The sequence below is a fragment of the Vibrio sp. 811 genome (assembly GCF_033339195.1).
This window is the reverse complement of the sequence record NZ_JAWOUB010000009.1, coordinates 1-55849: the sequence shown is the minus strand read 5'-3', so window position 1 is coordinate 55849 and position 55849 is coordinate 1. Positions and strand designations below refer to the sequence as shown.

General features: G+C 45.7%; 57 protein-coding genes (1 of these 57 cut by a window edge). 27 read left to right on the top strand and 30 right to left on the bottom strand.

The window, feature by feature from the left end; translation table 11 throughout:
• Window positions 1-398, bottom strand: the start of a protein-coding gene (gene rodA / locus R7Q46_RS14840; protein WP_065275570.1) for a rod shape-determining protein RodA. It extends 685 nt beyond the left edge of the window; only the first 398 of its 1083 coding nucleotides appear in the window; its start codon is at window positions 396-398; its stop codon lies beyond the left edge, outside the window.
• A gap of 392 nt (window positions 399-790) precedes the next feature.
• Here rodA and R7Q46_RS14835 point away from each other — a divergent pair, with 392 nt between their 5' ends.
• From R7Q46_RS14835 to R7Q46_RS14805, 7 genes are read left to right on the top strand one after another with little or no spacing between them, the layout of a single operon-like run.
• Complete coding sequence (locus R7Q46_RS14835; RefSeq protein ID WP_213871335.1) at window positions 791-1459, top strand: hypothetical protein; 669 nt, start codon at window positions 791-793, stop codon at window positions 1457-1459.
• Between the two features lie 9 nt (window positions 1460-1468).
• Window positions 1469-2167, top strand: a complete 699-nt coding sequence (locus R7Q46_RS14830; protein WP_213968193.1) for an ABC transporter ATP-binding protein — start codon at window positions 1469-1471, stop codon at window positions 2165-2167.
• Entirely contained in the window at window positions 2155-3423 is a 1269-nt protein-coding gene (locus tag R7Q46_RS14825; RefSeq protein WP_318077574.1) for an ABC transporter permease, read from the top strand. Before R7Q46_RS14830 ends, R7Q46_RS14825 begins: the two co-directional genes overlap by 13 nt.
• Window positions 3416-4201, top strand: coding sequence for an outer membrane lipoprotein-sorting protein (locus R7Q46_RS14820; protein WP_318077573.1), 786 nt, complete (start codon window positions 3416-3418; stop codon window positions 4199-4201). Before R7Q46_RS14825 ends, R7Q46_RS14820 begins: the two co-directional genes overlap by 8 nt.
• Before the next feature lie 45 nt (window positions 4202-4246).
• Window positions 4247-5575: a hypothetical protein gene (locus tag R7Q46_RS14815; protein WP_318077572.1), complete on the top strand. Its 1329-nt coding sequence runs from the start codon at window positions 4247-4249 to the stop codon at window positions 5573-5575.
• On the top strand, window positions 5576-6598 hold the full coding sequence (locus R7Q46_RS14810; RefSeq protein ID WP_318077571.1) for a sensor histidine kinase: 1023 nt from the start codon (window positions 5576-5578) through the stop codon (window positions 6596-6598).
• A gap of 15 nt (window positions 6599-6613) precedes the next feature.
• A complete protein-coding gene (locus tag R7Q46_RS14805) occupies window positions 6614-7405 on the top strand; it encodes a LytR/AlgR family response regulator transcription factor (protein WP_045371237.1) in 792 nt (263 codons plus the stop codon).
• A 140-nt stretch (window positions 7406-7545) separates the two neighbouring features.
• Here R7Q46_RS14805 and R7Q46_RS14800 read toward each other — a convergent pair whose 3' ends face one another.
• The 4 genes from R7Q46_RS14800 to R7Q46_RS14785 all read right to left on the bottom strand — a co-directional run bounded on the left by R7Q46_RS14800 (window position 7546) and on the right by R7Q46_RS14785 (window position 11204).
• Window positions 7546-8040: a peptidylprolyl isomerase gene (locus R7Q46_RS14800; RefSeq protein ID WP_005374458.1), complete on the bottom strand. Its 495-nt coding sequence runs from the start codon at window positions 8038-8040 to the stop codon at window positions 7546-7548.
• Window positions 8041-8161: 121 nt separating this feature from the next.
• Window positions 8162-9823, bottom strand: coding sequence for a methyl-accepting chemotaxis protein (locus R7Q46_RS14795; protein ID WP_213893183.1), 1662 nt, complete (start codon window positions 9821-9823; stop codon window positions 8162-8164).
• Window positions 9824-9998: 175 nt separating this feature from the next.
• Window positions 9999-10385, bottom strand: coding sequence for a DUF393 domain-containing protein (locus R7Q46_RS14790; protein ID WP_318077570.1), 387 nt, complete (start codon window positions 10383-10385; stop codon window positions 9999-10001).
• A gap of 24 nt (window positions 10386-10409) precedes the next feature.
• On the bottom strand, window positions 10410-11204 hold the full coding sequence (locus tag R7Q46_RS14785) for a DUF4344 domain-containing metallopeptidase (RefSeq protein WP_213871339.1): 795 nt from the start codon (window positions 11202-11204) through the stop codon (window positions 10410-10412).
• An 861-nt stretch (window positions 11205-12065) separates the two neighbouring features.
• Here R7Q46_RS14785 and gltS (R7Q46_RS14780) point away from each other — a divergent pair.
• On the top strand, window positions 12066-13301 hold the full coding sequence (gene gltS, locus R7Q46_RS14780; protein WP_005374448.1) for a sodium/glutamate symporter: 1236 nt from the start codon (window positions 12066-12068) through the stop codon (window positions 13299-13301).
• Between the two features lie 100 nt (window positions 13302-13401).
• Here the strand turns inward: gltS (R7Q46_RS14780) and R7Q46_RS14775 are convergent, their stop codons facing one another.
• Genes R7Q46_RS14775 through R7Q46_RS14765 form a run of 3 tightly spaced genes read right to left on the bottom strand, consistent with a single transcriptional unit; the run spans window position 13402 to window position 15457 of the window.
• Window positions 13402-14232, bottom strand: coding sequence for a membrane protein (locus tag R7Q46_RS14775; protein WP_017821047.1), 831 nt, complete (start codon window positions 14230-14232; stop codon window positions 13402-13404).
• Window positions 14232-15089, bottom strand: a complete 858-nt coding sequence (locus R7Q46_RS14770; RefSeq protein ID WP_017821046.1) for an ABC transporter ATP-binding protein — start codon at window positions 15087-15089, stop codon at window positions 14232-14234. Before R7Q46_RS14770 ends, R7Q46_RS14775 begins: the two co-directional genes overlap by 1 nt.
• Window positions 15086-15457 carry a GntR family transcriptional regulator gene (locus R7Q46_RS14765; protein WP_005383223.1) on the bottom strand — a complete coding sequence of 124 codons (372 nt, stop codon included), beginning with the start codon at window positions 15455-15457 and terminating at the stop codon, window positions 15086-15088. Before R7Q46_RS14765 ends, R7Q46_RS14770 begins: the two co-directional genes overlap by 4 nt.
• A 413-nt stretch (window positions 15458-15870) precedes the next feature.
• Between R7Q46_RS14765 and gltS (R7Q46_RS14760) the strand changes: the two genes are divergently transcribed.
• Window positions 15871-17097 carry a sodium/glutamate symporter gene (gene gltS / locus R7Q46_RS14760; protein ID WP_213871340.1) on the top strand — a complete coding sequence of 409 codons (1227 nt, stop codon included), beginning with the start codon at window positions 15871-15873 and terminating at the stop codon, window positions 17095-17097.
• Between the two features lie 154 nt (window positions 17098-17251).
• Window positions 17252-18118 carry a hypothetical protein gene (locus R7Q46_RS14755; protein WP_005374442.1) on the top strand — a complete coding sequence of 289 codons (867 nt, stop codon included), beginning with the start codon at window positions 17252-17254 and terminating at the stop codon, window positions 18116-18118.
• Between the two features lie 90 nt (window positions 18119-18208).
• Here R7Q46_RS14755 and nagB read toward each other — a convergent pair whose 3' ends face one another.
• Window positions 18209-19009: a glucosamine-6-phosphate deaminase gene (nagB, locus tag R7Q46_RS14750; protein WP_005374441.1), complete on the bottom strand. Its 801-nt coding sequence runs from the start codon at window positions 19007-19009 to the stop codon at window positions 18209-18211.
• A 374-nt stretch (window positions 19010-19383) separates the two neighbouring features.
• Between nagB and R7Q46_RS14745 the strand changes: the two genes are divergently transcribed.
• On the top strand, window positions 19384-19635 hold the full coding sequence (locus R7Q46_RS14745) for a DUF3081 domain-containing protein (RefSeq protein ID WP_005374440.1): 252 nt from the start codon (window positions 19384-19386) through the stop codon (window positions 19633-19635).
• Between the two features lie 147 nt (window positions 19636-19782).
• On the opposite strand, the gene R7Q46_RS14740 is transcribed toward R7Q46_RS14745, so the two are convergent.
• Window positions 19783-20136, bottom strand: coding sequence for a DUF413 domain-containing protein (locus R7Q46_RS14740; RefSeq protein WP_005374439.1), 354 nt, complete (start codon window positions 20134-20136; stop codon window positions 19783-19785).
• Window positions 20137-20285: 149 nt separating this feature from the next.
• On the opposite strand from R7Q46_RS14740, the gene R7Q46_RS14735 reads away from it, so the two are divergent.
• Window positions 20286-21179: a LysR family transcriptional regulator gene (locus R7Q46_RS14735; RefSeq protein ID WP_005374436.1), complete on the top strand. Its 894-nt coding sequence runs from the start codon at window positions 20286-20288 to the stop codon at window positions 21177-21179.
• Between the two features lie 81 nt (window positions 21180-21260).
• On the opposite strand, the gene R7Q46_RS14730 is transcribed toward R7Q46_RS14735, so the two are convergent.
• The 3 genes from R7Q46_RS14730 to R7Q46_RS14720 form a co-directional block, all read right to left on the bottom strand.
• Window positions 21261-21956 carry a pirin family protein gene (locus R7Q46_RS14730; protein ID WP_017821043.1) on the bottom strand — a complete coding sequence of 232 codons (696 nt, stop codon included), beginning with the start codon at window positions 21954-21956 and terminating at the stop codon, window positions 21261-21263.
• A gap of 9 nt (window positions 21957-21965) precedes the next feature.
• The gene (locus tag R7Q46_RS14725; RefSeq protein WP_005374434.1) at window positions 21966-22409 is read right to left on the bottom strand and encodes a DoxX family protein; all 444 of its coding nucleotides are present in this window, start codon (window positions 22407-22409) and stop codon (window positions 21966-21968) included.
• Between the two features lie 325 nt (window positions 22410-22734).
• A complete protein-coding gene (locus R7Q46_RS14720) occupies window positions 22735-22938 on the bottom strand; it encodes a hypothetical protein (protein ID WP_017633816.1) in 204 nt (67 codons plus the stop codon).
• A gap of 194 nt (window positions 22939-23132) precedes the next feature.
• On the opposite strand from R7Q46_RS14720, the gene R7Q46_RS14715 reads away from it, so the two are divergent.
• The 3 genes from R7Q46_RS14715 (at window position 23133) to R7Q46_RS14705 (ending at window position 25898) form a co-directional block, all read left to right on the top strand.
• A complete protein-coding gene (locus tag R7Q46_RS14715) occupies window positions 23133-24500 on the top strand; it encodes an AlkA N-terminal domain-containing protein (protein WP_053303985.1) in 1368 nt (455 codons plus the stop codon).
• Entirely contained in the window at window positions 24497-24979 is a 483-nt protein-coding gene (locus R7Q46_RS14710; protein ID WP_005374431.1) for a methylated-DNA--[protein]-cysteine S-methyltransferase, read from the top strand. Before R7Q46_RS14715 ends, R7Q46_RS14710 begins: the two co-directional genes overlap by 4 nt.
• A gap of 100 nt (window positions 24980-25079) precedes the next feature.
• Complete coding sequence (locus R7Q46_RS14705) at window positions 25080-25898, top strand: hypothetical protein (protein WP_213869889.1); 819 nt, start codon at window positions 25080-25082, stop codon at window positions 25896-25898.
• Window positions 25899-25970: 72 nt separating this feature from the next.
• On the opposite strand, the gene R7Q46_RS14700 is transcribed toward R7Q46_RS14705, so the two are convergent.
• Window positions 25971-26579, bottom strand: coding sequence for a YitT family protein (locus R7Q46_RS14700; protein ID WP_005374427.1), 609 nt, complete (start codon window positions 26577-26579; stop codon window positions 25971-25973).
• A 201-nt stretch (window positions 26580-26780) separates the two neighbouring features.
• Here R7Q46_RS14700 and R7Q46_RS14695 point away from each other — a divergent pair, with 201 nt between their 5' ends.
• The gene (locus tag R7Q46_RS14695) at window positions 26781-27176 is read left to right on the top strand and encodes a GFA family protein (RefSeq protein ID WP_053308033.1); all 396 of its coding nucleotides are present in this window, start codon (window positions 26781-26783) and stop codon (window positions 27174-27176) included.
• Between the two features lie 37 nt (window positions 27177-27213).
• On the opposite strand, the gene nhaD is transcribed toward R7Q46_RS14695, so the two are convergent.
• Both nhaD and R7Q46_RS14685 read right to left on the bottom strand, forming a co-directional pair.
• Complete coding sequence (nhaD, locus tag R7Q46_RS14690; RefSeq protein WP_005374422.1) at window positions 27214-28644, bottom strand: sodium:proton antiporter NhaD; 1431 nt, start codon at window positions 28642-28644, stop codon at window positions 27214-27216.
• Window positions 28645-29064: 420 nt separating this feature from the next.
• Complete coding sequence (locus R7Q46_RS14685) at window positions 29065-30090, bottom strand: acyltransferase (protein ID WP_318077569.1); 1026 nt, start codon at window positions 30088-30090, stop codon at window positions 29065-29067.
• A 250-nt stretch (window positions 30091-30340) separates the two neighbouring features.
• Between R7Q46_RS14685 and R7Q46_RS14680 the strand changes: the two genes are divergently transcribed.
• Both R7Q46_RS14680 and R7Q46_RS14675 read left to right on the top strand, forming a co-directional pair.
• Window positions 30341-30931: a TetR/AcrR family transcriptional regulator gene (locus R7Q46_RS14680; RefSeq protein WP_151515209.1), complete on the top strand. Its 591-nt coding sequence runs from the start codon at window positions 30341-30343 to the stop codon at window positions 30929-30931.
• Window positions 30932-31059: 128 nt separating this feature from the next.
• On the top strand, window positions 31060-31917 hold the full coding sequence (locus R7Q46_RS14675; protein ID WP_213871343.1) for an alpha/beta hydrolase: 858 nt from the start codon (window positions 31060-31062) through the stop codon (window positions 31915-31917).
• 168 nt (window positions 31918-32085) lie between these two features.
• On the opposite strand, the gene R7Q46_RS14670 is transcribed toward R7Q46_RS14675, so the two are convergent.
• Window positions 32086-34632, bottom strand: a complete 2547-nt coding sequence (locus tag R7Q46_RS14670) for a glycosyl hydrolase family 18 protein (RefSeq protein ID WP_318077568.1) — start codon at window positions 34630-34632, stop codon at window positions 32086-32088.
• A gap of 369 nt (window positions 34633-35001) precedes the next feature.
• A complete protein-coding gene (locus tag R7Q46_RS14665) occupies window positions 35002-35505 on the bottom strand; it encodes a DUF2850 domain-containing protein (protein WP_171344999.1) in 504 nt (167 codons plus the stop codon).
• Window positions 35506-35833: 328 nt separating this feature from the next.
• On the opposite strand from R7Q46_RS14665, the gene R7Q46_RS14660 reads away from it, so the two are divergent.
• Window positions 35834-36118: a pyrimidine/purine nucleoside phosphorylase gene (locus R7Q46_RS14660; RefSeq protein ID WP_005383244.1), complete on the top strand. Its 285-nt coding sequence runs from the start codon at window positions 35834-35836 to the stop codon at window positions 36116-36118.
• 132 nt (window positions 36119-36250) lie between these two features.
• The gene (locus tag R7Q46_RS14655) at window positions 36251-36532 is read left to right on the top strand and encodes a hypothetical protein (protein ID WP_005374405.1); all 282 of its coding nucleotides are present in this window, start codon (window positions 36251-36253) and stop codon (window positions 36530-36532) included.
• A gap of 3 nt (window positions 36533-36535) precedes the next feature.
• Here the strand turns inward: R7Q46_RS14655 and R7Q46_RS14650 are convergent, their stop codons facing one another.
• A complete protein-coding gene (locus tag R7Q46_RS14650; RefSeq protein ID WP_025768745.1) occupies window positions 36536-37684 on the bottom strand; it encodes a GGDEF domain-containing protein in 1149 nt (382 codons plus the stop codon).
• Window positions 37685-38189: 505 nt separating this feature from the next.
• Between R7Q46_RS14650 and R7Q46_RS14645 the strand changes: the two genes are divergently transcribed.
• A complete protein-coding gene (locus R7Q46_RS14645; protein WP_017633826.1) occupies window positions 38190-39530 on the top strand; it encodes an MATE family efflux transporter in 1341 nt (446 codons plus the stop codon).
• 98 nt (window positions 39531-39628) lie between these two features.
• On the opposite strand, the gene R7Q46_RS14640 is transcribed toward R7Q46_RS14645, so the two are convergent.
• The 3 genes from R7Q46_RS14640 to R7Q46_RS14630 all read right to left on the bottom strand — a co-directional run bounded on the left by R7Q46_RS14640 (window position 39629) and on the right by R7Q46_RS14630 (window position 42906).
• The gene (locus R7Q46_RS14640) at window positions 39629-41308 is read right to left on the bottom strand and encodes an RluA family pseudouridine synthase (RefSeq protein WP_262638581.1); all 1680 of its coding nucleotides are present in this window, start codon (window positions 41306-41308) and stop codon (window positions 39629-39631) included.
• 117 nt (window positions 41309-41425) lie between these two features.
• Entirely contained in the window at window positions 41426-42046 is a 621-nt protein-coding gene (locus R7Q46_RS14635) for a DsbA family protein (protein WP_262638582.1), read from the bottom strand.
• Window positions 42040-42906 carry an MBL fold metallo-hydrolase gene (locus tag R7Q46_RS14630; RefSeq protein WP_025507420.1) on the bottom strand — a complete coding sequence of 289 codons (867 nt, stop codon included), beginning with the start codon at window positions 42904-42906 and terminating at the stop codon, window positions 42040-42042. Before R7Q46_RS14630 ends, R7Q46_RS14635 begins: the two co-directional genes overlap by 7 nt.
• 126 nt (window positions 42907-43032) lie before the next feature.
• Here R7Q46_RS14630 and R7Q46_RS14625 point away from each other — a divergent pair, with 126 nt between their 5' ends.
• Together R7Q46_RS14625 and R7Q46_RS14620 are read left to right on the top strand one after the other, a co-directional pair.
• Window positions 43033-43920 carry a LysR family transcriptional regulator gene (locus tag R7Q46_RS14625; RefSeq protein WP_256896177.1) on the top strand — a complete coding sequence of 296 codons (888 nt, stop codon included), beginning with the start codon at window positions 43033-43035 and terminating at the stop codon, window positions 43918-43920.
• A 94-nt stretch (window positions 43921-44014) separates the two neighbouring features.
• Window positions 44015-44818, top strand: coding sequence for an HAD family hydrolase (locus tag R7Q46_RS14620; protein WP_213867980.1), 804 nt, complete (start codon window positions 44015-44017; stop codon window positions 44816-44818).
• A 93-nt stretch (window positions 44819-44911) separates the two neighbouring features.
• Here the strand turns inward: R7Q46_RS14620 and R7Q46_RS14615 are convergent, their stop codons facing one another.
• From R7Q46_RS14615 to R7Q46_RS14595, 5 genes are all read right to left on the bottom strand, one after another.
• Window positions 44912-45301, bottom strand: a complete 390-nt coding sequence (locus tag R7Q46_RS14615) for a hypothetical protein (protein ID WP_225495804.1) — start codon at window positions 45299-45301, stop codon at window positions 44912-44914.
• A 24-nt stretch (window positions 45302-45325) separates the two neighbouring features.
• Complete coding sequence (locus R7Q46_RS14610; protein ID WP_053303994.1) at window positions 45326-46423, bottom strand: GGDEF domain-containing protein; 1098 nt, start codon at window positions 46421-46423, stop codon at window positions 45326-45328.
• Window positions 46424-46428: 5 nt separating this feature from the next.
• Window positions 46429-46884 (bottom strand): hypothetical protein, encoded by a 456-nt coding sequence (locus tag R7Q46_RS14605; RefSeq protein ID WP_005374384.1) that lies wholly within the window; start codon window positions 46882-46884, stop codon window positions 46429-46431.
• Between the two features lie 444 nt (window positions 46885-47328).
• On the bottom strand, window positions 47329-48168 hold the full coding sequence (gene fghA, locus R7Q46_RS14600) for an S-formylglutathione hydrolase (RefSeq protein ID WP_005374382.1): 840 nt from the start codon (window positions 48166-48168) through the stop codon (window positions 47329-47331).
• Between the two features lie 62 nt (window positions 48169-48230).
• Complete coding sequence (locus R7Q46_RS14595) at window positions 48231-49379, bottom strand: S-(hydroxymethyl)glutathione dehydrogenase/class III alcohol dehydrogenase (RefSeq protein WP_262638583.1); 1149 nt, start codon at window positions 49377-49379, stop codon at window positions 48231-48233.
• Window positions 49380-49672: 293 nt separating this feature from the next.
• Between R7Q46_RS14595 and R7Q46_RS14590 the strand changes: the two genes are divergently transcribed.
• Window positions 49673-50479, top strand: coding sequence for an arylamine N-acetyltransferase family protein (locus R7Q46_RS14590; protein WP_262638584.1), 807 nt, complete (start codon window positions 49673-49675; stop codon window positions 50477-50479).
• 80 nt (window positions 50480-50559) lie between these two features.
• On the top strand, window positions 50560-51432 hold the full coding sequence (locus R7Q46_RS14585) for a LysR family transcriptional regulator (RefSeq protein ID WP_017633836.1): 873 nt from the start codon (window positions 50560-50562) through the stop codon (window positions 51430-51432).
• Between the two features lie 99 nt (window positions 51433-51531).
• Here the strand turns inward: R7Q46_RS14585 and R7Q46_RS14580 are convergent, their stop codons facing one another.
• Window positions 51532-52305, bottom strand: a complete 774-nt coding sequence (locus tag R7Q46_RS14580) for a siderophore-interacting protein (protein WP_053303996.1) — start codon at window positions 52303-52305, stop codon at window positions 51532-51534.
• 177 nt (window positions 52306-52482) lie between these two features.
• Window positions 52483-53067 carry a LysE family translocator gene (locus tag R7Q46_RS14575; RefSeq protein WP_005482872.1) on the bottom strand — a complete coding sequence of 195 codons (585 nt, stop codon included), beginning with the start codon at window positions 53065-53067 and terminating at the stop codon, window positions 52483-52485.
• A gap of 114 nt (window positions 53068-53181) precedes the next feature.
• Between R7Q46_RS14575 and R7Q46_RS14570 the strand changes: the two genes are divergently transcribed.
• Together R7Q46_RS14570 and R7Q46_RS14565 are read left to right on the top strand one after the other, a co-directional pair.
• Window positions 53182-53622, top strand: coding sequence for an Lrp/AsnC family transcriptional regulator (locus tag R7Q46_RS14570; RefSeq protein ID WP_031780811.1), 441 nt, complete (start codon window positions 53182-53184; stop codon window positions 53620-53622).
• Between the two features lie 214 nt (window positions 53623-53836).
• A complete protein-coding gene (locus R7Q46_RS14565; RefSeq protein WP_149191659.1) occupies window positions 53837-55015 on the top strand; it encodes a lytic polysaccharide monooxygenase in 1179 nt (392 codons plus the stop codon).
• 116 nt (window positions 55016-55131) lie between these two features.
• On the opposite strand, the gene R7Q46_RS14560 is transcribed toward R7Q46_RS14565, so the two are convergent.
• A complete protein-coding gene (locus tag R7Q46_RS14560; RefSeq protein WP_213871348.1) occupies window positions 55132-55752 on the bottom strand; it encodes an HAD-IB family hydrolase in 621 nt (206 codons plus the stop codon).
• Window positions 55753-55849: the final 97 nt, after the last annotated feature.

Sequence of the window (55849 nt, the reverse complement as noted above, 5' to 3'; positions counted from 1 at the left end):
ATTTTCCGACTGTCTGGTCGACCTCCTTCAATATGAAGCATCCAGGCGATCATGATTGGAATGGAAAGCTTGATTAGCTCAGACGGTTGAAAGCGGAAGAAGCCGATATCGAGCCAACGTTGAGAGCCATTGGTGCTATCACCAAATAAAGCGACAGCAAGTAGCAGAGCAACCGCAATAATGTAGAGATATGGAGCTGAGCGCTGATAGCTGGACGCTGGAATCGAGGACATGACCAAGATGCAAACTAATGTCAGTCCGCAGCGCGCCAAATGTTTGAAGAGCATCGCCTCATTAAAGCTACTGGCACTCCAGAGAGTGAGCGAACTTAACAGCATGATCGGAATGATCGCCATGAGTAGTGGCAAATCAACTCTTGGGAAATAACGCTTATTCATTTTCAACGACCTAATAACGCACCTATTTTGAGTGCGAAAACAACTAAAACTCGAAGAGTTCAAACTATTCCGATGCTAAGAATCTCGATTTCGAAACAACAGACACCATGCAAAGGTGTGTAAGAAAGGAGAGTGCGCACTGTCTGTTATGGGTAGCTGTGGGATGGATAAATACACTAGCCTCAGATTTTAAGCCAGTGTTTTTATTGTGACTGCCGTAAAAATGTAGCGTTACGAATGAACGGAATTGTATTTTCTGTTTAAGTGAATGTCATTCATCCTCTCTCAATACCATTCACTCCGCATAACTGCCATTGGTCGCATGCAAAAGCAGCGTGCGATCTTCTCCCTTAATCTGAAACCATCAAATCACGTTCAACTAAGGACAGTACATGATGGTTTCTCAATTTCGCTCAATCAAAGCTCTTAAACTGGCAAGTACCTTTATCGCCGCATTTGCACTCAGCAGCAATCTGACTCTGGCTAACCCAAGCGAGCGCACACTCAGTCAATTCAACCAAGCGGCGCAGGGTGACTCTGGTTTAGTTGATACCGTTTACGGCGAATTATCCAAACAACTTGAAGAGCAGGGCGCAACGCCGGTGACCTTGGTTTACTTGGGCAGTGCTGAAACGTTGCAAGGTCGTGAGGCGTTTATGCCTTGGAACAAGATGAAGTTCACCGAGCGCGGTCTTGCCACAATCCAAAAAGGTTTGGACTTAATGGCGAATCAGCCATTACCACTGCAAGAGCAACAACGCTTACAAGGCTTGCCGGAATACCAGCTAGCTACCGCCATGGCAGCTACTACGTTTACCTCTCTGCCAGACATGTTCAATCACTTTGAGCGTGGCTACGAGCTGTACCTTTCATTGCTCGATGAGCCGAGTTTTAGCCAACAACCTTTCGCGGCTACTTCGTGGATTTATCGCTACGCCATTGAAGCTGCATTGCGCGCTGAAGATGTTCAACAAGCCAAAACATGGTTAGCGCAAATGGAGCAATTGGGCGACAGCAATCTAGAAACGCAAACCGCGAAAGCGCTGCTAGCGAAATATTAGGGAGGCGTCATGATCGTTTTTAATCAACTTAGTCGCGATTACGCCCTTGGCAGCCAAACTGTGCGTGCATTGCGAGACGTGTCTGGTGAAGTGTTTTCCGGCGAAATGGTGGCTCTGTGCGGGCCGTCTGGTTCAGGCAAAAGCACCTTACTTAATGTGCTTGGCATGCTGGATACTCAATACCAAGGTCAAGTGACATTTGCAGGCAGCCCATATCCAACCGGACAAATGCAAGCTGCGAAAATGCGCCGTGAAAAGCTTGGCTTTGTGTTCCAAAAATTCAACCTTGTTCCCGTGATGACGGCACTAGAGAACGTGGCGTATCCGCTACACCTCAACGGCTTTTCAAAAGCAGATCAAACCGAGCTCGCCACACAAATGCTAGAACACGTTGGCTTGGGCGAGTTTATTCATCACATGCCCGATAACCTATCGGGCGGTCAGCAACAACGCGTGGCAATTGCTCGTGCGTTAGTACACAAACCAGCATTGGTGATTGCTGATGAGCCAACCGCAAGCCTTGATAGCCAAACTGCCAACAAGGTCATCGACATTATGAAAGGGCTCGGACACGAGCTTGGTACCACTTTTATTGTCGCCACTCACGACCCTCGTATGGCATCCCGTTGTGATCGCACCATTGAATTGGTGGACGGCAAGATTACCCAAACGCACGCAAGTGTGGAGGAAGTTTCATGGGCAAGCTAATTCCAGTTTCCGTTCGCCTTGCTTGGTTGAACCTGCAACGCAATCGCCGCCGCAGTTTGTTGTCGATGCTGATCATCGCCATTGCCGTGTTTGCATTAACCAGTGCGGGCGGTTTTGGTCTGTACACCTACGACAGTTTGAAAGAATCGACAGCGCGTGACACCGGGCATCTGACGTTAACCACACCGGGTTACTTCGCCAAAGAAGAAGAGATGCCGCTGAGTAACGGGTTAACTCATGCCGATGACATCACCAAGCAATTGATTGGCTTGAATGAAGTGCGAGGCGTGCAGCCACGAGTTGAGTTCAGCGGTTTGATCTCAAACGGTAACAAGTCCTCTATCTTTATCGGCATTGGCGTGAACGAACGCGAATTCGATATGAAAGGACCGTTTTTGGATGTGCGTGAAGGGCAGACGCTGTCCAACATTCATGCATCGCGTTATGACCCAGCAGAGCCAGAAGTGATGCTCGGTGTTGATTTGGCGAACAATCTAAGCGTGCACGTTGGCGATTGGATCACCTTGCTGGCGACCACAACCGATGGTGCATTGAACGCGTATGATTTCAAAGTGCGTGGCATCTATTCAACTGGCGTACCTGAGCTTGATAAACGCCAGCTTTACGTGCACATCAACAGTGCGCAATCGTTGTTGGGCTCCGATAAAGTCAGTGCGTTATCAGTCTTCCTGTTCGATACCAGTTTAACGAGCAAAGTCGAGCAACAAGTGGCTTCGGTTCTGAGTAAGCAAAAACAGAACTTTGGTGACCAAGATATTGAGATTACGCCTTGGCAAGAACGCGCGTTCTTCTATCTCAAAGTGAAAGATTTGTACGATCGTATCTTCGGCATCATGGGCGCAGTAATGGCGCTGGTGGTCTTTGTCGCGCTGTTCAACACCATGACCATGTCAGTCACCGAGCGTACTCGTGAAATTGGCACCTTGTCGGCTCTTGGTAGCTACCCTCGCGAAATCATTGCTGGGTTCTTGCGCGAAGCAGGGTTACTTGCGGTGATTGGTAGCTTAATCGGCGCTTTGTTTACTGCGTTAGTTACCGTCTTACTGATGGTGGTGGATGTGCAAATGCCGCCACCACCAGGACGCACAGAAGGTTACCCATTGACGATTTACTTCTCTTGGGAGCTGGTGGCTATAGCTGGATTTGCAGTATTGATGATTTGTTTGGTTGCGGCGTTTTTCTCGGCACGAAAAGGGGTGAACAAGCCAATTACGGAGGCTCTGATTTATGTTTAATTTCAAATCACTATTACCAATTGCATTGCTGACGGTAACTGGCGTTGCAAGCATGAATGCCAGTGCGAATGAAACACCGCTAGATGCACAGCAAGTCGCTAAATTGATTGAAAAAGCGGACAGTTACCGCTTGCACGATGATTCCTCCAAAGTGGTGTCACTGGTGCGCTTATATCAAGACCAAGAGTTAGATAAAACCCGCCTTTACCACGTGTACACGCGTCCAAATCGTGAATCGCTGGTGGTGTTCAAATCAGCAGTTGAAGCTGGGCAAAAGATGCTGATGATGGGCGATAACTACTGGCTGCAAATGCCAAAGAGCCGCCGTCCGATTCGCATTACGCCAATGCAGAAGCTGCTTGGTGAAGCGTCTATCGGCGACATCTCAACCCTGACGTGGAGCCAAGATTATCAAGGTGAATGGAAAGCGACAGAAACTGTTTCGGTGAACGGAGAAAGTGTCGCGGCTTATCACCTTGCGTTAACCGCGAAAACCAAAGGGGCGAGCTATCAGAAGATCGACTTATGGTTGTCTGAGCAAGATGCATTTCCAATCAAAGCCGATCTCTACTTGCGCTCTGGCAAACTCGCCAAGCAAGCGCAATACGGACGTGCAACTGACAACGGTGAAGACTACGTCAGTGAGATGACCTTGCTTGATAGCATTCAGCCGAGCAAAAAGACCGTTATTGAGTACCAAGAAATCGTGCCTTGGCAACTGGATAACAAGTTCTACAACCCAAGCTATTTGCCTAAAGCCAACACGACTCAGCTTTAGTCTGAGCTTCGTAAAGAGAACCATGAAAACGAGCAAGGAAGACACATGAAATCGCGCCAGCCTAACCTTAACAAAAGCACCAGTCTATTGATTGCTGCGTCGTTGTGTGTGGGCGCGGCAGCCCCAGTTTTTGCCAATAACGAACTGAGTTTTGAGTGGGACTGGGCTGTCAGTTACGAAACGGCCAAGCAGCGTGACAGCGCATTTATGCAGGCGCAGGGCAGTTCTCGTGATTCACTGAATGCACTGTTGGATGTGCAGGTGAATTATCAAAACTTTAGTGGCTTGTTTGCTCTGTACAGCCAAGGGTTGTACCTCAACCAACAAGGAGAGAATGACTGGTTGAGTGAAGCTGATAACCAACTGTTGATTCGAGAGCTGGCTTGGCTAGGAGAGTGGCAAGTCGGTGAAACCACACTTGATGTGAATTTGGGTAAGTTGCGCGTGGATTGGGGCGTGGGTTATGGCTACCGACCTTTGGATCTGTTTAAGCCTTATCGACAAAATCCTGTTGGCTTAGTAGCAGAAGAAGGTGCGGGTGTGTTTTCACTTTCACACTACGATATGGCAGGCGAGTGGACGGTGATTGCAACGGATTCAAGCTGGGGGCAACAAGACCAAAGTGCACTTGATCAAGCCGCAGAGCAACAAGGTATTGGTATTCGTCGATACGCGCTGGTGGGTGACACTGAGTATCAACTTATTGGTTATTACGATGATGTCCGCCGAGGTTTACTCGGAGCCAGTGCCATTGCTGTGTGGGATGAATCCATCGCCATGCACGGTTCCATGCTGTGGCAAAAGCAAAGTGTCGGCTATCAGTTTCAGCAGGATGATCTTTACCAACCCGTTTCGGTTGAGGACCAGGGCAGCGCATTCCAAGCCTTAATTGGGTTGAATTGGGCAAACCAAGCCGGACACAACGTGATTGCTGAATATTGGTACGACAGCCGTGCATGGTCGAAAGGCGAATGGCAACAAGCAATAGAGCGTGGCGAATTACTCTCTCAGATCCCCGACCATAATGTATCTCTACTTGCGACAAGCTACGCCCAAGGGTTTCAGCATGCCAATATCGTTCAGCATAACGTAATGCTGCACTGGAGTTGGGATTTGGAAGCGTGGGCTGCATGGAACGGTAAAGCGGATATGGGCTGGCTAAGTGATGTAACCCCTACGTTGGATGTGATGCTGTCGCCGCAAGATGACGGTGTGATTGTCACGCAGTGGCTTAACTACCAATGGATTGATACTGGCGATCAAAGTGTAGAAGTGGAAGTTGCCGCACGCTTTTTAACCGGAGACGACCAATCTGCTTACGCACAAATCAATGATAAGCATATGATTGTATTTAACATCAAAGGGAAATTCTAAATGGGTTCAGCAAAATCAGTGGTGAAAAGTGGATGGCCGCGTAGCTTATTAGTGACCACGGCATTTTGTCTCTTTATCGCAGCAATGACGCTCTCGGTTTGGGGCGGTTCATTCTACATTCATGTGGCGGTTAGCTTTGGATTTGGCTATTCGGCTATCTTCTTCTCATGGCTTGTCGACCGCCTGTTTCCTACCATTCCTCGTTTGGCGGAAGTGGCTATCTCGCTGACGGCATGCCTACTGTTTGGTGTGGTGAACGCCCAGCTTTGGCTTGGGGAATACTTCGGTATCTCAAGTATGCTGTCGGTTGGTCTAATGGGATTGTTATTCAGTGCCATGTGCTTTTTCTATTTCTATTCACGCGAGCAACATGCGATCGCTCAGCGAGAGTTGGAAGCCATCAAGCGCGAGAAAGCCGAGCAAGATCGTGCGCTGTTGCTGAGTCAGCTTAAGCAGATGCAAAGTCAGATTGAACCACATTTCCTATTTAATACCTTGGCGAATATCAGCGCGCTCATGTCGCAAGATGTCGATAAAGCTAAGCTGATGCTAGAACAGTTAACCGCACTGCTGCGAGCAACGCTAAAAAGCTCACGCGAAGAACACACCAACATAGACAATGAAACAGCGTTAATTGAGGCTTACTTAGGCATCCAGAAAACCCGTTTAGGTGACCGACTCAGCTACAAGATTGAGGTGGAGGAGGGACTAGGCAGAACCGAGTTACCGCCGATGATGCTCCAACCTTTAATCGAAAACGCCATCATCCATGGTATTGAACCGAAGCGAGAAGGCGGCGAAGTCAGCTTGCTCATAAAGCGCGAACAACAGAACTTGAAGATTGAAGTCAGAGACACGGGTGTTGGCTTGAATCACGTTAGTGGGCACATGGGCTCTGGCGTGGGTCTAAGTAATCTCAAGCAGCGAGTTGAAGCTTTGTTCGCAGGACAAGGAGAGGTTTCTATCAGTGAGTCTGTTCAGGGTGGCGTTTGTGTTCGCCTGAGTTGGCCAATGGAATCGTAATCAAGGAAGAAAGGAATGAATACAGGGTTTACTGCCATTATTGCTGATGATGAACCGCTATTGAGGCGTCATCTTGATAAAAGCCTAGCTGAAGTGTGGCCAGAGCTAGAGGTGATAGCCAAAGTCGCCGATGGTGAACAAGCGTTGCAAGCCATTGAGCAAAACCAACCTGATATTGCGTTTCTCGATATTCGTATGCCAGTTTTGGATGGCATGACATTAGCGCAAAAACTCAATCAACTCGCCAATCCACCTTTGATTGTGTTTGTCACTGCGTACGATGATTACGCCATCAAAGCTTTTGAGCAAAATGCCGCCGATTATTTGCTCAAGCCTATCTCTGATGAGCGCCTTCTGACGACGTGTGAAAGAGTGAAAGCACGCCTTGCTAAGCGAGAGCAAGAAAGCAGTAATGTGCAGATGAGCAGCCTGTTAGAACAGTTGCAGCAATTATCCGCTCCACAAACGCCGCAATATCTTCAGTGGATCAAAGCGACGCAAGGGGAAGATATTCATCTGATCGCCACGTCTGATGTGTTGTATTTCAAAGCGGAAGAAAAATACGTTTCTGTGTATGCCCAACAAGGACAAGGCAAAGTGCAGGAGTATTTGATTCGTACATCGTTGAAAGAGTTGATAGGGCAGCTTAACCCAGAACAGTTCTGGCAAGTGCACCGTTCAAGCGTGGTGCAAGTGTGCAAAATTAGCAAAGTAAACAAAGACTTTGCTGGCAGAATGTTTGTGCACGTTGGAGAAAACAAGCTCCCTGTGAGCCGTGCATCTCAAAGTTTATTCAAAGGAATGTAATCGCTAGAACTGCTCACTCTTTACACTGTAAACTCGCTGCTCATTTGTTTCAGCAACGAAAACAAAAAGCGCCTAAGTCATATAACGTTAGGCGCTTTTATTGTTTTATAGCGACGATTTCTCCGAAGAGATGAATGGGCTTATTCGCTGATCGTCACTTTCTCGATAATGATTGGATCGCATGGCACATCATCGTGACCAAGCTTAGAGGTCGTTTTCACTTTCGCGATGCGGTTTACGACATCCATACCCGCGGTCACTTTACCAAACACGGCGTAGCCCCAGCCTAGGTTGGTAGTTGCGGTGTGGTCTAGGAAATCATTGTCTTCCAAGTTAATGAAGAACTGTGCTGTTGCAGAGTGCGGAGCATCGGTACGCGCCATTGCGATAGTGCCAACAAGGTTCTTTAGACCACGGTTTGCTTCGTTCGCGATAGGGGCGCGTGTTGGCTTTTCTGCCATGTCTTCGGTATGACCGCCACCTTGGATCATAAAGCCGTCGATAACGCGGTGGAAAATGGTGCCGTCGTAGAAGCCATCTTCACAGTATTTTTTGAAGTTCTTTGAGCTAACTGGCGCTCGTTCTAGGTTCAATTCAATTTCGATGTCACCGAAATTGGTGGTCATAATAATCATCTTGTTTGCCCTTGTGGGTGCTAAGTTGGCGGCATTATAGCTAAGTCGCATTATGATAGCAGAAATAAAAACAGCGACGTTTTGGCGTCGCTGTTTGCATAGTGAATGGGTCAGGAAAGCGTTAAACCGTAAAGCGACCGACCAAGTCGTACAGCTCGTTAGCCTTGTGGTTAAGGTTGCCACTGCCTGCGCGGTTTTGGTTGGCAAGGTGCGCCGATTGGCTGCTTTGTTGAGAGATCACTTCAATACGTTGTGAAATCTCTTGCCCAACTTGGCTTTGCTCTTCGGTTGCTGTTGCGATCAGCGTGTTCATGTCCATGATGTTAGCAATTGCGGCTTGGATTTCTTGCAGTGCGGCAGAGGCTGCTCGTGCTTCTTCAACCGTTGCTTCACCGCGCGCTTGGCTCGAACCCATGGCTTTCACTGCCGCATCCGAGCCAGACTTCAATTGCTCAATCATTTGGTGAATTTCGCCTGTGCTGTCTTGAGTGCGACTCGCCAGTTTACGGACCTCATCGGCAACGACTGCGAAGCCGCGACCTTGTTCGCCTGCACGGGCTGCTTCAATGGCTGCGTTCAGTGCCAATAGGTTAGTTTGCTCGGCTATATCCTGAATCACTTCCAGAGAAGAAGAAATGTTTTTTACGTCGCTCTCTAAACGAGAAATCACCGTGCTGGCTTCCGACACCTCTAGCGCGAGTGCTTCGACAGAGTTCGCTGCCGAATCAACAATGTGTTTTGCTTGTTGTGAGTTTTCATCGGCGTCTCTGGCTGATTGCGCTGCTTGGTTAGCGTTGTTTGAAATCTCGTGCGCCGTTGCTGTCATCTCGGTCATTGCCGCTGCGACTTGTTCGGTCTCTTCACGTTGACCAGAAGCTAATTCATCCACTTGCGATGCACGCTGTGACATCTCGTTGGTCTCTGAAACCACTTCTTGTCCTACGTGGCTAACGCTCTTGATGATGCCTTGCAGGCTTTCAACGAAGATATTGAAGTTGCGGCTCAGCTGCGTGAACTCCGGCACGCTCGATTCTTCCATGCGCGCTGTTAAATCTGCATCGCCTTGTGCGAAAGAGTGGATTGAGGCATCAAACTGCTCAATAGGTTTCATGATGCTGCGGTTAACAAACACAGCGAAGACCGCGACGATAGCTGCAATCGAAACACAGAACAGAGCAATTGCCGTCAGTGTGGTGTTGAGAGCCTGATGCGCGGCTTCTTCCATGTTTGCCACAATGGCGTCGATATCGTCCGTGTAGAACCCCGTTCCCAACATCAAGTCCCATTCAGGAATAAAGACTGAGTAGCTGAGTTTTGGTAGTGCTTCACTCTGACCGAGTTTCGGGAAGTAATAAGTCGTGAACTCACCAGTTTTGGCATTTTTTAGCAAATCCTGAATCAGGTAATTGCCTTTCTTGTCCTGCAAGTTATAGAAGTTTTCCCCGATGCCTTTGGTGTTTTTACCCACCACGACGCGAACGCCTTTTGAATCATAACCAAAGATGTAGCCGGATTGACCAAACTCTAGTTGTTTTAAGATAGGCAGAGCCTCTTCCAGTGGGGCATTTTGTGCGAGTAGCGGCTCGACAGCGGAACGCGCCATTTGTACGTAGCTTTTGAGTTCGGCTTTTTTCATCTCCATCATTCGACTTCGAGTTTGCTCAATCTCGTGCTCGTTGTAGGCTGTGGTTTGTACGTAGGTGAACCACATCATGCCTATTGCCATAGTTAGAATTGGAATTATTGAAAGGATATATAGTCGTTTTCTGATCGTCAGATTCATAGAGACGTCCTTCTCTCGGCGCAGCGTTACAAGTGACAAGCTGAATAAGCTTGCCTGATAAAAGTGTTAATACTTATTGTTGTAATGCTTAGAGATTAACCGAGTTAATCAATCAGAAGTACTGGGAATTTGTAAATCTAGACGAAGGTCGTAGCATTTTTAAGCGGGATCACAATTAACGTGAACACGACCCACTATTGCAACGAGAAGTCCCTGTTAACCAATATGAGACGCGATACCTATTCTTTGCGAATTTGAGGTAAAGCCAGTCAGCAACAGGTTTGACAGCGCGCCAACGCAGCGGTGCATACAACCAACCACGACCGACCAGTTGCCATGCACGATGAGTCACGTCCAACCCAAGCAGCAGTTCACCCTTATCGTTGAGGGCGTGCAAAATGGTGTTGGCTTGCTCCGGATCGATCTGCGGATAAGCGGCGAACGCCTCGCTGTAGATGTCGACGGTTATGATGCGCTGCTTGGCATCGCGTTGTTTTAGCGCCTTCATCTCTTTGGCACAAAGCGGGCAGGTTCCGTCATAAAATATGGTGAGTTTTGTCATTGCGGTTTTCTTGTTTGAGATTTTCTAATCGCTTTTACGTGGCGAATTTTCTTTTGGTTCATTGTTTTGCAAGTAATGCAGCCAATTGTCGCGAATGTTGCCGTAATTGAATTGGCAGAACTCTTTGCGATCACGCAGGTAGTCTTTTTCTACTTCATCGAGTAAGGCTTTGTATTGCTCAGGATCACTACCGTACACCAAACATAACGTTGAAAAGTAACGCTGCAAATCAAAGCTGTGTTCGTCAATGTACTCGCCAAAATCGTAGTAGTCCGGTCTGTCGTCGGATTCGAATGCGAACATGTCGGCGGCGCTAATGGCCATATCTGCGCCATCTTCTAGGAAGTCAATCATTAAAATAGTGGCAAAATTATCGACCGCATCTTCTTCTTTTCCGAGAACAGGGATGCTTTGATCTTCGATGTAAGCATGTCCAGCTTCATGAAGTAAAGTGTGCAATAACGTATCTAGCGCCCCTGTTTTTGGGGATTTTCCGAAGCGTTCTTCATACTGATTATTGGAGAAGTAATTGAGCGACTCCAAATAAAAAGTGTAAGGAACGTATATTGTGTGTGTATCAGGATCATACATTGGACCATCTTCTCCGCCGTAAACCAGCGTGAGAGCTTTATCAAATGGAAAGTAGGCCTGAGATAGCTCAGCAAAGATGGTGTTTACATCGCTGCTTTGAATAGATTGTTGGGCGATTTTTTCATGAGTTGTCTCTACGGGAGAATATTGAATACGAATGTTTTCAGCTGCTGTAGCTGATGAGACGACGCTGAGTAATAGTGCAGGGCAAAGCGAATGAATGTTCATGTGGGACTCTTGTTATTGAATAACTTGTATAAAAATTATACATGTTTTTGTCTGATGCATAGTTGGGGTTGTACTCATTAGCCAAAGTCGGGACGTCGGTCTCGAAAAGCAATCATGATAACATCGCATATTTCGGCTGCTTGGTTCTCTAGGGCGTTTATCAAGACCTCTTGGATAAGAACGGCGGTGAAGTTATTAGCTATGCATCGTATTCTAAGAAGCTTACTGAGTAACTGTGCTTCGATCTTTATCTGTGAAAATGATAATAGGCAGTTAATCATTGCAAGGTTTAACTATGGGGTTGGTGAATGTCACTGAATTGAAGAAAATTATCAGCGATATGTTATAATCCTGCTCCGTTGTGACGAAAACGTTTGTTGCAGCCTGAGAGTTTCCTTGGATTCGGCTCGTTTATACACCATGAGCCAGAGTTGAAAAGCTACGACAGGAACAGGCAAACCCAATTGTTTTGAACGCGCTCTCGGCGTTTAGCGGTTACAACGGGAAGGAACTTTGTTTGATAGTAATTGACACATTCTGTTTAAGTAAGGGAGCCCGAAGTGGTTCAGAAAGTGTCACCCAGAATTTACTCACAACACGACAGCCCAAGCGATAACGCACAGGTATTGCGAGGGGCCATTTGAAGGAGCTGTATCAGCTCCTTTCACATTTAAGGGCTTGCTAACAGCGTAAAAACTGACACATCGCTTAAGGAGCGCCCCTTAAACTAGCCTAAGGCGCATCTACACCAACTTTTTGAGTATTTTCGAAACAATAAAGCGAGAAAATTTGCTATTGAACGAAGGTTAAACTAACACTCATTCATTACGGAGAATGAAGAGAACAATAATAAGAGGCGATATGAATCATTTAATATCTGTAGGTGCACTGGAGTCCTTCTTGGTCGCAATCAGTGTGCTTTTCCTGGGGCATTTTATTAATGCTAAGCTACCGATTTTAAAGAAATTCAACATACCTGAGCCGATTGTAGGTGGTCTTATTGTAGCCTGCATGATTACTGCTCTTCATTTCAACGGCATCGATTTAGAGTTCGACTTGCCATTACAAAATACGTTTATGTTAATGTTTTTTGCGACAGTTGGTTTGGCCGCAAATTACACTCAGTTGATGAAAGGAGGTGCGAAGGTTTTTATCTTCTTAGCTGTCGCATCGTTTTACATCATCATACAAAACGGCGTTGGCGTTTCACTTGCGGCGGCGCTCGGTTTAGATCCTTTGATGGGGTTAATTGCTGGCTCGATTACTCTGTCTGGTGGTCATGGTACAGGTGCTGCGTGGTCACAAACCTTTCAAGACGTGTATGGATTGGATAACGTCTTAGAAATTGCAATGGCATCAGCGACTTTTGGTTTGATCATCGGCGGTATCATTGGTAGCCCTGTAGCGCAGCGCCTAGTCGAAAAGAACAGCATAGAGTCTGAGTATGGTCGTGGTGGTCGAGATGCCAAAACTCACGAGAAATTCCCGGAGTTGGTGACTTACAATGAATACGAAGAAGATAAAGTAACGGCGAAAAAAGTGGTGGAGAAACTCTTCTTCCTACTGATCTGTGTTACTGGGGCCAAGTATGTCGAGCAATGGGTAAGCACGTATGAAATCTCATGGCTGATGATTCCAGACTTCGTATATGCGCTATTCATTGGTGTGATCATTACGAATTTCTTGGAAGTGACCAAGATTCGTAAGTTAGATGCCGAAACGGTCGATATGTTAGGTACGGTATCGCTATCTCTGTTCTTAGCGATGGCTCTGATGAGCTTGAAGTTATGGAATATCTTCGATCTAGCGATTCCATTCTTGGTTATTTTAGCTGTGCAGTCTGTCGTCTTAGCAATCTTTACGTACTATGTTACGTTCAAAGTGATGGGAAGCAACTACGATGCTGCGGTTATTGCAGGGGGGCACTGCGGTTTTGGCTTGGGTGCAACCCCAACAGCCGTAATGAACATGGGTTCAATCGTTAACCGATTTGGCCCGTCGCCACAAGCATTTATGGTGGTGCCAATTGTGGGCGCTTTCTTTATCGACATCGTCAACTTAATTATCTTGCAAGGCTACATTTCATTCCTTGGTTAAAGTTAAGTGGATGAGCTCCTAGAGGCGAAATAAAAACGGTCACAACACTGGTTGTGACCGTTTTTTTATGACTTGGTTTGGTCGTTTATTGAACGAAGAATTATTGGATAGTTCGGCTGAACTTGAGGCTAGCTGTCCAACCAAGAATACCAATGAAGGCGTAAATGCCAACGTTTAACCAACCCGCTTGAGGAATGGCATTGAATGGGTTTGGTGTAATAATGGCGTGCAGCGGAAGGTAAAGCACTTCGGAGAAAAACTGATCTAGCCCGTAGAAACCAAAAAGTGCGATAGGCATCCAACGCAGCGCATAAATGGCGATAAACAAAATGACCAGTGGTGAGTTCACTTTTTGTGAAATAGCCATCGCAGTTAATGCCAGCGGTAACAGCAGAATACCGGCGAAAAACATTCTGATTAAAAACTCTCCCCAATGCAGCAGCACGTAACCTAACGAGGCTTGGCGGTACAATAAAGCCAATTGGTGATCAGTAGAGATGTTCAGCAACCACAACATTAAATTTGCAGCGAGTACGAGCACCGAGCAGACGAGCGGAATCACCAATAAGCCAAATCCTAGCTTCACTAAATGGGTTTTTATGTCACTGACAGGCATACTGCGCCAAAACATAATGCTGCCTTCCGCCCGTTCTTTGCGTAGCGTTCTTGGGAAGTACTGAACGGCTAACAAGATAGACAGCAGCCCTGCTCCTCCGGTAATCAACATATTGACATCATCGCCAAGCTCTTTGTGAATGTCACTGACATCGCCACCAAAGCTCATTTGGAAAAACATATTGTGTTGTAGAGTGTCGTTACTCATTAAACTCACAAAGAGAATAACTCCACACGCCAACACAAACAGTGGAATACGTAAAACAAGAGGGTTTTCTAACCACTCTTTTTGCAACATCGCGACAACTGAACGCATTACGCTGCCTCCTTCTGCAATGCTAAAAATAGATCCGCTAACTTCACCCCATGGATGGAGCCCATTGTTTCTGCTTGTTGGGCATACTGGGCTTTGAGTAACCATTTCGTTGAACCGAGGCCTTTTTGTGACGAGAGTGGGTTCATCGCTTCAATTTGTGTGCGGTGCTCGTCGTTGGCTTCAAGAATGAAATAGTCTTCACTGATACTGTCCATCGAGGTTTGCAGAACGGGGCGACCATGCTTAAGAATCAGAACATCTGTCAGCAAGTGCTCAATCTCTGATACTTCATGACTGGCGATGATCAACACGCGATCGCCGTCGTGAAACCATTCCAATAAGTGACGATAAAACGTCTCGCGATACACGAGATCTAACCCGAGTGTCGGTTCATCCAATATGAGGATTTGGGTGTTGGTTGCGATCACAATCGCGAGGTGTAATTGCACCTTCATCCCTTTGGATAAAGATTTGATACGCGCACGAGGTTTGATGTCCGTTTGACGAAGTAGCGTATCTGCTTGGGCGCGATTGAACCCTGGATGCACGCCCTCGGTATAGTTAAGCAGTTGAGCAACGGTCATCCAATCTGGCAGAACGTTGACATCCGAGATGTAGGATAAGCTCTGCATTATCTTGTCGCGTTGCATAATGGGTTCAAATCCGTTGATACGAATAGTGCCCTGATATTCATGTGCACCGAGTAGGGCATTAATAAGCGTTGATTTACCTGCGCCATTATGGCCGAGTAAGCCAAGTACTTGTCCTGCATGTAGGTCGAAACTCACTTCATGCAGTGCTTCTCCTTGTTGCTGATAGTGCTTGGAGACGTTGTTTACACTGACTAATGCGCTCATTGGTCACCTTTCAAGTGTGGTTTTAGTTGTAGAATGAATTCGTCGAGTGACATATCCAGACGCTGTATTGTGTCGGCTATCTGCGGAATTTGTTGCTGAAGAAAACGTGCCTTCTCGTCTGCGAGTAATTTGAGCTTTGCTCCTGAAGCGACAAACATACCTTGACCGCGTTTTTTCTCCACTAGCCCGTCATCAACAAGCAATTGATAGCCTTTCATTACGGTGAGGTGGTTAATTTTCATATCTGCAGAGATGCTACGGACGGAGGGCAGAGCATCGCCTTCTTGCCAGACACCTTGCAGTATTTGCTGCGTGATCTGGTCTGCCAACTGTCGAAATATCGGTTGGCGATCATGCCAATTAGTCATGAGTGAATCTCTTGGTTGAGATGGTGTTATATATATGTATAACACCTAGTGCATTAGAGAGAAAGTAATAATTTAAAACCTAGTGTATCCGCCTCTCTCATTCGCTCTAAATATCCACCTATGTGGTCGTTGTTTTGAGGTTTTGTTTTATATGGAAATTAATTGCTTCTCATAAGTTGAGAAGTGTTGTTTTTCTCTTCCCATCAATACACTTATCGCCTGTTCTAAATAAATATTCTCACTGAATGATAATTAGCATAATTTTAGGTCTGCCTATTTCTTACTTGATGAGAATCAATGGTCAAAGAGGCCTAGAAAACAAAAGTTTCGAGAGGCAATCTGACTGGCTTAGGCACCTATCTCACGTTGAGCGCGTGCTCAATGAATGAGAAAGAGTAGAGTAAAGAGGTCTCATGAATCAGGTAATATCTATCGGCCCACAGGAGTCGTTCCTTGTCGCAATTTGCGTGTTGTTTTTAGGGCAGTTCATCAATACCAAGTTACCAACCTTAAAAAAATTTAATATTCCAGAGCCAATTGTTGGTGGTCTAGTGGTCGCTTGCGTAATCACGACGATGCACTTAAACGGTGTGGATGTATCCTTTGATTTACCACTGCAAAACGTCTTTATGCTGATGTTTTTTGCAACCGTTGGCTTAGCGGCAAATTACACCCAACTGATTAAAGGCGGTGCGAAGGTTTTCATCTTCCTAGTTGTGGCATCGGTCTACATTCTTATGCAAAATGCGGTCGGCGTGTCCTTAGCAACAGCGTTGGGGTTAGATCCACTCATGGGGTTGATCGCCGGATCCATTACGCTTTCTGGCGGACATGGAACTGGAGCTGCGTGGTCGCAAACTTTTCAAGAAATGTATGGTTTGCATAATGTTCTAGAGGTGGCAATGGCTTCTGCTACATTTGGCTTGGTGATGGGCGGGATTATTGGCAGCCCTGTTGCACAAAAGCTACTAAACAAACACAACTTGGAATCGGAATACGGACGCACCAATCAAAGTCATCAGAGTTTCCCTGAACTGGTGACGTACAACGAACATGAGGAAGATCGCGTCACAGCGAAAAGAGTCGTTGAAAGCTTGTCCATCATTCTACTTTGCGTGACAGGCGCGAAGTATCTGGAGAGTTGGGTAAGCAGTTTTGACATCAAGTGGTTAATGATTCCCGATTTTGTGTATGCGCTGTTTATTGGTGTTGTTATCACTAACATCATGGAAGTGACGAAGGCGCGCAAGGTTGATTTAGAAACCGTTGATATTCTTGGCACGGTTGCACTATCTCTATTTCTTGCCATGGCCTTGATGAGTTTGAAATTGTGGAATATTTTCGATCTTGCGATCCCATTCCTTATTATTCTTGCTATTCAGTCGGCAGTGTTGGCGATGTTCACTTACTACGTAACATTCCGCATGATGGGAGGCAACTACGATGCGGCGGTGATCGCTAGCGGACACTGCGGTTTTGGGTTAGGTGCTACACCGACTGCGGTCATGAATATGGGCTCCATCGTGAGTCGATATGGTCCATCACCACAAGCATTTATGGTGGTTCCAATTGTCGGTGCATTCTTCATCGACATTGTGAATTTAGTGATTTTGCAAGGATGCATCGCTTTTATTCGATAACATTCGCTTTTTTACCGAAATAACAAAGCCAGCACCTATACGCTGGCTTTGCTATTTGTAACACGAAATCTTGTTTGCCTGACTTCAAGCCGTGAAATCAATGCGTTACTATGACGACATAGTGTTCAATTTTGCAGCAGCATGAGGTACCCACATGTCTGAAAAAATATCGACGTCGGCATTAGCGAAAATGCGCAAGGTAGAAGCTAAGCTGCTGTTTGCCGATCTCAAACGTGCAGGCTACATCGTTCGCCAAGATGAAAAGTGGATTTTGACCGAAGAAGGGGCAAAGTTTGGCGGTGAGTATGTGGATCACCCTAAATTTGGCCAGTTCATCGTCTGGCCGACCAACTTACATATTGAGCTGACTCCCAGCTCAGGGAAAACATTGAGCGCGACACAACTGGGTGAAAAGCTGAAATTGAATGCGAAGCGCATGAACCAGCTTTTGAGTGAACTGGGTTGGTTGACCAAATCCGAAGAGGGATGGAGTGTCACAGAAGCTGGTGTGCGCGCTGGTGGGCAGCAAAGAACCGATAAAGAAACACAAAATACCTTTGTCGTATGGCACGATGTGGTGCTGCGTAACAAGCGTCTTAAGCAGTCTGTCATTGAGTTTTTGGGGCAAGACGCGGAGTCACATTCTACGGATAAATCGTACTCAAGCTTTCGCCAAAAATTTGAAGCCAAGCACCGAACATTAGATGGGCATTACGTGCGCTCTAAGGGGGAGTTGCTCATCGACAACTGGCTGTACTTGGCTGGTGTTGTGCACGCTTATGAGCGTCAGTTGCCGATTGACCAAGATGTCACTAGCGATTTTTACTTGCCAGGTGGCAAAGTCTATTTGCAATTTTGGGGAAGTGACGATGGGGAGATGGCTCAGGCCGACCGTGAGACCATTCGTACTGTTTATGAGCAGCATCATTTCAATCTTATCGAAGTCGAACCGAGTGAACTAGACAAGTTGGATGAAGTGCTTCCTAAGCGTCTTCGTCAGTTTGGTATTAAAGCTTATTGACGACTTAAGCCCGCTGTTCAGATAAGAAAAAACCCGTGTTCAACACGGGTTTTGTATTTTTAGTGTGTTTCTAGGCTGCCATCCTATGGGTTAAAAGCCTTTGATGTTTTCTGCTTCTAGCTCAGAGAAGTACTTCACTGTCTTCACTTTCAGTTCTTGTTGAGCTGGTTCGTCGCATACGATCACCGCTTTAGGGTGAAGTTGAAGAGCAGAAACTGTCCATAGGTGGTTTACACAACCTTCCACGGCTGCTTCAAGTGCCTGAGCTTTGTTATGGCCAGTGACCAAGATCATCACTTCTTCTGAGTCTAGAAGCGTACCAACACCGATAGTCAGCGCGTATTTAGGCACTTGGTTGATATCGCCGTCAAAGAAGCGAGAGTTCGCAATGCGAGTGTCTTCAGTGAGGGTCTTGATGCGAGTACGAGAAGAAAGAGATGACGCTGGCTCGTTGAACGCGATGTGACCGTCGTTACCCACGCCGCCCATGAACAGGTTGATCTTGCCGTAAGACTTAATTTTGTCTTCGTAACGCTTACATTCTGCGTCGTGATCGTCTGTGTTACCGTTCAGTAGGTTGATGTTTTCTTCTTGAATATCAATGTGATTAAAGAAGTTGTTGTACATGAACGAGCGGTAAGATTCTGGGTGATCCGCAGGGATGCCAATGTACTCATCCATGTTAAAAGTCACGACGTTTTTGAAGCTGACTTCGCCGGCTTGGTAAAGCTCGATTAGGGCTTTGTAGGTTGCTAGAGGAGTGCCACCAGTTGGTAGACCCAGAACGAATGGACGCTCAGCAGTAGGTTTAAAGTCGTTGATACGCTTAGCGATATGCGCAGCTGCCCACTTACCTACTTGTGCTGCTCGAGTTAACGGGATAAGTCTCATTTTGTGCCCCTAGTTATTGGAATTGACGATGTACTGAAACATTAATTCGCATTATAAAATAAGTAATGGCGAACTGCTATTGTTTTAGGTCAAAATTTTGCTTTTTCTTTAACCAATGTTGGTTTTGTCGACGATTTTTATATCTAAATGCTTTTATAAGACGATTTTTTACAAAGAAATTGCATTATGAAACTGACGAATCAATAGATAAAATTTATGATCTAAATTAAGTTCTGCCTTCGCACTTAACCTTGTTTTTTAACAACCTACAGAGTGCGAAATCGCACACGAACTTCAAATATTATGGGTTAGATATGGCATGGCGCTCATTCTTTAACCATAATTGAAATGTGTAAACCAGTGAGGAATTCGGTATGAAAAATGAGTTAGATCCGAGCAAAGTACTACAGGCTTACGAATGTGTGATGAACAACGGTACGCCAACCGAATTTGGTAAAATGTATGAAGGTGTAGAAGCGTTTTCTGACTACGATGGGTACAACGTTTTCTTAAGAGGGAATGGTGTTGAGCTAAAAATTGGCTTCCACAACACCTATCACTTGGAATATGACCAAGAGCATTTGAAAGAGAGCTTTCTGAAAAAGATTGCGACGCTCGCCAAGTAAACGGTCATCACCCAAATATTAAAAAAGCCCTTGGGAGAATGCCCCCTTGGGCTTTAGGAGAAGAAATGAGCTTGTCTTGCTCGCTCAGTAAAGTCAAACGAGCTTTCGCCTACTGCTAGAAAAAGGCGAGAACTAGGTTATTGGTTATTAATCGTCTTCAACCAAACTCTCTTCAATGTATTCTTCTGTGGCGTCAGGCTTGTTACGACCATTTAGCGTATGGAAGCGCTTGCGACCACGAGCAAGTTGGGTGTACTTTAGCCACGTACGCTCAAGTTTTGTTTTTGCTTTGCCCGGGTTTTCTAACACCTTGATGAAGTGTTTCTCTTCGCTGTTTTCAGGTGTTAATTCGCCTGACTCTAAGCCAAGCATTGTATCCCCATAAATTGTTAGGATTTCCTCTTCTGAAAGAGTAAAATCGCCAGACTTTGCAAAGCCGCGTGGGAATTTTACGTTATCGTAAAAACGTTTTTTGCCATGACGGAATTCAGTGTCAGACATGTCAACAGCCTCTGTAACCGTTATTGATGAATGTAGTGAACTTACGGCGAAAATTAGGCTTAAATCTAACAAAAGAAAAACAAAACTTTTTTGTCGTCATGATTTTAATTAGTTGTTAATCTGGTTTTATATTAACCAGGAGATGGTTTATGGATGTAAAAGTCTTTCGAACATTTTTAGAGCTGGCAAGAGTTCGTCACTTCGGACGTGCTGCTGAGAACCTTTATATTACCCAAGCCGCTGTGAGCGCACGTATCAAACAATTGGAAAGTTACTTCGATACGCAATTGTTTATTCGTGATCGAAATAACATAAAGTTGACCTCTGCAGGTGAGCGCTTAATCAGCTATGCCGAGGTAATGGTCACTACATTGCAACAAGCGAAGCTAGAATTATCGCTTGAAGATGGCAAAGCGCTGCAACTAACGTTAGGTGGCACGCCAAACATTTGGGACGCTTATTTACAGAATTGTTTAAGTGTCGTCACAGATTCGTTTGGTGGTTATGGCTTCATGGCAGAAGTGATGGGACGTGAGATGCTCAGTCGTAGCTTGCTAGAGCGCACGTTAGATATGGCATTTGCGTTCGATCAGATCAAAGCTGATGAGCTTAACTGTAAAAAAGTGGCAGATGTTGTTCTCGTTCTGGTATCAACTGAGAAAGATTCTTTAGACACCGTTTTCGAAAACAAATATGTGTACGTTGACTGGGGGACGCGTTTCTCCTCAGAGCATTCTGAACGTCACCCTAAGATTCCGGCTCCATATTTACGCACTTCAACAGCGCGTATCGCATTGGACTTTATTTTAGAGAAGGGTGGAGCCGCGTACTTACCAATCTCTCTCGTGGAGCCATTTATCGCTAATGGGCAGCTTCACAAGGTGTCTGGAGTAGAAGATTGGTGTCGCCCTATCTATTTGAGCTATCGTAAAGCTAGCTCGTCTGTAGACGCGATTAAGCAAGTGGAAGAAATTGTCAAAGAGATCGATCCACTGACCGCTTACAGTTTTCAGCAAATTGGTTCTGGCACTTCCGACGAATAGCGTTGAATGAAAAGTCAGAAAAACGAAAAAGCCGCCTTGAGAAATCAAGGCGGCTTTGTTTTTATCTCGATGAATCGATAGTTATGGTAAGTCAAACAACAGGGCTGTTGTGCTTTCGTTTGATGTATTGCGCAAAACAACCTTACTCTGGTGTTCAACCTTCGCGCCGTCGCCAGCCGTCAAAGTGGTATTGTCGACACTAAGGCTCCCAGTCACTTGATGGATGAATAGATTTCGGCCCGACTCAATCTCAAAGTTTAGTTCGCTACTTGGCTCAAGAATTAACTGATGCAAAGTCGCATCTTGCTTAATAAGTAGCGTGCCGTTTTCTCCAGTTGGAGTTGCGATAGTCGTTAACCCAGGATTGCGACCAAAATCTTTTTGCTGATAACCTGGCTTGGTTCCAAATGTGTTCGGTTGAATCCAAATCTGTAGAAACCGCAGCGTATCTTGGTTCGATGCATTGTACTCACTGTGGTAAATCCCTTTCCCTGCCGACATGAGTTGGAATTCACCTGCAGGTAGTGTTTTGACGTTACCTTCACTGTCTTTGTGTGCGATAACACCTTCCAACACATAGCTGATGATCTCCATATCACGGTGGCCATGTGTATCAAAACCCGCGCCAGGCTTGACTACATCGTCATTAATGACTCTCAGCTCAGAAAAGCCCATATGTTGAGGATCGTAGTAGCTACCAAAAGAAAACGTATGTTTGCTATCAAGCCAGCCAAAGTTTGCTCGACCTCGGTCTGCTGCATGTCTTACCGTAATCATAAGGCCTCCTTAAGAGAGCTTTTTGTTTAAGAAGTTATCTAACGCTGCTTTACCTGCGCCAGAGAACGCCAGAGAAACGCTTGCTGCCAGTAATGCTAAGCCAAACTCGTAACCGTTGTTTGCCATGAACAGGCCATTTTCAAAGTGGACAGAGAATATCGCTACCACCATCGTGAACGCCAAAGCAACCGCTGCTGGTCGAGTTAGCAGACCAAGTAAAATGAACAAGCCGCCAAAGAACTCTGCGCTGCCCGCAAGTAACGCCATGAGCACGCCAGGACCTAAACCGATAGATGCCATCCACTGACCTGTGCCTTCTAGCCCGTAGCCACCAAACCAGCCAAATAGTTTTTGTGCGCCGTGCGCCATAAAGATAATGCCGATTGGAACGCGAAGTGATAGTGCGCTGTAACCTGCGTTTGATGTGGTAATTTTCTGTAATAGTGCTTTCATGATTCTGTCCTCTGACTCTTTTCAATGAGTGGGAAGCGTGTGCTCCCGTGCTGTTGAGAACAGTTTAGGTAGAGGCGAATATAAAAATAACGGGAGGATTTTGATAAACTCGTTCTAAAAAATTGAATATTTGGTTTTTATTTATTTAAATCAATGTCTTGATTTTTATATTCGAGTGTTTATTTGCCGATTATTGTCTGTTTTAAATCAAGGTCTGTCATTATTTTCGATAAACATTTTTGCTGTTAAACAAAAAAAGAGCACATGTACTGTGCTCTATTGCTTTCGCTTTTAACAAGGGAGAAAGGTGCGTTAAAGAAAACCGTCAGAGGTTCATTAAGCTCTCTAATGACTCCTCTACATTGTTGTAGTGATAAGTTCGAATATTACGTCCATCCGTCGCATTAATCTGAATTTCTGAGATCTCGTTATCTGAGTCTCGTTCGATAATTCCAATAGAATGATCTACGGATTTACTGGTAATAACCTTTTGGTTTCTTAATACAATTACGCAAGTATGTAAGTCCATGCCAATTCCCTTTAGCCGACGTTGTTGTGATGTTCTGGATCTAACTTTAGTGTACAAAAGCGCTAATGCCAATAAATCTCAATATTGAGTTCCGAAAATGGCTAATTGTGGGCGCTTAAGCAAGCTACAATAACACTATATTGAACGATGCCTATGAACAATAAATGACAAAAGGCATGAGCAAGGAAAGCACTATGTTTATTCACCCCCATACTTCACTGACCTTCGAGCAGTGTCACAAGGCGCGAGTCGCGCGAGACAGTCGTTTTGATGGGCGATTTTATGTGGCGGTAAAAACAACGGGAATCTTTTGTCGTCCGATTTGCCCGGCAAATTTGCCTAAAGAAGAAAATGTTGAGTATTTCGCTGATAAGACGCAAGCCCTTCAAGCAGGGTACCGTCCGTGTTTACGCTGTCGACCTGATAGCGCGCCTGGATCTTGGGCATGGAAAGGTGTCGAGACGACCTTTCAACGAGCGATTTCGTTAATTGATAGAGGGGAGTTGCATCAGCATTCGGTGTCTGAGTTGGCTGAGCGTGTTGGGATTTCTGACCGTTACTTACGTATGTTGTTTGAGCAGTATCTAGGTATGTCACCCAAGCAGTATGCGCAATATCAGCAACTAATGTTCGCCAAACAGTTGCTTCACTCCAGCTCTATGTCGGTCACCGACGTGGGGTTTGCATCAGGTTTTAACAGTACGCGCCGCTTTAACGATGCTTTTCAAAAGTTTCTCAAACTAACGCCTTCTCAAGTACGCCGTAAAGAGTTTGATGGTGCGGGTTGCAATCGAATTGCCTTACCTTATCGAGGTGAGTTGAATTGGTCGCACATGTTGGACTTCTATCGTTTGCGAGCGGTTGAGGGGGTTGAGCTGGTGAGTGATGAGAGTTATCAGCGCAACGTTTTTTTGGATAACAGCAAAGCCTGGTTTAAAGCGACAAAAGGTGAAGGATACTTAGAACTGGCGTTTGAAATTGAAGACGTAACGAAGCTGCAAAACTTGGTGTCTGACATTCGTCGTATGTTCGATCTTGACGCTGATATTTGTACTGTTGAGCAGCATTTGGAGTATGTCGCGCCTGGGCTCGTGTCGAGTAAAGGTATTCGTATTCCTGGTGTATGGAATGCATGGGAAGCAGGGGTTAGAGCGATTTTAGGCCAGCAGGTGTCGGTTAAAGCGGCGATTGGTCAACTTAACTTATTGGTGGCCACACTTAGTGGAGAGTCAGAAAAACGTTTTTTCCCGACTCCCAGTGATATTGCGAACGCCGACGTGAGCTTTTTGCGCATGCCGCAAAGCCGTAAAGAAACGCTAGTGCGCTTCGCCCAGTTTATGCAGGACAACTCAGAAGCTGACCCCCAGCACTGGCTAGCTTTGAAAGGCATTGGACCTTGGACCGTCAGTTATGCTCAACTGCGAGGGCAATCTCAACCCGATTGCTTTCTAGATAAAGACTTAGTGGTGAAAAAGGCGATGCAGCGTTACCCATCACTGAATACGCACACTGCGGCCCCTTGGGGAAGCTACGCGACGTTTCACTTATGGAATCAATCATGAAAACATTTTATACCGAAATGCCGAGTCCACTAGGAACGGTGACTATCCAATCGAACGCTGAGGGCTTACTTGGCATTTGGTTTGAAACATGCACCACTAAGCCGAGTGAGCTGGGGGTGCGAGACGAGCAGCATCCGGTTTTGCGCCAAGCTGTCACCCAACTGGATGAATACTTTGCTGGTCTGCGCAACGAATTCGACTTGCCCCTTGCAGCGACAGGCACTGATTTTCAAAATCAAGTTTGGCAGGCACTAACGACCATTCCATATGGGGAAACGTGGAGCTATCAAGATCTCGCGAATGCGATAGGTAACCCTAAAGCTGTGCGTGCTGTTGGGTTAGCAAACGGGAAGAATCCGATTTCTATCGTGGTACCTTGTCATCGCGTTATTGGCAAAAGCGGAAAACTGACTGGGTATGCAGGTGGAGTGGAGCGCAAGCAACGTTTGCTCGCGCTGGAGCAAGGTACACCGCTTTAAGTGAGGCGATTCTCGTATTGGGATTAAGCGTGCTACACAGGGGTAACGATAGTGTAGAGTTTCATAATCGTTATACGAATAGAAGAAGGACAATAAGGACATGCCTTTCAAAACGGATTTTGATGCCTTCATGAGTGAGTGTTGGCAGCATCACGAGGAAAATCCCGAACAAGTTTATGCTAAGCTAGAAACGGCTCTGAGCGAGGTGGAAGACGTTACCCAAATCGAGCGAATATTCGTATTGATGCTGCATACCGCTATTGGGCATCTCCAGTGCCCAGAACAGTTTCTTACTTGTTTAGAGCACTTTGATGAACGCAAGGTTGCCGAGAGTTTGGCATTTCAACGCAGTATTGCCGTTGCGCGCTATTTCGTAGATGGCACTGACAATATGGAATTATTGGAAGAGCAAGAACAACGCCGAGTTTACGCTTTGATTTCGAATGAACTTTCTGCACTTGTTCAGCTTGAACTGGCGAGTCAATGGTTGGTGAAGGCAGCGTTAGGAATGACGCCGAACGATGCAGAAGGGCCATTAGCGCGCGCTATCGCGATCACTGCGAACAACTTAGCATGTCAGTACGAAGCGCTGGCTGAGCGCACGTGCATGGAAAAATCGAAGATGCTAGAAGCAGCGACACTCGCGCTAGACTATTGGAAAGTGGCAGGGGGTTGGATGCAAGAAGAGCGCGCAGAGTATCGCTTAGCGATGAGCTTGCTTAAAGCAGATAAACCGCAAGAAGCCAAAGTGCATGCTGAGCGCTGTGAGGTTATTTGTCAGCAAAATGGTAGCGACGCGTTTGAGCTGTTCCACGCACATGACTTGTTGATGCAAGTACACTTCCATCTTAGTCAGAAATATAAAGCTAAATTGGATGAAGAGATGCAGCAGCACTGCAAAACGAGCTCGTTGACGTGATCTTAGCGTTGAATGAAAAAAGCCCCGAGCGACTGGCTGGGGGCTTTAGGGTTGTTGACTATGCAGCGATGATTATGCTGCTTGCGCTTTTGCTTGGTATCGTCCTGGTTTATGGTTCATCGCCAAAATCAAGTTCGTTGCGATGGCACCTAGAACAGATAGAGCGATAAGGTGCACATCTACAATGAACAGTGACATCACCACGATGGCACAATCTAACGCCATTTGAACTTTACCCGCTCGAACTCCAAAACGTTCCTGAAGGTACAACGCTAGAATGTTAAAGCCACCCAAACTCATTTTGTGACGGAAAATTACCAACATACCGATTCCAATCAGTCCACCACCCAAAAGTGCCGCATAGAAAGGTTCGATTCGTGAAATCTCAATCACATGATGCAGATGATCGACCGCAAAAGAGACAATCGAAACCGCAATAAAGGTATTGATAGTGAAGCGCCAACCCATGCGCATCACAGATAAAATATAAAAAGGGAGGTTAAGAGCGAAAAATATCTGACCAAAACTGAAGTCACTCACTTTGGTTAGGAAGATCGCCAAGCCAGCCGTACCGCCAGTGAGCAATCCTACTTTGCTAAAAAATATCACCCCAAGTGACACTAACGCACTGCCGAGCGTCAGAGCCAAGAGGTTCTCTCTTAGGCTATGATCTTTGTCCATAAATTAATTTCCTTGGTTTAAAAACCGCGCCGGAGATAACACGTCTCACGGACGCGATAGACAGTCGCCAAAATAGCAACTAACAAATCGGCCAATAAAATGTCGCGAAAAGTGATGGATGTCGAGTTTTTGGACGAGATTATGATGATATTAACCTGTTTAACATAATGTACACAGATAGAAAAACAACAAGGAAAAGTTATGATTAAGAAAGTTGGCAACACCCAAATCAACACATTACATCGACTGAGTTGCCACTGTGGAAAAGTTGAGCTGGAACTGGCGTTACCCAATGGTATTGAGAAACCGAGACGGTGTGACTGTTCTATGTGTCGACGTCGTGGCGCGATTGTCGCATCTGTACCTTTGAACGGTATTCGTATTATGCAAGGCGAAGACGTCTTGAAGCAGTATCAATTTAATACACACACTGCGAAGCACTTTTTCTGTGGCGAGTGCGGTATTTATACGCACCATCAGCGTCGTTCTGACCCGAGTGAGTATGGCTATAATGTCGGCTGCTTAGAGGGCGTCAACCCATATGAGTTGGGAGCGATTGAAGTGATGGATGGCGTTAACCATCCATCCGACCGCTAGGTTGTGTTGCAAGTTAAGCACCTGATTGTCGGTGCTTTTAAGTAAATAAACCGCTATTCATCCACAAGTGTACCGCAATACTGGCGGCATAACCCAAGGCGATGACGGGAGCCCACTTTAGGTGGCCAAAGAAGGTGTATTGTCCACGCGCGGCTCCCATTAAAGCGACGCCTGCCGCGGAGCCAATGGAAAGCAAACTGCCACCGACACCTGCGGTTAATGTGACCAGTAGCCAGTTGCCCATCGACATGCTTGGTTCCATGGTCAGTACAGCAAACATAACCGGAATGTTATCGACGATTGCAGATAGGACACCAACCATTACGTTTGCCCAGACTGGGTTCCATTGCGTGTACATGACGTTTGAAACCAGTTCGAGGTAGCCAAGTAAACTTAAACCGCCAACACACATTACAACACCGTAGAAGAACAACAAGGTGTCCCATTCGGCTCGAGACACACGATGAAACACATCAAACGGAACCACTGAGCCTAAGCGCTTCAATGCCTGATCATCGCCATTGGCAATTGCCATAGCTGCTTTTTTTGCGAGTGAGTGTTTGAGAGTTTGGCGCAAAAAATATCCGAAAAACTGTAAGTACGCCAAGCCCATCATCATGCCCATAACGGGTGGGAAGTGCAGCACAGCATGGAAAGAGACTGCGGTGGCAATCGTCAAAATGAACAACGCGACAATACGCCTTGCCCCGCGTTTTAGCTCAACGTGTTGGTGAATCGTATTCGGTTTTGTGTTTGGAACAAAAAGTGACATCAAAAATGCGGGAACCAAGTAGTTCACCAATGACGGTACAAACAACGGAATGAACTCAGCAAAGCTGACATGACCGGCCTGCCACACCATCAGGGTTGTAATATCACCAAATGGGCTGAATGCACCGCCAGCGTTGGCTGCGATAACAATGTTGATACAAGCAAGATTGACGAACTTAGGATTATCACCAGAGACTTTCATCACTACAGCGCACATCAAAAGGGCCGTAGTTAAGTTATCGGCAATCGGTGAAATGACAAAAGCGAGAAACCCCGTCAGCCAGAACAACTTTTTGAATCCAAAACCTTTACCAACCATCCACGCCTGTAAGGCATCGAAGAGTTTGCGTTCTTCCATTGCGTTGATGTAAGTCATCGCCACGAGCAAAAACAGCAGCAACTCGGCATATTCCAACAAGTTGTGTTCTAGTGCGGATTTGGCGATTTCAGGCTGGTTGTGTTGAGCAAAGGTGTAGCCAATCAGAATCCAAATTAATCCTGCAGCGAGCAGCACTGGCTTGGATTTTCTCATTTTCAGATACTCTTCCAACATAACCAGTATGTAAGCGATCGAAAAGATAATCAGAGCCGCGTAACCGACACCAGAATTAACAAGGTTCAGTTCATTGGTTGATGCAGCAAAGGTGGCGCTAGAGAACAACAAACAGCAGAAAGCCACAATTGGATAGATTGGCATAGACATTTCTCCTTTGTCTGGTTGGAGAAATATTAGCCACAAATGAATGAGTTAGTTGTGAGAGAGCTCGAATTAACAGTAGGAGTTAGGAAATGATAGTGTGCGCCACTATTTTCTGAGTGACGCAATGCTTGCTGCGCCGAATAAAACCGCAGCGGCATATAAACCGTAAGTTAACCAGTGACTAATCTCTAAAAAAGGAACGAGTCCTTGACCTGCCCACATACAGCCTCCGTTTAATGAGCAATGTTGTAATAGTCGAGCCAATTTAAAGGAAATGAACAATGTTTTTTGTGAGTGAAAGCAAATTCTGAAGGATTAGAAAGTCAAAAATTGGTCAGTGAGAGAGAAATCTCATTTTTAACTGGCTAGCTCTAACCCTTTTGAGTTAAAGCTAGCTATATCTAGAGCTGAATGCATTTAGCGTAGGAGCCATTTTTTCAACGGTGAAGCGTCAATTGCTTTCACAAGCAGTATGGTTGCAACAATCGTTGCAGGATAAATAAACACATCTTTCGCGAGGTGTTGCAGCCCGATAAATTCAGCGACATTCATCATGACAATTATGATAAGCAGATGGCTAACATATATTCCTAACACGCAAGGAGATAGTTTGAAGACCCAAGGCATGTCGCCAAAATGAGGGTGAGCCAAAAGCCACATAAAGACACCTACAGCCCAGATAACGGTACCGAATAGGAAGTCGTGCGAGTTGAAAGCGATGTCATGTTGCATCAGCCAGTAAGCTTCACCAAAATGCAGTGCTATGCCAAGAATAATGCATCGAACCGTATTGTTTCGCGACCACCGCCACTGCGCTTCTCGTGCGAAATAACCCAGAACAACTAGCAACGTGCTGAAAAAAGGCCCATTACGAGTAAAGAAAGGCGCTGGCAGGTCGGTAATGGTCGCGTAACTGCCAGCAAAGACCCCGTATATGTATAGCAATACTGCAGTTGGCAGCATCAGTTGCACCATATTGATATGCACGAGAAAGGCAATTAACGCTACGGCAATGACCAGAGCCGGAATAAACCACAGATGAACGAGTCCGCCTTCGATGAGTGAATTGATCGGGGTTGACATTAAGTACCCCCAATAACCTTGCCTTTCTGCGAGATACCCTGCCTCAGCGACCGTCTGCCATTGGAATGGCATCAGTAAACTGATCATGCTCCAAATGAGCCAAACCTTCATTAACGGTTTGGCGTAGTTCTTAAGAGTATCAATAGGTGAGTGACTCAACTTCGGCTGGATTAGATAACCCGAGATGAGAAAGAACAACGGAACAGCAAAACGAGCCAGTTGGTTGAGCATATAGCCAACCCATGGTATCCCATCCCACTGCCAGTACGTCAATGCTATCTGGCAATGCAAACCCACAATCGCAAGCATCGCAATGATACGTGCAAACTCTAAGCTGGCTATTTTTTGTTTCTTTGCCATTACATTGTTTACCTAAATAAAAAACTTAGGTGAAAATAGCAGGTTGTTACTGAAGTAATACGTGAAAAAGTCAACAGACTTGCGCTTACATTGAAGCTGTTTTGAAAATTAAGACTTACTTCAAACTTCTTAATTATTAACCTATTAACGCAATCAATACCTGATTCGTGAGTCGAAAATAGCACTGAATAATGGTTAGACCAGTTAACTCGAGATTGCAAAAAAGAACGATCGTGCTAAAAATAAGATTATGCAAAAAGGAAAAGTGACAAAAGAGTTTATTCTGCAGCGGGCTTTTGAGAACGCCAGCGAAGACGGATTAGAAAGTCTTACGATTGGAGAGTTAGCCAAGCAATGCGGTATGTCGAAAAGTGGTCTGTTTGCCCACTTTAATTCGAAGTTGAATTTACAGCTATCGGTGCTTGATCACGCCAATAAAGTGTTCGCTGATCGGGTTATTGAGCCTGCTCGAGAACTCGGGGATGGCAATATCGAGCGTAAAATTCGAGGGTTGCTCGACTCTTGGATGACTTGGAATCACGCATTCCAAGGAAGTTGTATGTTTCTTGACGCTTGGAATGATACGGCAGATAAAGATTGCCCGCTTCAGGCCGGACTGCGTAAATCCATAGACACTTGGCTGAGCTATTTGGAGATCCAAATAGCGAAAGGCAAAGAGAAGCAAGAATTTGCAGCAGACTTAGATACACGCCAAGCAACGTTTGATTTGTACGGTCTCTATTTGAGTGCGCATGTTTTTTACTCAATTAAAGGTGAGCAAGAAAGCTTGCGTCTGTTTTGGCAAGGGATCGACAACTTATTTTCTCGCTGGAAAGGCTAATATCGGTTATTCGCTTCCCAGATTCGTAGACATAAAATCACAAAGAGCGGCTGAGTTCGCTCTTTCTTATCAGTATAAAAAGCACGACCGTTCTATTTTGTGCAAAGCTGATAGTTAAGGACATGATTATGAGTGAAAAAATTTACTTTAATACATCGCAACGTTTCAGTATTAAGCGCAGTTTGGTGAACATTAGTACTCGGTTACACCATACACTGGCCCCGTCACATGCAAAGAAGGCCGCGCGCAAGCTTCTTCTGACACCTGCTCGTACGCAACCTAAAAATATTGAGCCTCAAGGGCTTATCAAAGGTGAAATTAAAGGGCATGCAGGCATCATCAAAACCTATACTTTGGGCTCTGGACCTATTTGGGTGCTAACTCATGGTTGGTCTGGAACGGCAAGTCAGTTTTATCCACTGATGGAACATATTGCGTCGAAAGGGTTTACTGCTTTGGCGTACGATCATCCGGCACATGGTGAGAGTGAGGGGCAGTATGGGCACATTCCGGGGTTTGTCAGAGGATTAGAAGATGTGTTGGATACTGTCGAGGATATTGTTGGTCTAGTTGGGCACAGCATGGGCACCGCTTCTGCTCTTGAGTGTAGGCACAGTAAGTTAGAAAACAAGCCTTTGCTGCTTATTGCTCCGGTATTAAATTACGTAGAGAACTTATTCGGTAGCATTGCACGTTCCGGTTACTCGATGAAGCTTTTTAATGCTGTGGTTTCAGAAGTTGAAGACCAATTTGGTTATCCGTTACAGTCCATTGATCCGATGAAGCGTTTGTCTGAGCGTCCGTCTCACACCATTATTATTCATGATGAGCAAGACAAGTTCACCAAATACAGTGTCTCGGCAAAAGCGGCTGAAGAGATTAAAAACGTTGAGTTAGTGACAACACAAGGTCAGGGGCATGGTCGAGTGATGAAGTGTGAGCAAGTCTTCAGTAGTTTTGACCGTTTGCTCGATAGTGCTTGGTAACCCTTACTTTTACTGATTGATTCGCTCCGTTTTGCGCTAATTCGATTTGAAAGTAACACCTCAGATTTTTTCGTCTCTGGTGTTGCTCTCCTAGTTAAGAGGTTAAATCCAAAAAGGACAGCCGAAGCTGTCCTTTGTTTATTTAGCAGAACGTCTGCAAGGCTGAAATTAGTTACAGTTAGCTACGCCAACTTCTTTCCAAACGCCCCATTCGCCAGATTGGCTAGGATCGTCACCCTGAGTCCACCATTTCGCTTCCCACGTTTTACCTGCGTGAGTCACTTGGTTACCACCTGTGTACACTGCGCTCGCATCCCATGCGTTGTCACAAGTACCAGGGTTCGGATCGGTTGCGTGCTGTGCAACAACCACTGTCGCGCTTGCCGATGAAGACGCTTTACCGTCGCTCACACTTACAGTGAAGCTTAAGCTTGTGTCTTGCGGGTATTCCGCAGCAGTGAACGTGACTTTAGAGCCTTCAACCGTTGCATTCAGACCTTGAGGTAGAGTCCAGTTGAATGTCAGGGTATCGTTGTCTGCATCGCTAGACGCAGATGCATCTACAACCACAACGTCACCAGCGTTTGCTGTTGCTGGAGCAACAACTTGTGCTACTGGTGCGCTGTTCACTGGGTCAACAACACCTGCTGGTTTCACTGTTACTACAACGAGGTCAGATGCCGTTGCACCCTCGTTATCAGTCACCGTCAGCTTGAAAGTTAATTGCTCTTCAACAGTAACTTCTGCTGCATCAAAGCTTGCTTTCGCTGTGTTTGCACCTGTTAGTACCACTGCTGTGCCAGATACTTGTTCCCAAGCGTAGCTTGCGATGGTGCCGTCAGAGTCTTTTGACAGGCTGCCATCTAGAACCACATTTGCAGGACCTGTTACCGATTGATCTGCGCCAGCGGCTGCGGTTGGTTTACGGTTTGGTTGAGGAACCACACCACCAGCCATACCTTCGTGCATCGCGTTTAGAATGTCACCGTTATCCGCGTCAATTTCCCAAGAGAATAGACCAGCAAGACCAAGAGACTTCGCGTAGCTACCTTTTGCTAGCACTGAACGGTGGTCATCAAATGTGATCAACTCGCCCGTAGTACGGTTCCATACCCATGGTGCTTCTGCTTGTGCATCGTAGCCGTACTCGAAGCCGTTAATACCAGTGTTGTTTGCACCTAGCATGAATGACTTAATGCCTTTGTAGTCAATTACGCCATCTTCCCAAACACCTTGCGCTGTGCTGCCCTTCAGTTTACCTGTAGCAGTACCTGTCATTGGGTCGTTTGGATCTGTGAGTGTATCTGGAGTTACGCCTTCCCAGCCACGACCGTACATTGCTGTACCAAGTACTAGCTTGTTCGCAGGAACGCCTTGAGCAAGAAGAAGTTGGATGCCGTTATCTGCTGTGTAAGCAGGACCTTTGTACGGTTCGCCGTTCTCATCAACGCCACTACCGTCACACTGACCAGGACGCATGAATGAACCACAGTAAAGCGCAGTTTGGTGACCAGGAACGTTATTCCAACCACCGTAGAAGTCGTAAGTCATTGCGAAGATGTAATCCATGTACTGAACTGCATCTGCGTAGTCTACGTCTTCAATCTTGTCGTAACCGACACCGATAGCGGACGTTAGCTCGTAAGTACGGCCTGTCTCAGCTTCTAATTCATCAAGCATTACGCGCAGTTCACGCATCAGTGCGATGTATGCTGGGCCATCGTTTACAGGGTCGCCCTTATCGGCTGCTGCACCGCCGCCGCCAGGGAATTCCCAGTCGATGTCAACACCGTCGTAGAATTTCCAAGTTTTCAGGAACTTCTTAACTGATGCGACGAATGTGTCTCGGTTTTTCTTGTCCACGAAATCGAAGAATGGGTCAGACAGTGTCCAACCACCGATCGATGGGATGATTTTTAGATCAGGGTTACGTTGTTTCAATGCCATTAGCATTGCGTAGTTACCCTTGATAGGCGTGCTGTATTCATGACCAGCTTGTGGGAAGCTCTTCTGATAAGCAGCCCAAGGGTCATGGATAACGACTTCATAATCAGGCACACCTGTACAAGCAGTTTGTAGCGCGTTGAAACTGTTGCCGCCAACAGACTTCACAGACTCATTTGGGCCACAAATTGGGATAAAACCGTAAAGGATGTGAGTCAAGTTGTCGACCGGCATATTATCGACGGTGTAGTCACGGCCATAGATGCCCCATTCAACAAAATACGTACCCATCACGACGCTTGGATCGGTATTGTAGGTTTTGTTGTTTGGATCAACATTCATCGTTAGTGGCTTCAGGTGAGAACCATCGGTATCTGCAATTGTGATTTCAGCTGGTGCGCTTTTCGCACAACCTGTCGCATCACATGCTTCGATTTCCATTTGGTATAAGCCACCTTGGCCGTATTCAAACGAAGCTGTTGTTTGGCTACCAGTGATAGGGCCGCTTGCTACTTTTACACCATCAAAATAGACGTTGTAAGTGTCACCAGGTGTGCCACTCCACTGGTTAAATTTAACAGTGATCTTCGCTTGCTCATGGTATTTCACCATGTCGTAGTAGCCTGACGTGGTTTCCATCGCGAGTTCAATTTTAGAAAACTGAAGGTTGTTGGAACCGTACATATCGACACTTGGTGCGGTTGGAGCCGCAACTGCAGCACCTGATAGCGCTAAAGCAACTCCAGCTGCACATAGGTTAAATCGAATCATAACTTCTCTCTCAATCCTTGGATTCATGTTCTACCTAGAACATAGGCTGCTCTTGCACCAGATAAGATGATTGGATTTTCTCCACGTGCAAAAGCATCACACTCAGCATTTCAGAGAGTTTTTTTTCGTCAAAAAAAATTAAGACGGTTTTCGAGGCACTTGAGAGAACTTAACTAAAACTCGCACTCTGTTACACAGAAAGTGTCAGACTGAGTCAATAATTTATAAAATCTCAGCAGAAACTAAAATTATTGTTTACTCAGTAACGAGTTATTTAAATGCGATGAAGGCCTTATTTTGTTGTTTATTAAGGTTTTGTTTCATTGATATAGAAAGAGAATTGAAAGGAAAAATAGCCGTGAAGACGTATTAGTCACGGCTGAAGTGTTCACTCAACGCCGCGCGACGTTTAGAGGCTGCACCGGTTTCTGAGCCCTGAACGGTATGCTCAAATCCTTTACGAATGAATCGCTGATCTGGAATAAGAGGCTCAATACGGCGTATTTGAGGTGAAAGATGAGAGCCCGAGATCTGATACGCGGTCTTTCCTAATCCGGTATTCAACGTGATGACCTTGCCATCGAATTCAAATTCCGTCGTAATAAGTCGATGGTTTCGGTATACCCCATCTTCAGTGAAAACGAGACGTTCTGTTTGGTAGGGTGGCGCGCCAATCTCAATCCATTCGCCGTACACCTTTTTCGGATCAATGTGGTCTTGATAGGATAGGTGGATTTGATAGCCAAAAAACGTCAACAGACCCATCCCGAAGCAGACAAATGTACTCTTGAAGATTTTGGATTGGTGGCGAGCCAAAAATGAAAGTTTTGGTTCTTGTCGTGCTTTTCGCCTTCGGCGAGTTGAGTCCGTCATAGATCTAATTTTCTCCACTTTTTTAACATGGTGGAAACCTTCCTTTTTAAAAACAAACAATCCCGCCATTGAGACGACGAAACTATGATCTAATGTCCACTTTTACATTCAGATACACATCTTATTGATGGTTTTGTTGTTTGCTCACATTCATTACTTCGCAGGTTTTCTTGCTCGGTTTAGGTCGCCTGATTAATCCTCGTGAAAAGAGGTTCTCGCTCAGTAGCAAAGGATGTGCGTTATTACGTTGAGTTTAATGGCTTTCAAAGCTTGAGTAACGGAAAGAAACAAGGTAAAAAAGAGCGGACTTTTGATAAGGAAACCAATAATGAATATTAAGGAAAATAGCTATTTTGCTGGTAGTGTAAAATCACTGGGCTTTAACCAGAAAGATCAGGATGTTAGCGTTGGTGTGATGCTTCCTGGTGAGTACACGTTTGGTACTCAAGCACCAGAGCGTATGACGGTTGTAAAAGGTGCGCTTGTGGTCAAGCGTGTTGGCGAGAGCGATTGGACGACTTATCAAAGTGGTGAGTTTTTTGAAGTGGAAGGTAATTCTTCATTTGAGCTTCAAGTGAAAGAAGCGACTGCGTATTTATGTGAGTACTTCTAGCGTTCATTTGTTGCTCGTCATAAAACCACCTTCGGGTGGTTTTTTCGTCTATGTGCTTCACTTATAACGCATCTTTTTGGTTATTTGGGTATATACTTAATAAAAATGTACCCATCGACCAGGGAGGAAGTGATGGCAGTACAACGCAAGCATTCTGATCTCCCTCCTCGTTACGAGGACAAAGATCTCACCAATGAGCAAAGACAGCGCTTTACCGAAGTTGCCAATGCCGCTCATAAGAGACGTGAATTTTATCGACGTGCTCTAGGAAAGAGCTTAATGGGCAAAATGAAGGGCCGTGCGTTTAAAGATCACCCCACTCGTCAGCAAGACAAGCCGAACAGAACGTTGCAAGTAGTGTGGTTAATCGTATTCCTCGTTGTGGGGCTTTGGGTGATGCATGTGTTCGCTTAGTCATTAGCAAGCTTCTGGTACCGCTGGTGCATCAGATGTTGACTGTTCTTCCGTATTGCAGTGCTCATAAAAGGCGTACTGGTTTTTACCAGTATGTTTAGCTGCGTACATTGCTTTATCTGCACATCGAGTCAATTCAGACAAATCCTTTGCATCTTGCTTATAGATAGCAGCACCTACACTCATTGTTAACTCGTTAATCATATCGTAGCTTCGGTAACCTGTCGGAAACAGATTCACGATCCGTTTTAGGATGCTGTCGAGGTCATCTTTACTTTTTACATCGTAAAGCATGATTACAAATTCATCGCCCGCAAATCGAGCGATGGAGTAGTCGTGTTTATCGGTTTTTCTGTCTTTGTTGCGAATGTTATTTTTTAATCGAGTTGCGAAGGCTTGAAGTACTTGGTCACCAATATCGTGCCCGTAGGTGTCGTTGATGTGCTTGAAGTTATCGATATCGAGAAAAACCAATGCGGTGATGCTGTCATCAGATGAGTGCTTGATTTCATCGAGCTTTGCGCGCGCCCAAGTCTCAAAGCTCCAGCGATTGGCAAGCCCAGTGAGCTGGTCAAAATATGCTAACTCCTCAATCCCTTCACGATACAGTGTTTGAATGTAATTGAGGACTTTCGTGTAGTAATACGAGAACGTGTGACACACAAACGCGGTCGCTATCAGGGTCAGCATCAATCTCCGCTCTATGATTTCTGTGGCTGTTGGCAGTCGATCTAAAAAAGCGACCCCAAAAAAGATCAGTAAAATGTAGGTGCCACTGAACAACAGACCGACCTTAAACTCATTAATTAATACCAGAGTGGCGACAATAGGATATAGCCATAACATTTTGCCTGACGGAGCGTCGTTATACAGAAGTAACAATAACCCTTCGAACATTAAGACAGCACTTAGCCATAAGTCGGCGTATTGATGGTGCCGCTGGACTTTTATTACATAACTGATTGCTAAGCATGCCAAGGCACACAAAGCATGGAAAAAGCTTAAGCCCCAGTTATTCTCAAGTGATTGAGCAATGGAACCATAAGTTAAACAGGCAGCGGCGATACTGGAGCATAAAAAGACAATTTTCTTTTTTCTTGTTGAGCGGATGTCCGCCATTTCTTCTAAGCGCGCCCCAGCCAATGTCGACATTACGTATCCTTGCTTAATTAACGTGTACGCTTATTCTAGGCGGTATTTTCGCGATAAATAGAACAACAAAGTTTCCAAATGTGATATCAGTCATTTTTAGTGCAAAGCCATCAGTGTGATTTGGTGCGAGTGTTCAAAGAGGAATGGTGGCGCATGCAGGTTTTCATGACGGTTCTTCATGGCTCTATATGGTTGGACTGATAACTCAAAGTAATGTATCTAGTTAGACACATTTCTATTGATTATCCTGATTCTGTTCGGTGCTCGTTGATTGAGAGTATTGTTCACCAATCTCTGCTCTACGTATCGTCAAGGCATATGTCGTTTCGAAAATGCATTAGAAATATTTTTCCGAAACAGGGCGAAATATTGTTGTCGTTATGACCAATATGCGACTAGAATCCGCGCTAAATCACAACCTCATATCGAGCTTCGTTCGAGTCACTATTTTTAAACTGCTTCACAAAATTGTGAGGCAGTTTTAGTTGTAGGAAAGGTTACAAGCATGCCTAAAAGCCAAAACATCAACCAACGAATGTCTATCGTGGCATTAGCTTGGCCAATTCTTGTCGAAATTTTGCTACGGACGGCTTTAGGAACCAGTGACGTGTTCATGCTGAGTGGCTACTCAGACAAAGCCGTATCCGCTGTTGGTGTGATCACGCAGATTACCTTCTTTTTAATCATCGTTTCGACGTTTGTCAGTAGCGGTACGGGGATTTTGATTGCCCAATACAATGGCGCTGGACGCGAGCAAGAGTCAGTGAGCGTTGGTGTTGCGAGTATTGCGTTGTCTGTGCTCGTCGGTGTGCTATTGAGTGTGATTGCCGTGCTTGGTGCGATATATCTACTCCCGTATTACGGCTTGGAAGCGCAAGTCGAGCAGTACGCTCATGAATATCTGCTGATAAGCGGTGCGATGACGTTTAACGTTACGATTGGCGTTGTTTTTACAACTATTCTGCGTAGTCATGGTTATTCACGTTCCCCAATGGTGGTGAATTTGATCTCGGGTGTATTCAACATCATTGGTAACTATATTGCGCTTTACCAGCCATTCGGTTTACCTGTGTATGGTGTGCAAGGTGTAGCAATAGCAACCGTCGTCAGCCAAGTCATCGGTACGTTAATGTTATGGTTTATTCTCGCTCGCAGTAGCATTGAACTACCAATGTCGACTATGAAACAAGTACCGGCAGAGATTTACAAAAAGATCTTAAAAATCGGCGGCATGAACGCGGGTGAGGTGCTGTCTTACAACGTGGCGCAAATCTGCATTGTATACTTTGTGGTGCAAATGGGGACGGCATCGTTAGCGGCTTTCACTTATGCGCAAAACATTGCCCGTTTCTCGTTTGCTTTCGCGCTGGCAATTGGTCAGGCTGCGCAAATTCAGACCGGTTACTACATCGGTAAAGGTTGGGTGAGTAGCATTTTAAAACGCGTACAAATCTACTTCTTAGTGGGATTTGTGGCATCAACGGCGGCAACCACACTGATTTACCTGTTTAGAGAAGAGATTCTACGCGTATTTACCGATCAACCGGAAATACTCGCATTGGCAAGTTCGTTAGTCATGGGCTCAATTTTGCTCGAAGCTGGACGTGTGTTTAACCTGATTTTTATCGCGGGGCTCAAAGGCGCGGGTGACATCAAGTTCCCAGTGCAAATGGGGATTTTGAGTATGTGGGGACTAGGCGTGCTTTTCTCTTACATCTTTGGCATCCACTTGGGTTATGGCGTTTTAGGGGCTTGGATGGCAATCGCTCTCGATGAATGGGTACGTGGTATCATCATGGCAAGACGTTGGCGCTCTCAGGTGTGGACCAAGTTTAAGGTGAGCTAACGGTTTTCGGTATTACGCATCACGCTTATTCTGTTGTTAGAAAACAAAAAAAGGCACTGATAGTCAGTGCCTTTTTGTTATTTAAAATCGGGAAGACGTTAGAATTCGCACTCAGCTTGGAACACCATACGCTCTTTGCTGTATGGATGATCCAGCTCTAGCATCTCAGCATGCAGGTGCAAGCGATTCGCTTTTTCGCCGTATAAACCATCACCAACCATCGGCATGTTTAACCCCATGTGATGAGCACTGTGTACACGTAGTTGGTGAGTTCGCCCGGTTTTCGGATACATGTATACCTTGCTGCGCCCATCTTTGACTTCAATCAGTTGCCAGTAGGTTTCTGCATGTTTCCCGTGTTCAAAACACACCAGTTGACGTGGGCGGTCGTCGGGGTCACCACGCATTGGCAGTGAAATTTCCCCTTCAGGCTCGTTTAATACGCCTTCGAGCAGTGCCATATAACGTTTTTGTACGCCGCGAGCCATAAACTGTTTTTGCAGACTTTTGTTCGCGCGCTTAGTTAAGGCAAACACCAAAATGCCAGAGGTCGCCATGTCGAGACGATGAATCACAAACGGCCCTTCCACATCAGGGTACATCGCTTGTAGGCGCGTATAAGCAGAGTCCTTGATAGTTTTACCAGGCACTGAAAGTAAGCCCGAGGGCTTGTTGACGACGACCATAGCGTCGTCTTGGTAGATTATCTCTAGTTCTTTGTCTTCTGCCCAATTCTCCGCCAATGGATTAGGTTCGACATCCAGCCCTTGCATCATATGGCCCAAAATCGGCTGACATTTGCTGTTGCACGATGGGTAGAATTTTTTGTGTTGGCGAACTTCAGACTTTGGCGACACACCCCACCAAAATTCTGCCAGCGCCAGCGGTTTGAATCCGTATTTAAACGCGTATTGGAGCAGTTTTGGCGCAGCACATTCCCCTGCACCTGCTGGTGGTATTGGGTTTGTGGTGTCCGCAAAAATGTCCACCAAGTCGCGTGCTTCGCCATGGCTGTTTAGAAAGCGGTACTGTTTATGCAGTTTGTGCTGTAAAGCGTTGGAGAGCGTTTTGCGCTGTTCTTTCAGATGAGCAAGTTGCTGCTCTAACTCAGCCAAGCGCGCTTCTTTGATTGCAAGCTTTTCATCCCACGCTTGCTTTAAGTATTTGAGAACGTTTTTCTCGGCGACACTTTGCTTACCCAACTCATCCAATAAGATTTTGAGGTCATCGGCATTGAGTGTTTGCTCGCCCTGTTGACGCTGTCGTTTGCGTGCGGCGCGGCCGTCAATCATCACTTGGCGCTGTGTTTGCTCTTCTTGTTGATAAGCGGCTCGGTCGGCTTGTATTTGCGCTTTAAGATCTGCCAATTCCGGATTCGCGGCACAGGTTTTGTACTCCGCATTGGCGGCGTTGATGGCATCCGTTTCTGCGCGGAAGAAACCTTCATCGGTCAGCATGTCATACACAGGAGGGACAAACCCTGGAATCAAGTTTTGGTCAGCAATTTTGCCAGAAAACGCACTTAAAAATCCGAGTTCGCCTTGAGGGTTTTCTACCAGCAATACGCCAAACATTTTGCCTCGCCCCGTTTCTTCATTAACCAAACCAAAATCGTGTTCGAAGTCGGTTTGCGCTAATAAGTGCTGTTGCAATTGCTTTGCGGCCATAACGCAAAGAGGATGCGGCGTGTAGTAGAACGGAAACGTAAACTGCGTTGGCAATTCATAGCCAGAAATATCAGCAGTAAAACGAGTAAAACAATGTTCAGGCGAGTGCATGGTGGGTATCCGCGCGAGTAAAAAATCGAGCGAGGATTGTACCTGTTTGAGTCAGGATTGCCATGTCGGTGTTGGCACTCGCTCTTGGATTAAGAACAAGAGCGAGTGGGGAAGAGCTTATTGCAGTTTTTGTAATGCAAGCTTCCACTGTGCCGGTTTGTCGTAGTAGGTCGAGTGCGGCAAGGTCAAGTACTCGCCATTTACTTCTGCAATCAGGGTTGGATAACCACCAACGTGTAACTGTCGCATCAACTGTCGGCTGGAGCGAATTTTCTCATCTAGATCGGCTTCGCTTAACGTCATGTTTTGCTCCCACACATCGTTTGCTAAACCTAGCGATTCTGCAATGGCTTTGAGCGTCGATGCTTCATTCACTTTTAACCCGAGCTGATAATGCGCGGATTGGATGGCCTTTAGCATGTACCATGGATTCAGCCCCACTTTCTCCGCACTCAAGATCGCTTGTGTTGGTAGATAAGAATCAAGAACAAACGCATCTTCGCTTTTCACGCGTTGCAGATATGCTTCACCAAACGTTGCTCCGGTTTCGGTTGCGATACGAGCGTCACTGTTGATGATGTGCTGACGAAATTCAGATTCAATCGCGCGTTTCTCAATCATACCGCCGGGATGAAGCTCTACCTTAAATTGAGAGGTGTCCATCAAGGCTTCGATGAGTGGTGATGCCCCGTAGCACCAACCACACATGGGATCGAAGAAGTAATGCACGGTTACCATGACATTTCACCAGTATGCACTTTTGCACCGATTTCTAGCGCGATTGGCAATTGAGCTTCTGGGTATTTCGCTGACATGGTGTCAATGAGTTGAACGCTGTTATTGCTGTGTTTTTTCGCTTGCTGAAAATCCTGCAAGTATTGTTGCGAGTAGCGAATGGTGTCTGCGTTCAGCTTTGTGCCTGCTTTCATGTGACCAGGAATGACCACTTGAGGTTTAAGCGCAAGCATCTCGCTAAGCTGCTGCTCCCAAGCATTGATAGCGGTTTGGTCAGCGGCATCGGCCATCCACAAATGTACGTTTGAGTACACGGCTACGTTACCTAGAATCGCTTTGTTATCTGGAATCCATAGGTAAGGGCGGTGCGCTGATGTGCCATGGTTACCACGAATTTCAATCTTATGACCTTCTAGCTCTAATGATGCTTTATCGTACGCGACAGGGATCACTGGTTTTACCGGTGCGTTTGCGCCAAGCTTTGGTCCCCAGTACGCCAGCTTTCCAGCCAATTTCTCTTTAATAATTTTTTGAACCGCAGGCGTTGCGATGATCTGCGCATCAGGGAACTGTTGGTGTAAGGCCTCTGCGCCAAAATAGTAGTCTGGGTCCGCTTGGCTGATAAAAATGGTTTTAAGCGTTTTGCCTGAGTCCAACACTTTAGCGGCAATGCGCATCGCATCAGCTTTGGTGAAGCCAGTGTCGATGACCATGGCGTCAGTCTCACCGTATACCAAGGTTGAGTTAACGTGGAAGCTGTTACCGTCGGCGTTGTAAACCTCAAGAGTAAGGGGAGAGTGGTTTGCCGCTAGGACAGGGCTTGCCATTAAAATGGATGCAGCAATCAAAGTGAATTTTTTCATAATAAGCTCCTAAAGAATTTGGGGCCAAGCGACAATGGCTTGGGAACGGGAGCTATATTAGAAAATTGATACGCTCGGAAAAATACACAATAATGTGCATCACTATTTCTTATTTCGAGCAAATCTATGGACAGAGTAACGGCAGCAAAAGTATTTGTGGATGTGGTGTATTCTGGCAGTTTTACTGCGACCGCAGAGCGGTTAGACATGTCTCGGCCAATGGTGACTCGTTATGTAGAGGCGATGGAGAACTGGCTGCAAACTCGTTTGTTGCACCGCACCACGCGCAAGGTGTCGCTCACCACCGCAGGGGAACGCAGCTTGCCTCAGATTGAGCGCTGGTTGAAACAGGCCGATACGTTGACGTCGAACATTGCCGTTGATGGTGAACTGTCCGGAAAAATCCGTCTCGCGTCTAGCACTTCATTTGGATTCTCACAGTTGATCCCAGCAGTAAACAGTTTTATGCAAAAGCACCCCAAAGTACATATCGACATAGATCTGCAAGATTCAGTGAGTGATCTAACCGAGCAACGCATCGATCTGGCAATCCGAATTGCGTCAGATCCCGATCCTTCTTTGATTGGTAAGCCGATTGCGGTGTGTGAATCGGTGTTGGTGGCATCGCCACAATACTTGCAAACTCACCACGCGATCGCGCATCCGCGAGATTTATCTTCACACGACTGTTTGGGTTACAAAAACTTTGAGCGTCATGTGTGGCATTTGTCTCAGGGCGATCAGTTCGAATCGGTGGGAATTGAATGTCGCCTAACCAGCAATGAGGCCACGGCGTTATTGCATGGCGCTTTACAAGGCATGGGTATTTCGATGCTGCCAACCTATTTGAGTAATATCTATCTGCAATCGGGTCAGCTTGAGTCGGTGTTACCGGATTGGAAGCCAAATGATCTCAACATTTACGCGCTGTATTCATCGCGTAAACACTTGTCTCCTGCGGTGAGAGCCTTCATCGATCACAGTGAAGATTACTTTAAACAGCATCATTGGTAATCGCGAAAGGCGTCGTCATCCCGACTTGAGATTCATACAAGATCCTGTACCTTACATGGATATATTTTCGCAGCGTCATTTAGAGTTTTAGTTAATGTCACAAGTTCGCATCAAATTTATTGCTTCCGATATGGATGGCACATTGCTTGACCAATACGGTCGTTTGGATCCGGAGTTTTTCGATCTGTTTTTGCAACTGGAAGAGCAAGGTATTTTGTTCTCCGCTGCGTCTGGTCGTCAGTATTACAGTCTGCGAGACACGTTTGCGCCAATCAAAGACAGACTGTTGTATGTGGCTGAAAACGGCACCTTAGTGATGTACCAAGACAAAGAGCTCTACAGTTGTACCATTCCTAAAGCGGAAGTGTTGGAGATTGTGAAAGCGGCTCGTGAGATTGACGGAGCGAACATCGTATTGTGTGGCAAGCGCTCGGCGTACATCGAAACGCATGATCAGCAATCGCTGGAAGAATTTCAAAAGTACTACCACCGCTGTGAATATGTGCCGGATTTGCTTGAGGTCGAAGACGAGTTCATTAAGGTGGCAATTTGTCACTTTGGCGGTTCGGAAGAGCTCCTGTTCCCGACCATGAATACGAAGTTTGGCGCAACGCATAAAGTCGTGGTGAGTGCAAAAATCTGGCTGGATGTGATGAATGCCGAGGCCTCTAAAGGTGCGGCCATTCAGCATCTTCAAGAGACGATGAATTTTACTCCGGCAGAAACTATGACGTTTGGTGACTACCTCAATGACCTCGAAATGCTGCAAGTCAGTGAGCATTCGTACGCGGTAGCCAACGCGCACGAAGAGATTAAGAAAATTGCTCGTTATTCTGCGCCAAGCAACCAAGAGGCTGGGGTACTCAAAGTGATTAAAGAGAAAGTATTAGCGAAGTAACGCTCATTTTTTCGATGTTATTTTCTTCTTCACGTAAAAAGCCCCGCATACACTGCGGGGCTTTGTTTTTTTGGGGGGAGTAAGGTTCCCGTTTTAGCGTACGTACTTGGCGGTTGCGCTGACTAAAAAGTGTTGCAATTTCCCGTCTGATTTTGGCACCCACAAGGCGTTATGATAATGGTAAATACGGCCATTGATGGTCACAGACAAGGTATTATCACCCGTTTGCTCCATGCGAATAAACTGATCCGAAGTGACCAAAAACGGCTCTTGCTCTTCAATGCTCTGGCCCGTTGCCAATACGAAGTAGCCGAATCGGTTGCCAGCATCCGGATCGGTTGAGTAGATTCGATGTCCAACGAGGCTGTAGTCATCGTTGAGTGCCTGCTCAAGCGTTTTTTGCCCGATGGTTTCGTGCGATGGAATAAATACCCAAGCCAACACACCTGCCGCAATGACTGCCAGTAGAAGCAGTACTTGCATGAACTTTCTCATCATATATACCGTTTAACGTTGAAATTTCATTTTGTACATGCGCTTATCCGCTATGCTGATAAGAAAGTCAACATTGTCACTGTCTTTAGGGTATTGCGCTAAGCCCATGCTTGTTGAAAGTGTTGAGACTTTATCGGAGTTTAATATTTGTGCATCAAAGACGGTATTTATCTGCTCACGTACGTTCTCTTCATTGAGATGTTCACCTTCAAGTATAACCGCGAACTCATCTCCTCCCATGCGATAAACAGTAAAATCATTGAGTGTCATAGAATTAAGCCGCCTAGCGATTTCCCGCAGTACAGTGTCGCCAACTTGGTGACCGTGTGTGTCGTTGACTTCTTTAAAACCATTTAAATCTAGAATCCAGAGAGAAAAGGGCCTTTTTTCTTGAGTAAATTTGTTTAGGGTAATGAATAGTGCATTGCGGTTCCCTAGGTTCGTCAAAGGGTCGCTTAGCGCCAATTTTCTATGAAAATGGGATTCACGATAAAAGAAATAAGTTAGAGAGATAATCGACAAAACGAACGTCGCAAACAACATATATTGTGCTTGCATTAAGCGCTGGGTTTGACCTTTTTGTGCTTCATAAGCTTTACTACTTAGACGGAAGTTTTGATTAACGAAGTCTATTAAGCCTAAATATAGTGTTTGAGTTGAACGATAAAATGCAGCAGCAGCTTGGCTATCACCTGTTCTAGCTTCTACTAGTTGTTTTTCTAGCTCTTTGAACTCTTCAAAAAGGTTAATGAAGTAAAGGTGCATGTTGTTCCGAGAAAAGAACTTATTGGCTTTCGTGCTACTGGTCAATAAGTCAAAGCGACTCCACGCTAACTCGTATTGAAGCTCTGCACCGTCAATATTCAATACGTTTTCATCTAACCGTCTGGCCTCGCCGACAAGTTCTGATAGTTCTTTGGAGAGTTGGAATAAAAACCAAGTCGCTTGTTTTTGTTCGTTATTAAAATTTTGTGAGAGTGAACGTGTTTGCTGTAAAAGCACGACATTCGCGAGAAGCAAAGAAACGGCAAACACCACCAGCAGCATTTTGCTGGTGGTAGAATATTGCAATATTCTTTGTTTCTTAGAATAGGGTTCTGATAACTTCATTCTTATTATTTTTCTTTTATTTCATTTACTTGCCATACCATTTGCGCATGATATTTATTGTAGTTTAGCTCTGGATAGAGATTGAGTGGATATATCACCCAGAAAGGGCCTTTATTCCTGACTTTTATGTAATTCTGATCTTGTTGATAAGCCAGTATTGGTTGATATCGAAGAATATCTTGTCGGGACAATGTCGAGTGATAGTCGTTTAAGCTGCTGATATCAACCTGCTCTGGTACCTTTCCATAGACGTGTGTAAGAAGCGTGCTGAGTTTAACGCCTAAAAACTCTGACGAGGCAGGAAGCCAAGGCAATGTCATCGTGTAGCTAGTGGTAGGTAAAGCTTGGATCTCTTCCAGTTCCAGTATGACACTAGGCTGCTGGCTACTACTAAATACGATCGTATTTGCAGACAAGAATGGCGCAACAAAAAACAGACCTAGCGCGACTATCTTTTTCATCATATGCCCTTTTGAGTTTTATTCTTTTTTCTTAGCTAGGACAAAGGTGCTAGCGGTAATTTATTTATAATTATAGAGCCAACCGGATGAGATTTTATAATACGTTATGTTTCAAAAATAACTGTCGGTTTACGTCACGTCAAGGTTATTAAGTTGCTTCTTAATTAAAAGCTCAGAGTCTTGGGATGATAGTAGAGTTTCGTAATGATTTCGCGGTATTTAATTGGTTTTTAGTGCAGCTTTGTTTCATTTTTAATAAAGATACTGTGTCGGAAATGAGAATTTAATAAGGCGAGAAATGGACGTCGAATTTTTTCTTAAGTTACATTATTTTACATATTTAAATCATCGATATTCAGATATGTATTTGTTAGTACGTAAAGAAAATAAAGTCACCTAGTTTTGGTGACTTTATTTTTTATTTCATGAGCTTACTTAAATTAACTATGCAAACAAATATTTTGCATGGAAGTTGAGGTGCTCTTCAATAAAGCTTGAGATGAAGTAATAGCTATGGTCATAGCCTGGTTGCATTCTCAAGGTTAGGTTTGAATCGTGTATTTTTGCCGCAGCAATCAGCGCTTCCGGTCTAAGCTGCTCATTTAAGAAACCATCAGCATCACCTTGATCAACCAAAATTGGTAATGGTGATTGTTGTTGTTTTAGAAGTTCACTTGCATCGTATTGCTTCCAGCTTTCAAGCTCCTTGCCTAAGTAAGCAGTAAAGGCTTTTTGTCCCCAAGGGCATTGCATTGGGTTACTGATTGGACTGAACGCTGAAATAGAACGGTACTGTTCTGAATTTTTCAGACCAATGGTGAGCGCTCCGTGGCCGCCCATGCTGTGACCCGAAATCGACTTCACGTCAGAGACAGGGAAGTTACTTTCGATGATCGCAGGTAACTCCTCAGTCACATAGTCGTACATGCAGTAATGCAGTGACCAAGGTGCTTGCGTCGCATTAAGGTAAAAGCCAGCTCCTTTTCCTAGGTCATAGCTTTCGTCGTCAGCGATACCTTCGCCTCTCGGACTTGTGTCTGGTGCAATGATCGCAATGCCAAGCTCGGCCGCCATACGAAATGCGCCCGCTTTCTGCATAAAGTTTTCATCGGTACACGTTAAACCAGAGAGCCAGTATAGCGCGGGTACGGGATTCGATTTCGTTGCGTTAGGTGGCAAGAATATCGCGAAGCGCATGGTGCAGTTTAGGGCATTGGATTCGTGTGTATATTGCTTGTGCCAACCGCCAAACACTTTGGCTTGGCTTACATTTTCAATGGTCATGAATAAACTCTCTAATTAGCAGAAGGAATTCAGGCTCCCCAAAAGGAGAGCCTGAGGCAGCATTATTGATCCATATGGATAACTGTTCGGATGCTCTTACCTTCATGCATCAGATCAAACGCTTTGTTGACGTCTGCTAATCCCATTGTGTGGGTAATGAACTCCTGTAAGCCGAATTCACCAGCCATGTAACGGTTTACGATTTCTGGAAGCTCAGAGCGGCCTTTAACGCCACCGAAAGCGCTACCACGCCATACGCGACCAGTTACCAGTTGGAACGGACGAGTTGAGATCTCTTGACCTGCACCAGCAACACCAATGATGACTGACTCACCCCAACCTTTGTGACAGCACTCAAGTGCTTGGCGCATCACGTTTACGTTACCGATACATTCGAATGAGTAGTCAACACCACCGTCTGTCATTTCAACAATCACTTCTTGAATTGGCTTGTCGAATTTTTGTGGGTTGATGCAATCAGTTGCACCAAGTTGTTTCGCTAGGTCGAATTTGCTTTCGTTGATGTCTACACCGATGATGCTGCTGGCACCAGCCATGCGAGCACCGATGATTGCAGAAAGACCGATACCGCCGAGACCAAAGATTGCCACTGTGTCGCCTTTTTCAACTTTAGCTGTGTTTAATACCGCACCCATACCAGTGGTTACGCCACAACCTAGAAGACAAACTTCTTCAAGTGGTGCTTCTTTGTTTACTTTCGCTAGTGAGATTTCTGGAAGAACCGTGTACTCAGAGAAAGTAGAACAACCCATGTAGTGGAAGATAGTTTCGCCGTTGATAGAGAATCGGCTTGTGCCATCTGGCATTAGGCCTTTACCTTGCGTTTCACGAACGGCCTGACATAGGTTCGTTTTGCCAGATTTACAGAACTTACACTCACCACATTCAGCAGTGTAAAGTGGGATAACGTGGTCGCCAACTTCAACGCTTGTTACGCCTTCGCCAACCATTTCAACGATGCCGCCACCTTCGTGACCAAGGATTGAAGGGAAGATACCTTCTGGATCGTCACCTGATAGTGTGAATGCGTCAGTGTGACAAACACCAGTTGCTACGATGCGTACTAGCACTTCGCCGGCTTTTGGAAGTTGTACATCCACTTCTTCCATTTTAAGCGGCTCACCTGCAGCCCAAGCGACCATTGCTTTTGATTTTATGTGAGTTTGACCAGGTTTGATTTCAAGCGACATTGGATGTTTCCTTTATATTTTCAGTATATGGAGTGACGTAATAAGCGTAGTTAAGGTTTGCTTACCGCGCTTCGTCGTTTTGTTGGTGCTCATTTTAGGTGTTTCAGTAAAAATGATAATCCGTCCATTTTGAAAATGATTTTTACATATGCGTAATAATGATAAGGTGAGCGTGTAAAAAGAGTGCGATGCCTCCTTAAAGCGGAAGGGAAATGGAAAAGGTGATTGACCTGAAGTTAGATAGAGGGGCTAAAGTAGAAAACTGTCAAACCATCAGCTAAGTAAGAGTGATTATGAATAAGACGGATCTGAGTGCCTATTTAACCAAGCTAGGCTTGCCTAGTGAATTGCCCGCCGATTTGGAGTCATTGCACAGAATTCACGTGGCGCAGCATCGTTGCCTGCCGTTTGAGAGTTTTGACATCGCATTGCAGCGAGGCGTCTCTGTTGAGATTGAAGATATTATTCAAAAAACCGTGTACCACTCTCGCGGTGGTTACTGCTTTGAATTAAATGGTTTAATGCTTGATGTGCTCAACACTCTTGGGTTTGAAGCGCGAAGTTTGCTAGGGCGTGTACATGTGTCTGGTACACCAACAGGTCGTAGTCATCAAATCACGTTAGTGACGTTAGAGGAACAAACATGGATTGTCGATGTGGGTTTTGGCTCCAATACCCCTCGAGCGCCATTGCCATTTATCCTTGACCAAGTGATTCAGACGGATTTACAAACCTTCCGTTTTGTCAAAGATGCTCAGTTTGGTTATTTCCTCCAAGTGCTTTCAACCGATGGAACGGACACGTGGAACAATCTATACAGCTTTGACCTAGAGTTCGTGTGTGCTGGTGACATTGCATGTAGCAACTTCTTTACCTCGACTTCACCTAATTCGCGTTTTACTAGCGCAAGAGTCGCTGCTAGAGCGACAGAAAGTGGGTTGGTGACGCTGCTTAACTACACACTCAGATGCACCAATCATGAAGAGCTAACAGAAATAGAGCTAGAGCCAGGTCAAACCTACCTGGATGCGTTGAAAGAATATTTTGGCATTGAGCTTGATGCGCAATACGACGATCTTCGTCCGTTACCTGACGCGTAAAGTTTTCCAGTTTTCAAAGCGTAGCGCGACGAGAACAATGTAATCACTATTTGTCTAGAAGAGGTCGACAGGAATACAGCATGGCGAATTGGGAAGGAGTCAGCGAGTTTGTTGCCGTAGCGGAAACCAACAGCTTTACAGCTGCCGCGGCTAAACTGAAAACGTCAGTGGCACAAATCAGTCGCCGCGTATCGGCACTTGAAGAGCGTCTTGCGGTTAAGTTACTGCATCGCACGACGCGAAAAGTTTCTCTGTCTGAAGCTGGACAGCTTTATTATCAGCAGTGCAAACACTTGGTCGAAGGGCTAGAACTAGCTGAGCTTGCTGTAACGCAAATGCAAACCGAACCGCGAGGTTTGCTGCGTGTGACAGCGCCTGTGACCTATGGGGAAATGAACCTCGCACCGCTCTTGCATCAGTTTTTGGAGAAGTACCCGCGTGTGGACCTCGATTTAGTTCTGACCAATCAAAAACTGGATTTGATAGAGCAAGGGGTAGACGTGGCGATTCGTCTTGGCCGCCTGCAAGATTCCAGCATGATCGCAAAGCGTCTTTCGTCGCGTCAAAATTACGTGTGTGCTAGCCCTATGTATTTGGAGCGATTTGGCGAGCCTCACACATTATCCGAACTGGCTCGACATCAGTGCTTGGTTGGTTCGGTCGATTATTGGCATTTTAAGGAAAATAAACGCGATAAGTCTTTGCGCGTGTCGGGGAGGATTAAATGCAATAGTGGTTTTGCGCTAATGGGCGCCGCCAAACGTGGTTTGGGTTTAGTGCAGTTGCCGGACTATTACGTTCAAGAAGCCCTAGATAACGGTGAGCTAGTCGAGGTGCTGACCGATTACCGAGACGACCGTGAAGGCATTTGGGCACTGTATCCACAAAGCCGAAATTTATCGCCCAAAGTGAGGTTGTTGATCGACTTTTTAGCGCAGGAACTAGCGGATTAGAGTTTTCATGAACTTTAATACAACTGAAGTTGCTAAAACGCCCGGTGATGCCGGGCGTTTTTATTGGGATAAGCGCTTGAACTGGAAATAAATGAACCACTATTGGTTGGATTCCGCGTCTTCACGTTTAATCACTTTGTGCCCATCTTCAGACACGCCTTGCTTCCAATAGCTGCTGATGTAGATATTCTCGCGATCGACTTCTTTCTCATTGCGGAAATATTGGCGCAGCGCACGCATTGAATCGAACTCACAGGCACACCATACCGAAGCGTTACCATCTAACCATTCCAGTTCGCGAACGCTATCAGCCAAGGTTTGCTGTTCTGTTAGCCAAATCAACTCCATACCGGCTGGCGTGTTTAGGGGTTGAATGTCGGCTGGAGACATCACGCTGATCACAGCGTAGCCTTTGGCCTCTTCTGGCAGCGTACGAATTTTCGCAGAAAGTGCTGGAAGTGCCGTCATATCGGCAGCCATGAAGAACCAATCCGCCTCAGTATTTAAGTTGGAGATGCTACCCGGCCCCACGATGCTGATCGTGTCGCCTTTTTGCGCGGCCATTGCCCAACGTGCGGCAAATCCGCATTGCAGATCTTGCGTTACGTGTCGGACGAAATCAACTTCGATTGAACTGGTTTCTGGATGAAAGCGTCGAATTGTATAGGTGCGCATGATTGGTCGGTCGTCTTCTGACAGGATGCTCAGATCCGCGCCGCCCATATCGTTAAACAGTAATTTGATGTAACTGCCTTCGCAGTCACGAGGAAAGTGGCTCAGCGCCTCACCTTGCAAGGTAATGCGCTGCATGTTTGGAGTGATGGTTTCTGTGTCTGTGACAACAAGCGTTTTAGGTTGAGGCTTCTTTTTCATTGTTACTTTACTCGATAATTATTCTCTTTCTCATTTAAAGATTATCAAGTTCCCTAACAAGAGGGTAGCGTCTTTAAACAAATTTACACTGTGAATTAACGCCAAAGCCTCAAGCAAAATGCAGTATCTGTCCTTTCCCAATTACGTAAAGTGAGTCGTTTTTAACCATAAATGGACTTATATCATTGGAATCGTAGACAAAAGCAACAGAGCGGCCATGCTGTAGTTGAACCCCTTAACGCGTTTATCGGTGGTCAACCAACGCTGCAATTGCATGCCTGCCGCCGTCCAAAATGTCACCGATGGCAAGTTGGCTAAACAGAAGATACCGGCGATAAAAGTCAGTTCGAGCCAAGAACCGCCACTGGTGTATACCGTAATGGCCGTCAACGCCATCGACCAACCTTTTGGGTTCACCCATTGGAATGCAACAGCCCCTAAAAAAGACATCGGGCGAAAATCGTGTTTTGCTTCGGTTTTGTCGCTGGTGGCGATTTTGTACGTCAAGTACAGCAAATAACTCAAGCTCAATACTTTTAAAATCGAGTGGGTTAGCGGGTAGGCATGGAACAGGCTCATCAAGCCAATACCCACCAAAATTAGCATGGCACCAAAGCCGAAGGTAATGCCCAACATGTGTGGGATAGTGCGTTTAAAGCCGACATTTGCCCCTGAGGTCATCAACATAATGTTATTGGGACCCGGCGTAAAAGTGGAGACAAAAGCGAACAACGCCAAAGCGCCCAGTTGATGATATTCCATAGATTGTTCCTTGAATCAGTTCTCGATAAGTTGAGAACAACTATAAGTAGAACTGAGGTCAATATTGTGCTTTTATTTGATGATTAGAAACTAAATAAGCAATGAAACATCATCATGGATAGATTTGACGAAAGAATATTGCAAGTGCTCAAACGAGACGGAAGAATCTCCAATGTGGAGCTGTCGGAACGCGTTGGTTTATCTCCGTCTGCAACCTTACGCCGAGTGCAAGATTTAGAGCGTAAAGGCGTGATCAAAGGCTACCGAGCAGTACTGGATAATCAGCAACTTGGCGTGGGTTTTGTCGCTTATGTGTCGATTGGTTTGGCCTCGCACTCTAAGCAGGCACAGCTGGGTTTCGAAGAGCATGTGCGTTTTGTAAACGAGGTGGTGGAATGTCACAACATTACGGGATCTAACGAATATCTCATACGCGTAGAGACGCAAAATCTCGCCGCTTATAAAGCGTTCCATGCTGATGTGTTGGGTGAGTGCGAACACGTCAAGTCGATCACAACGATGGTGGTGATGGACACACCAAAAGACGAGCGATAGCCAAACGAGAGTGACAGTTTTTGTGGCACATGAATTTGAAGTGACTCGAAAGAGTCAGTCGAGTATGAGAATGGTTCACAACAAATGCTGGAAAGCAGATGGCACTCTTACAATTTCCATATTTATTCTCACCTTCTAAATAATCCCATCCTGCTAGTTTTGCTTAAACCGCTTGTGCTTCAGAGCGGCGAGTCAGCAAAATTAAGGATGAACGATGAAATCACATGTAACACTTCCTCTTTTGAGCTTAAGCGCTGTTGCCGCATTGAGCTCATTTAACGTCAACGCCCACGGCTGGGTAGAGTTTCCAAGTGCTCGTCAAAATACGTGTTATTTAGACGGTGGCTTTTGGACCAACGAGATCCCTAACCAAGCGTGTAAAGCGGCTTTTGATGAATCTGGCGCGTATCCGTTTGTGCAGCGTAGCGAAATTGCAGCAAACGTACCAAATTACCGAGATATGGAGCATGTGAAAGCCGTGGTTCGCGACGGTGAGCTATGTTCTGCTGGCGATACAGCTAAGAAAGGCTTGAACATTCCTTCTCCAAACTGGCAGCGCACCAATGTTACGCCAGATGCAAATAACCAGATTGAATTGGTGTTTTACGGCAAAGCGCCGCACAACCCATCGTACTGGGAATTCTATCTCACCAAGCCAACTTATGATGATTCAAAACCTCTTACTTGGAGTGATTTAGAGCTGATCGACACCGCAGGTGATGTGTATGTTGATGCGGAAAAACGCTACCGTATTCAGGTGACTTTCCCTGCTGATCGTTCGGGCGATGCGGTACTTTACACTCGTTGGCAGCGTATTGATGTCGCTGGGGAAGGTTTCTACAACTGTAGTGACATTACGTTAAACGGAACAGGCACGACGCCACCGACTGACCCTGTTGATCCAACCGAACCGGGCAATAATCTGACATCTCTAGGCTACTTTGTTCAGCAAGGTTTCGGACCAGTAGAAGCGGGTGACACCATCCGTTTTCGTACGTTTAATGCGACAGGCAATGAAATTGTCGATATTTCACTACCAATCAGTGCGAACAATACGGCGACTTGGGCGGCAGAAATAGCAGATCAATTTAACGCGCAGCAAACGGGCGATTGGTATGTGGGCATTTGGCATCAAGAGATGAGCCACTACATGTTCGATAGTAACAACGTGAATGCGAACCAAGTATTAGCGCCAAGCGCAGACTTCAGTTATGCGTTGTCACTGATCAAAGCGGATGTACCGCCACCAGTTGAACCAACCAACTTGTGGGACAAGACGGCTGTTTACGACCAAGGTGATGTGGTGACGCACAACGGTAAAGAATGGACCGCTCAGTGGTGGACGTCTGGTGAGGAACCAGGCACAACGGGTCAATGGGGGGTATGGCGTTAAGCCAGTTATTCGGGCCCTGATCAATAAAACCCTTCTCATGTGAGAAGGGTTTGTTTTTTTAGCCTAAAACGATCACTTTGGTCGAGTGGTTGTCTTGAAAATCAGAGCACATATCGTTATTCGCTTGCTCTCCACTCGCTCCAGTTGAGCATCGCGTAGTCTGCCAGTTTGAGCATCGGAATGTCTTCGTGTGTATCACCGTAGGCATAAACAGACGCAAATTCGTCGAGCGAAAACGTGGCCCTAACGCGCGAGACTTTTTTTTCTAAACTACAATCACCTTGCTGGTAAAAGCCACTCAGTTTTGGCTGTTCTGAGATCAGTTCACTGCACAGCAAGTGGTAACCGTTCGCTTCACACCAAGGCTTGAGATACGCATTGAGTGATGCCGACACCACCACAATGGTATCGCCTCTGTGCTGATGCCACGCCAACCTTTCCATCGCTTCTGGCCGTAAGTACAGCGGGATCACTTCATGGGCAAACTGAGTGCCAATCGCTTCAATTTTCTGCGTTTCTTTCCCTGAAAATGCAATAAAACTGCTGAGAGGGCGCATAACACGAGCGGGTAACACTCCGAGTTTGTACAGCGCATAAAATGGCATGATAGCGACCTTTCCTACTCGTTTGCGCAGGCCACAAGCAGAATAGTGGAGGAAAAGGCTAAACATATCCTCTCGGGTGATGGTGCCATCAAAATCAAACAGTGCCAGTGACGGCTTAGTAGTATCGAGCAAATTCAGCGCCTATTTTTTGGTTTTTCAGCCCTAAACCACCTACTTCAGTAGGTGGTTATCATCCGTTTCGGCTTTGCCTGTAAAACTACTCATGCTA

Excerpts from the sequence above, each read along its gene's own strand:
- R7Q46_RS14835 (WP_213871335.1), top strand. The coding sequence starts at position 791 with ATGATGGTTTCTCAATTTCGCTCAATCAAAGCTCTTAAACTGGCAAGT.
- R7Q46_RS14830 (WP_213968193.1), top strand. The coding sequence starts at position 1,469 with ATGATCGTTTTTAATCAACTTAGTCGCGATTACGCCCTTGGCAGCCAA.
- R7Q46_RS14825 (WP_318077574.1), top strand. The coding sequence starts at position 2,155 with ATGGGCAAGCTAATTCCAGTTTCCGTTCGCCTTGCTTGGTTGAACCTG.
- R7Q46_RS14820 (WP_318077573.1), top strand. The coding sequence starts at position 3,416 with ATGTTTAATTTCAAATCACTATTACCAATTGCATTGCTGACGGTAACT.
- R7Q46_RS14815 (WP_318077572.1), top strand. The coding sequence starts at position 4,247 with ATGAAATCGCGCCAGCCTAACCTTAACAAAAGCACCAGTCTATTGATT.
- R7Q46_RS14810 (WP_318077571.1), top strand. The coding sequence starts at position 5,576 with ATGGGTTCAGCAAAATCAGTGGTGAAAAGTGGATGGCCGCGTAGCTTA.
- R7Q46_RS14805 (WP_045371237.1), top strand. The coding sequence starts at position 6,614 with ATGAATACAGGGTTTACTGCCATTATTGCTGATGATGAACCGCTATTG.
- R7Q46_RS14800 (WP_005374458.1), bottom strand. The coding sequence starts at position 8,040 with ATGATTATTATGACCACCAATTTCGGTGACATCGAAATTGAATTGAAC.
- R7Q46_RS14795 (WP_213893183.1), bottom strand. The coding sequence starts at position 9,823 with ATGAATCTGACGATCAGAAAACGACTATATATCCTTTCAATAATTCCA.
- R7Q46_RS14790 (WP_318077570.1), bottom strand. The coding sequence starts at position 10,385 with ATGACAAAACTCACCATATTTTATGACGGAACCTGCCCGCTTTGTGCC.
- R7Q46_RS14785 (WP_213871339.1), bottom strand. The coding sequence starts at position 11,204 with ATGAACATTCATTCGCTTTGCCCTGCACTATTACTCAGCGTCGTCTCA.
- gltS (WP_005374448.1), top strand. The coding sequence starts at position 12,066 with ATGAATCATTTAATATCTGTAGGTGCACTGGAGTCCTTCTTGGTCGCA.
- R7Q46_RS14775 (WP_017821047.1), bottom strand. The coding sequence starts at position 14,232 with ATGCGTTCAGTTGTCGCGATGTTGCAAAAAGAGTGGTTAGAAAACCCT.
- R7Q46_RS14770 (WP_017821046.1), bottom strand. The coding sequence starts at position 15,089 with ATGAGCGCATTAGTCAGTGTAAACAACGTCTCCAAGCACTATCAGCAA.
- R7Q46_RS14765 (WP_005383223.1), bottom strand. The coding sequence starts at position 15,457 with ATGACTAATTGGCATGATCGCCAACCGATATTTCGACAGTTGGCAGAC.
- gltS (WP_213871340.1), top strand. The coding sequence starts at position 15,871 with ATGAATCAGGTAATATCTATCGGCCCACAGGAGTCGTTCCTTGTCGCA.
- R7Q46_RS14755 (WP_005374442.1), top strand. The coding sequence starts at position 17,252 with ATGTCTGAAAAAATATCGACGTCGGCATTAGCGAAAATGCGCAAGGTA.
- nagB (WP_005374441.1), bottom strand. The coding sequence starts at position 19,009 with ATGAGACTTATCCCGTTAACTCGAGCAGCACAAGTAGGTAAGTGGGCA.
- R7Q46_RS14745 (WP_005374440.1), top strand. The coding sequence starts at position 19,384 with ATGAAAAATGAGTTAGATCCGAGCAAAGTACTACAGGCTTACGAATGT.
- R7Q46_RS14740 (WP_005374439.1), bottom strand. The coding sequence starts at position 20,136 with ATGTCTGACACTGAATTCCGTCATGGCAAAAAACGTTTTTACGATAAC.
- R7Q46_RS14735 (WP_005374436.1), top strand. The coding sequence starts at position 20,286 with ATGGATGTAAAAGTCTTTCGAACATTTTTAGAGCTGGCAAGAGTTCGT.
- R7Q46_RS14730 (WP_017821043.1), bottom strand. The coding sequence starts at position 21,956 with ATGATTACGGTAAGACATGCAGCAGACCGAGGTCGAGCAAACTTTGGC.
- R7Q46_RS14725 (WP_005374434.1), bottom strand. The coding sequence starts at position 22,409 with ATGAAAGCACTATTACAGAAAATTACCACATCAAACGCAGGTTACAGC.
- R7Q46_RS14720 (WP_017633816.1), bottom strand. The coding sequence starts at position 22,938 with ATGGACTTACATACTTGCGTAATTGTATTAAGAAACCAAAAGGTTATT.
- R7Q46_RS14715 (WP_053303985.1), top strand. The coding sequence starts at position 23,133 with ATGTTTATTCACCCCCATACTTCACTGACCTTCGAGCAGTGTCACAAG.
- R7Q46_RS14710 (WP_005374431.1), top strand. The coding sequence starts at position 24,497 with ATGAAAACATTTTATACCGAAATGCCGAGTCCACTAGGAACGGTGACT.
- R7Q46_RS14705 (WP_213869889.1), top strand. The coding sequence starts at position 25,080 with ATGCCTTTCAAAACGGATTTTGATGCCTTCATGAGTGAGTGTTGGCAG.
- R7Q46_RS14700 (WP_005374427.1), bottom strand. The coding sequence starts at position 26,579 with ATGGACAAAGATCATAGCCTAAGAGAGAACCTCTTGGCTCTGACGCTC.
- R7Q46_RS14695 (WP_053308033.1), top strand. The coding sequence starts at position 26,781 with ATGATTAAGAAAGTTGGCAACACCCAAATCAACACATTACATCGACTG.
- nhaD (WP_005374422.1), bottom strand. The coding sequence starts at position 28,644 with ATGCCAATCTATCCAATTGTGGCTTTCTGCTGTTTGTTGTTCTCTAGC.
- R7Q46_RS14685 (WP_318077569.1), bottom strand. The coding sequence starts at position 30,090 with ATGGCAAAGAAACAAAAAATAGCCAGCTTAGAGTTTGCACGTATCATT.
- R7Q46_RS14680 (WP_151515209.1), top strand. The coding sequence starts at position 30,341 with ATGCAAAAAGGAAAAGTGACAAAAGAGTTTATTCTGCAGCGGGCTTTT.
- R7Q46_RS14675 (WP_213871343.1), top strand. The coding sequence starts at position 31,060 with ATGAGTGAAAAAATTTACTTTAATACATCGCAACGTTTCAGTATTAAG.
- R7Q46_RS14670 (WP_318077568.1), bottom strand. The coding sequence starts at position 34,632 with ATGATTCGATTTAACCTATGTGCAGCTGGAGTTGCTTTAGCGCTATCA.
- R7Q46_RS14665 (WP_171344999.1), bottom strand. The coding sequence starts at position 35,505 with ATGACGGACTCAACTCGCCGAAGGCGAAAAGCACGACAAGAACCAAAA.
- R7Q46_RS14660 (WP_005383244.1), top strand. The coding sequence starts at position 35,834 with ATGAATATTAAGGAAAATAGCTATTTTGCTGGTAGTGTAAAATCACTG.
- R7Q46_RS14655 (WP_005374405.1), top strand. The coding sequence starts at position 36,251 with ATGGCAGTACAACGCAAGCATTCTGATCTCCCTCCTCGTTACGAGGAC.
- R7Q46_RS14650 (WP_025768745.1), bottom strand. The coding sequence starts at position 37,684 with ATGTCGACATTGGCTGGGGCGCGCTTAGAAGAAATGGCGGACATCCGC.
- R7Q46_RS14645 (WP_017633826.1), top strand. The coding sequence starts at position 38,190 with ATGCCTAAAAGCCAAAACATCAACCAACGAATGTCTATCGTGGCATTA.
- R7Q46_RS14640 (WP_262638581.1), bottom strand. The coding sequence starts at position 41,308 with ATGCACTCGCCTGAACATTGTTTTACTCGTTTTACTGCTGATATTTCT.
- R7Q46_RS14635 (WP_262638582.1), bottom strand. The coding sequence starts at position 42,046 with ATGGTAACCGTGCATTACTTCTTCGATCCCATGTGTGGTTGGTGCTAC.
- R7Q46_RS14630 (WP_025507420.1), bottom strand. The coding sequence starts at position 42,906 with ATGAAAAAATTCACTTTGATTGCTGCATCCATTTTAATGGCAAGCCCT.
- R7Q46_RS14625 (WP_256896177.1), top strand. The coding sequence starts at position 43,033 with ATGGACAGAGTAACGGCAGCAAAAGTATTTGTGGATGTGGTGTATTCT.
- R7Q46_RS14620 (WP_213867980.1), top strand. The coding sequence starts at position 44,015 with ATGTCACAAGTTCGCATCAAATTTATTGCTTCCGATATGGATGGCACA.
- R7Q46_RS14615 (WP_225495804.1), bottom strand. The coding sequence starts at position 45,301 with ATGCAAGTACTGCTTCTACTGGCAGTCATTGCGGCAGGTGTGTTGGCT.
- R7Q46_RS14610 (WP_053303994.1), bottom strand. The coding sequence starts at position 46,423 with ATGAAGTTATCAGAACCCTATTCTAAGAAACAAAGAATATTGCAATAT.
- R7Q46_RS14605 (WP_005374384.1), bottom strand. The coding sequence starts at position 46,884 with ATGAAAAAGATAGTCGCGCTAGGTCTGTTTTTTGTTGCGCCATTCTTG.
- fghA (WP_005374382.1), bottom strand. The coding sequence starts at position 48,168 with ATGACCATTGAAAATGTAAGCCAAGCCAAAGTGTTTGGCGGTTGGCAC.
- R7Q46_RS14595 (WP_262638583.1), bottom strand. The coding sequence starts at position 49,379 with ATGTCGCTTGAAATCAAACCTGGTCAAACTCACATAAAATCAAAAGCA.
- R7Q46_RS14590 (WP_262638584.1), top strand. The coding sequence starts at position 49,673 with ATGAATAAGACGGATCTGAGTGCCTATTTAACCAAGCTAGGCTTGCCT.
- R7Q46_RS14585 (WP_017633836.1), top strand. The coding sequence starts at position 50,560 with ATGGCGAATTGGGAAGGAGTCAGCGAGTTTGTTGCCGTAGCGGAAACC.
- R7Q46_RS14580 (WP_053303996.1), bottom strand. The coding sequence starts at position 52,305 with ATGAAAAAGAAGCCTCAACCTAAAACGCTTGTTGTCACAGACACAGAA.
- R7Q46_RS14575 (WP_005482872.1), bottom strand. The coding sequence starts at position 53,067 with ATGGAATATCATCAACTGGGCGCTTTGGCGTTGTTCGCTTTTGTCTCC.
- R7Q46_RS14570 (WP_031780811.1), top strand. The coding sequence starts at position 53,182 with ATGGATAGATTTGACGAAAGAATATTGCAAGTGCTCAAACGAGACGGA.
- R7Q46_RS14565 (WP_149191659.1), top strand. The coding sequence starts at position 53,837 with ATGAAATCACATGTAACACTTCCTCTTTTGAGCTTAAGCGCTGTTGCC.